Annotated in this window: 61 protein-coding genes, 1 tRNA gene and 1 pseudogene (2 of these 63 cut by a window edge); 37 read left to right on the forward strand and 26 right to left on the reverse strand. The window is 70.9% G+C overall.

Translation table 11 applies throughout. The annotated features are described in order from the left end of the window. Positions 1 to 210, forward strand: the 3' portion of a protein-coding gene (locus tag WFI52_RS08675; RefSeq protein WP_336626794.1) for an amino acid transporter. The gene continues 135 nt to the left of window position 1, outside the view; 210 of the gene's 345 nt are visible here — the last part of the coding sequence; the start codon falls outside the window, past its left edge; it ends in the stop codon at positions 208 to 210. Positions 211 to 285: 75 nt separating this feature from the next. On the opposite strand, the gene purB is transcribed toward WFI52_RS08675, so the two are convergent. Continuing rightward, a complete protein-coding gene (gene purB, locus WFI52_RS08680; RefSeq protein WP_336626793.1) occupies positions 286 to 1,668 on the reverse strand; it encodes an adenylosuccinate lyase in 1,383 nt (460 codons plus the stop codon). A gap of 26 nt (positions 1,669 to 1,694) precedes the next feature. Further along, complete coding sequence (locus WFI52_RS08685; RefSeq protein WP_336626792.1) at positions 1,695 to 2,216, reverse strand: low molecular weight protein-tyrosine-phosphatase; 522 nt, start codon at positions 2,214 to 2,216, stop codon at positions 1,695 to 1,697. A gap of 134 nt (positions 2,217 to 2,350) precedes the next feature. Here WFI52_RS08685 and WFI52_RS08690 point away from each other — a divergent pair, with 134 nt between their 5' ends. Together WFI52_RS08690 and WFI52_RS08695 are read left to right on the forward strand one after the other, a co-directional pair. Then, positions 2,351 to 2,638: a hypothetical protein gene (locus WFI52_RS08690; RefSeq protein ID WP_336626791.1), complete on the forward strand. Its 288-nt coding sequence runs from the start codon at positions 2,351 to 2,353 to the stop codon at positions 2,636 to 2,638. Continuing rightward, positions 2,635 to 4,017, forward strand: a complete 1,383-nt coding sequence (locus WFI52_RS08695; protein WP_336626790.1) for a hypothetical protein — start codon at positions 2,635 to 2,637, stop codon at positions 4,015 to 4,017. Before WFI52_RS08690 ends, WFI52_RS08695 begins: the two co-directional genes overlap by 4 nt. Here the strand turns inward: WFI52_RS08695 and WFI52_RS08700 are convergent. Beyond that, positions 4,014 to 4,421 (reverse strand): phage holin family protein, encoded by a 408-nt coding sequence (locus WFI52_RS08700; RefSeq protein ID WP_336626789.1) that lies wholly within the window; start codon positions 4,419 to 4,421, stop codon positions 4,014 to 4,016. The genes WFI52_RS08695 and WFI52_RS08700 overlap by 4 nt on opposite strands. Before the next feature lie 76 nt (positions 4,422 to 4,497). Here WFI52_RS08700 and WFI52_RS08705 point away from each other — a divergent pair, with 76 nt between their 5' ends. The 18 genes from WFI52_RS08705 (at position 4,498) to WFI52_RS08790 (ending at position 20,493) form a co-directional block, all read left to right on the forward strand. Further along, positions 4,498 to 5,571 (forward strand): histidinol-phosphate transaminase, encoded by a 1,074-nt coding sequence (locus tag WFI52_RS08705; RefSeq protein ID WP_336626788.1) that lies wholly within the window; start codon positions 4,498 to 4,500, stop codon positions 5,569 to 5,571. A 118-nt stretch (positions 5,572 to 5,689) separates the two neighbouring features. Further along, on the forward strand, positions 5,690 to 6,817 hold the full coding sequence (locus tag WFI52_RS08710; RefSeq protein ID WP_336626787.1) for a thiamine pyrophosphate-dependent enzyme: 1,128 nt from the start codon (positions 5,690 to 5,692) through the stop codon (positions 6,815 to 6,817). Next, positions 6,817 to 7,794 carry an alpha-ketoacid dehydrogenase subunit beta gene (locus WFI52_RS08715; RefSeq protein WP_336626786.1) on the forward strand — a complete coding sequence of 326 codons (978 nt, stop codon included), beginning with the start codon at positions 6,817 to 6,819 and terminating at the stop codon, positions 7,792 to 7,794. Before WFI52_RS08710 ends, WFI52_RS08715 begins: the two co-directional genes overlap by 1 nt. A gap of 11 nt (positions 7,795 to 7,805) precedes the next feature. Next, on the forward strand, positions 7,806 to 9,173 hold the full coding sequence (locus WFI52_RS08720) for a dihydrolipoamide acetyltransferase family protein (protein WP_336626785.1): 1,368 nt from the start codon (positions 7,806 to 7,808) through the stop codon (positions 9,171 to 9,173). A 46-nt stretch (positions 9,174 to 9,219) separates the two neighbouring features. Then, on the forward strand, positions 9,220 to 9,843 hold the full coding sequence (locus tag WFI52_RS08725) for a MarC family protein (protein WP_336626784.1): 624 nt from the start codon (positions 9,220 to 9,222) through the stop codon (positions 9,841 to 9,843). 45 nt (positions 9,844 to 9,888) lie between these two features. Next, a complete protein-coding gene (locus WFI52_RS08730) occupies positions 9,889 to 10,899 on the forward strand; it encodes a metal ABC transporter solute-binding protein, Zn/Mn family (RefSeq protein ID WP_336626783.1) in 1,011 nt (336 codons plus the stop codon). Then, a complete protein-coding gene (locus WFI52_RS08735) occupies positions 10,896 to 11,711 on the forward strand; it encodes a metal ABC transporter ATP-binding protein (RefSeq protein WP_336626782.1) in 816 nt (271 codons plus the stop codon). The genes WFI52_RS08730 and WFI52_RS08735 overlap by 4 nt, the downstream gene beginning before the upstream one ends. Then, positions 11,708 to 12,562, forward strand: a complete 855-nt coding sequence (locus WFI52_RS08740; RefSeq protein ID WP_336626781.1) for a metal ABC transporter permease — start codon at positions 11,708 to 11,710, stop codon at positions 12,560 to 12,562. Before WFI52_RS08735 ends, WFI52_RS08740 begins: the two co-directional genes overlap by 4 nt. A 48-nt stretch (positions 12,563 to 12,610) precedes the next feature. Continuing rightward, complete coding sequence (locus WFI52_RS08745) at positions 12,611 to 13,051, forward strand: Fur family transcriptional regulator (RefSeq protein WP_336626780.1); 441 nt, start codon at positions 12,611 to 12,613, stop codon at positions 13,049 to 13,051. After that, positions 13,038 to 14,099, forward strand: a complete 1,062-nt coding sequence (locus WFI52_RS08750) for a permease (RefSeq protein WP_336626779.1) — start codon at positions 13,038 to 13,040, stop codon at positions 14,097 to 14,099. The genes WFI52_RS08745 and WFI52_RS08750 overlap by 14 nt, the downstream gene beginning before the upstream one ends. A 34-nt stretch (positions 14,100 to 14,133) precedes the next feature. Further along, a complete protein-coding gene (locus WFI52_RS08755; RefSeq protein WP_336626778.1) occupies positions 14,134 to 14,871 on the forward strand; it encodes a TIGR03943 family putative permease subunit in 738 nt (245 codons plus the stop codon). Continuing rightward, positions 14,861 to 16,288 carry a hypothetical protein gene (locus WFI52_RS08760; RefSeq protein WP_336626777.1) on the forward strand — a complete coding sequence of 476 codons (1,428 nt, stop codon included), beginning with the start codon at positions 14,861 to 14,863 and terminating at the stop codon, positions 16,286 to 16,288. Before WFI52_RS08755 ends, WFI52_RS08760 begins: the two co-directional genes overlap by 11 nt. A 17-nt stretch (positions 16,289 to 16,305) precedes the next feature. After that, positions 16,306 to 17,019, forward strand: coding sequence for a DNA-3-methyladenine glycosylase (locus WFI52_RS08765; protein WP_336626894.1), 714 nt, complete (start codon positions 16,306 to 16,308; stop codon positions 17,017 to 17,019). A 139-nt stretch (positions 17,020 to 17,158) separates the two neighbouring features. Beyond that, positions 17,159 to 17,395, forward strand: a complete 237-nt coding sequence (gene rpmB / locus WFI52_RS08770; protein WP_005051771.1) for a 50S ribosomal protein L28 — start codon at positions 17,159 to 17,161, stop codon at positions 17,393 to 17,395. Beyond that, entirely contained in the window at positions 17,395 to 17,565 is a 171-nt protein-coding gene (gene rpmG / locus WFI52_RS08775) for a 50S ribosomal protein L33 (protein ID WP_005051772.1), read from the forward strand. The genes rpmB and rpmG overlap by 1 nt, the downstream gene beginning before the upstream one ends. 4 nt (positions 17,566 to 17,569) lie before the next feature. Beyond that, a complete protein-coding gene (rpsN, locus tag WFI52_RS08780) occupies positions 17,570 to 17,875 on the forward strand; it encodes a 30S ribosomal protein S14 (protein WP_005051773.1) in 306 nt (101 codons plus the stop codon). Between the two features lie 258 nt (positions 17,876 to 18,133). Beyond that, positions 18,134 to 18,412 (forward strand): HU family DNA-binding protein, encoded by a 279-nt coding sequence (locus WFI52_RS08785; protein WP_292862178.1) that lies wholly within the window; start codon positions 18,134 to 18,136, stop codon positions 18,410 to 18,412. Between the two features lie 86 nt (positions 18,413 to 18,498). Further along, on the forward strand, positions 18,499 to 20,493 hold the full coding sequence (locus tag WFI52_RS08790) for a cytochrome c oxidase assembly protein (RefSeq protein WP_336626776.1): 1,995 nt from the start codon (positions 18,499 to 18,501) through the stop codon (positions 20,491 to 20,493). A gap of 22 nt (positions 20,494 to 20,515) precedes the next feature. Here the strand turns inward: WFI52_RS08790 and WFI52_RS08795 are convergent, their stop codons facing one another. Continuing rightward, positions 20,516 to 21,604 carry a hypothetical protein gene (locus WFI52_RS08795; RefSeq protein WP_336626775.1) on the reverse strand — a complete coding sequence of 363 codons (1,089 nt, stop codon included), beginning with the start codon at positions 21,602 to 21,604 and terminating at the stop codon, positions 20,516 to 20,518. 26 nt (positions 21,605 to 21,630) lie between these two features. On the opposite strand from WFI52_RS08795, the gene WFI52_RS08800 reads away from it, so the two are divergent. Continuing rightward, complete coding sequence (locus WFI52_RS08800; RefSeq protein ID WP_336626774.1) at positions 21,631 to 23,034, forward strand: ATP-dependent DNA helicase; 1,404 nt, start codon at positions 21,631 to 21,633, stop codon at positions 23,032 to 23,034. A 7-nt stretch (positions 23,035 to 23,041) separates the two neighbouring features. Here the strand turns inward: WFI52_RS08800 and WFI52_RS08805 are convergent, their stop codons facing one another. Continuing rightward, on the reverse strand, positions 23,042 to 23,695 hold the full coding sequence (locus WFI52_RS08805) for a biliverdin-producing heme oxygenase (RefSeq protein ID WP_336626773.1): 654 nt from the start codon (positions 23,693 to 23,695) through the stop codon (positions 23,042 to 23,044). A 94-nt stretch (positions 23,696 to 23,789) separates the two neighbouring features. Continuing rightward, complete coding sequence (locus WFI52_RS08810; RefSeq protein WP_336626772.1) at positions 23,790 to 24,101, reverse strand: DUF2470 domain-containing protein; 312 nt, start codon at positions 24,099 to 24,101, stop codon at positions 23,790 to 23,792. A gap of 121 nt (positions 24,102 to 24,222) precedes the next feature. Here WFI52_RS08810 and WFI52_RS08815 point away from each other — a divergent pair, with 121 nt between their 5' ends. Together WFI52_RS08815 and WFI52_RS08820 are read left to right on the forward strand one after the other, a co-directional pair. Further along, positions 24,223 to 25,470: a serine hydrolase domain-containing protein gene (locus WFI52_RS08815; RefSeq protein ID WP_336626771.1), complete on the forward strand. Its 1,248-nt coding sequence runs from the start codon at positions 24,223 to 24,225 to the stop codon at positions 25,468 to 25,470. Next, positions 25,467 to 26,390 carry an EamA family transporter gene (locus WFI52_RS08820; RefSeq protein ID WP_442927727.1) on the forward strand — a complete coding sequence of 308 codons (924 nt, stop codon included), beginning with the start codon at positions 25,467 to 25,469 and terminating at the stop codon, positions 26,388 to 26,390. Before WFI52_RS08815 ends, WFI52_RS08820 begins: the two co-directional genes overlap by 4 nt. Positions 26,391 to 26,422: 32 nt before the next feature. Here WFI52_RS08820 and WFI52_RS08825 read toward each other — a convergent pair whose 3' ends face one another. From WFI52_RS08825 to WFI52_RS08865, 9 genes are all read right to left on the reverse strand, one after another. Beyond that, positions 26,423 to 27,442 carry a zinc-dependent alcohol dehydrogenase family protein gene (locus tag WFI52_RS08825; protein ID WP_336626770.1) on the reverse strand — a complete coding sequence of 340 codons (1,020 nt, stop codon included), beginning with the start codon at positions 27,440 to 27,442 and terminating at the stop codon, positions 26,423 to 26,425. 47 nt (positions 27,443 to 27,489) lie between these two features. Next, positions 27,490 to 28,095 carry a J-domain-containing protein gene (locus tag WFI52_RS08830; RefSeq protein ID WP_336626769.1) on the reverse strand — a complete coding sequence of 202 codons (606 nt, stop codon included), beginning with the start codon at positions 28,093 to 28,095 and terminating at the stop codon, positions 27,490 to 27,492. Between the two features lie 41 nt (positions 28,096 to 28,136). After that, a complete protein-coding gene (locus WFI52_RS08835) occupies positions 28,137 to 28,742 on the reverse strand; it encodes an HD domain-containing protein (RefSeq protein ID WP_336626768.1) in 606 nt (201 codons plus the stop codon). Positions 28,743 to 28,853: 111 nt separating this feature from the next. Next, entirely contained in the window at positions 28,854 to 30,152 is a 1,299-nt protein-coding gene (locus tag WFI52_RS08840; RefSeq protein WP_336626767.1) for an HNH endonuclease signature motif containing protein, read from the reverse strand. A gap of 59 nt (positions 30,153 to 30,211) precedes the next feature. Beyond that, positions 30,212 to 30,757: an NUDIX hydrolase gene (locus WFI52_RS08845; RefSeq protein WP_336626766.1), complete on the reverse strand. Its 546-nt coding sequence runs from the start codon at positions 30,755 to 30,757 to the stop codon at positions 30,212 to 30,214. Positions 30,758 to 30,821: 64 nt separating this feature from the next. Continuing rightward, a tRNA-Gly gene (locus WFI52_RS08850) sits at positions 30,822 to 30,895 on the reverse strand. A 69-nt stretch (positions 30,896 to 30,964) separates the two neighbouring features. Then, complete coding sequence (locus tag WFI52_RS08855; protein ID WP_336626765.1) at positions 30,965 to 31,696, reverse strand: hypothetical protein; 732 nt, start codon at positions 31,694 to 31,696, stop codon at positions 30,965 to 30,967. Continuing rightward, positions 31,693 to 32,178: a DUF6114 domain-containing protein gene (locus WFI52_RS08860; protein WP_336626764.1), complete on the reverse strand. Its 486-nt coding sequence runs from the start codon at positions 32,176 to 32,178 to the stop codon at positions 31,693 to 31,695. The genes WFI52_RS08855 and WFI52_RS08860 overlap by 4 nt, the downstream gene beginning before the upstream one ends. Beyond that, positions 32,169 to 32,765: a DUF6230 family protein gene (locus WFI52_RS08865; protein WP_336626763.1), complete on the reverse strand. Its 597-nt coding sequence runs from the start codon at positions 32,763 to 32,765 to the stop codon at positions 32,169 to 32,171. The genes WFI52_RS08860 and WFI52_RS08865 overlap by 10 nt, the downstream gene beginning before the upstream one ends. A gap of 179 nt (positions 32,766 to 32,944) precedes the next feature. On the opposite strand from WFI52_RS08865, the gene WFI52_RS08870 reads away from it, so the two are divergent. Next, a complete protein-coding gene (locus WFI52_RS08870; RefSeq protein WP_336626762.1) occupies positions 32,945 to 33,565 on the forward strand; it encodes a TetR/AcrR family transcriptional regulator in 621 nt (206 codons plus the stop codon). Between the two features lie 20 nt (positions 33,566 to 33,585). Then, positions 33,586 to 34,191, forward strand: coding sequence for a dCTP deaminase (gene dcd / locus WFI52_RS08875; RefSeq protein ID WP_336626761.1), 606 nt, complete (start codon positions 33,586 to 33,588; stop codon positions 34,189 to 34,191). Positions 34,192 to 34,322: 131 nt separating this feature from the next. Here the strand turns inward: dcd and WFI52_RS08880 are convergent, their stop codons facing one another. The 6 genes from WFI52_RS08880 to paaA are packed head-to-tail and all read right to left on the reverse strand — an operon-like array spanning position 34,323 to position 39,003. Continuing rightward, positions 34,323 to 35,117 (reverse strand): enoyl-CoA hydratase/isomerase family protein, encoded by a 795-nt coding sequence (locus WFI52_RS08880; protein WP_336626892.1) that lies wholly within the window; start codon positions 35,115 to 35,117, stop codon positions 34,323 to 34,325. A gap of 32 nt (positions 35,118 to 35,149) precedes the next feature. Further along, the gene (gene paaE, locus WFI52_RS08885; RefSeq protein WP_336626760.1) at positions 35,150 to 36,298 is read right to left on the reverse strand and encodes a 1,2-phenylacetyl-CoA epoxidase subunit PaaE; all 1,149 of its coding nucleotides are present in this window, start codon (positions 36,296 to 36,298) and stop codon (positions 35,150 to 35,152) included. Positions 36,299 to 36,309: 11 nt separating this feature from the next. Next, complete coding sequence (gene paaD / locus WFI52_RS08890; protein ID WP_442927732.1) at positions 36,310 to 36,831, reverse strand: 1,2-phenylacetyl-CoA epoxidase subunit PaaD; 522 nt, start codon at positions 36,829 to 36,831, stop codon at positions 36,310 to 36,312. Positions 36,832 to 36,836: 5 nt separating this feature from the next. Then, positions 36,837 to 37,691, reverse strand: a complete 855-nt coding sequence (gene paaC / locus WFI52_RS08895) for a 1,2-phenylacetyl-CoA epoxidase subunit PaaC (protein ID WP_336626759.1) — start codon at positions 37,689 to 37,691, stop codon at positions 36,837 to 36,839. Continuing rightward, on the reverse strand, positions 37,688 to 37,993 hold the full coding sequence (gene paaB / locus WFI52_RS08900) for a 1,2-phenylacetyl-CoA epoxidase subunit PaaB (RefSeq protein ID WP_336626758.1): 306 nt from the start codon (positions 37,991 to 37,993) through the stop codon (positions 37,688 to 37,690). Before paaB ends, paaC begins: the two co-directional genes overlap by 4 nt. After that, entirely contained in the window at positions 37,993 to 39,003 is a 1,011-nt protein-coding gene (paaA, locus tag WFI52_RS08905; RefSeq protein ID WP_336626757.1) for a 1,2-phenylacetyl-CoA epoxidase subunit PaaA, read from the reverse strand. Before paaA ends, paaB begins: the two co-directional genes overlap by 1 nt. Positions 39,004 to 39,065: 62 nt before the next feature. On the opposite strand from paaA, the gene WFI52_RS08910 reads away from it, so the two are divergent. The 6 genes and pseudogenes from WFI52_RS08910 (at position 39,066) to WFI52_RS08935 (ending at position 42,611) form a co-directional block, all read left to right on the forward strand. After that, positions 39,066 to 39,323 carry a hypothetical protein gene (locus tag WFI52_RS08910; RefSeq protein WP_336626756.1) on the forward strand — a complete coding sequence of 86 codons (258 nt, stop codon included), beginning with the start codon at positions 39,066 to 39,068 and terminating at the stop codon, positions 39,321 to 39,323. A gap of 23 nt (positions 39,324 to 39,346) precedes the next feature. Beyond that, positions 39,347 to 39,492: pseudogene (locus WFI52_RS08915) on the forward strand (YibE/F family protein); the annotation flags it as partial. Between the two features lie 43 nt (positions 39,493 to 39,535). Beyond that, on the forward strand, positions 39,536 to 40,171 hold the full coding sequence (locus WFI52_RS08920; protein WP_336626755.1) for a hypothetical protein: 636 nt from the start codon (positions 39,536 to 39,538) through the stop codon (positions 40,169 to 40,171). Positions 40,172 to 40,246: 75 nt separating this feature from the next. Then, a complete protein-coding gene (locus tag WFI52_RS08925; protein ID WP_336626754.1) occupies positions 40,247 to 40,828 on the forward strand; it encodes a copper resistance CopC family protein in 582 nt (193 codons plus the stop codon). Continuing rightward, on the forward strand, positions 40,825 to 41,382 hold the full coding sequence (locus tag WFI52_RS08930; RefSeq protein ID WP_336626753.1) for a copper chaperone PCu(A)C: 558 nt from the start codon (positions 40,825 to 40,827) through the stop codon (positions 41,380 to 41,382). Before WFI52_RS08925 ends, WFI52_RS08930 begins: the two co-directional genes overlap by 4 nt. Continuing rightward, positions 41,382 to 42,611: a Dyp-type peroxidase gene (locus tag WFI52_RS08935; protein ID WP_336626752.1), complete on the forward strand. Its 1,230-nt coding sequence runs from the start codon at positions 41,382 to 41,384 to the stop codon at positions 42,609 to 42,611. Before WFI52_RS08930 ends, WFI52_RS08935 begins: the two co-directional genes overlap by 1 nt. Here WFI52_RS08935 and paaZ read toward each other — a convergent pair. Genes paaZ through WFI52_RS08955 form a run of 4 tightly spaced genes read right to left on the reverse strand, consistent with a single transcriptional unit; the run spans position 42,584 to position 47,527 of the window. Then, complete coding sequence (paaZ, locus tag WFI52_RS08940; protein WP_336626751.1) at positions 42,584 to 44,704, reverse strand: phenylacetic acid degradation bifunctional protein PaaZ; 2,121 nt, start codon at positions 44,702 to 44,704, stop codon at positions 42,584 to 42,586. The genes WFI52_RS08935 and paaZ overlap by 28 nt on opposite strands. Next, complete coding sequence (locus WFI52_RS08945; RefSeq protein ID WP_336626750.1) at positions 44,701 to 45,558, reverse strand: 3-hydroxyacyl-CoA dehydrogenase family protein; 858 nt, start codon at positions 45,556 to 45,558, stop codon at positions 44,701 to 44,703. The genes paaZ and WFI52_RS08945 overlap by 4 nt, the downstream gene beginning before the upstream one ends. Then, positions 45,555 to 46,304, reverse strand: coding sequence for an enoyl-CoA hydratase/isomerase family protein (locus WFI52_RS08950; RefSeq protein WP_336626749.1), 750 nt, complete (start codon positions 46,302 to 46,304; stop codon positions 45,555 to 45,557). Before WFI52_RS08950 ends, WFI52_RS08945 begins: the two co-directional genes overlap by 4 nt. Then, complete coding sequence (locus tag WFI52_RS08955) at positions 46,301 to 47,527, reverse strand: thiolase family protein (RefSeq protein ID WP_336626748.1); 1,227 nt, start codon at positions 47,525 to 47,527, stop codon at positions 46,301 to 46,303. The genes WFI52_RS08950 and WFI52_RS08955 overlap by 4 nt, the downstream gene beginning before the upstream one ends. Before the next feature lie 159 nt (positions 47,528 to 47,686). Between WFI52_RS08955 and WFI52_RS08960 the strand changes: the two genes are divergently transcribed. The 4 genes from WFI52_RS08960 (at position 47,687) to WFI52_RS08975 (ending at position 51,053) form a co-directional block, all read left to right on the forward strand. Beyond that, positions 47,687 to 48,382, forward strand: a complete 696-nt coding sequence (locus WFI52_RS08960; protein WP_336626747.1) for a TetR/AcrR family transcriptional regulator — start codon at positions 47,687 to 47,689, stop codon at positions 48,380 to 48,382. Beyond that, positions 48,382 to 48,813 carry a PaaI family thioesterase gene (locus tag WFI52_RS08965; RefSeq protein WP_336626746.1) on the forward strand — a complete coding sequence of 144 codons (432 nt, stop codon included), beginning with the start codon at positions 48,382 to 48,384 and terminating at the stop codon, positions 48,811 to 48,813. The genes WFI52_RS08960 and WFI52_RS08965 overlap by 1 nt, the downstream gene beginning before the upstream one ends. A gap of 88 nt (positions 48,814 to 48,901) precedes the next feature. Further along, entirely contained in the window at positions 48,902 to 49,285 is a 384-nt protein-coding gene (locus WFI52_RS08970; RefSeq protein ID WP_336626745.1) for a MarR family winged helix-turn-helix transcriptional regulator, read from the forward strand. Between the two features lie 106 nt (positions 49,286 to 49,391). Then, positions 49,392 to 51,053 carry a BCCT family transporter gene (locus tag WFI52_RS08975; RefSeq protein WP_336626744.1) on the forward strand — a complete coding sequence of 554 codons (1,662 nt, stop codon included), beginning with the start codon at positions 49,392 to 49,394 and terminating at the stop codon, positions 51,051 to 51,053. A 218-nt stretch (positions 51,054 to 51,271) separates the two neighbouring features. Here WFI52_RS08975 and WFI52_RS08980 read toward each other — a convergent pair whose 3' ends face one another. Next, positions 51,272 to 52,696 (reverse strand): MFS transporter, encoded by a 1,425-nt coding sequence (locus WFI52_RS08980; protein WP_442927728.1) that lies wholly within the window; start codon positions 52,694 to 52,696, stop codon positions 51,272 to 51,274. Positions 52,697 to 52,783: 87 nt separating this feature from the next. On the opposite strand from WFI52_RS08980, the gene WFI52_RS08985 reads away from it, so the two are divergent. After that, positions 52,784 to 53,967, forward strand: the 5' portion of a protein-coding gene (locus WFI52_RS08985) for a DEAD/DEAH box helicase (RefSeq protein ID WP_336626743.1). It continues 655 nt past the right edge of the window; only the first 1,184 of its 1,839 coding nucleotides appear in the window; its start codon is at positions 52,784 to 52,786; the stop codon falls past the right edge of the window.

Raw genomic sequence — 53,967 nt, forward strand, 5'->3', positions numbered from 1 at the left:
CAGCGCATGCACGTCGTGGTCGTCTCGCTCGTCGTCGCCGGCATCGCCTTCATCGCGACGCTCGTCATCATCGCTCTGCTGATGCTCGCGGTCGACCCGGCCCAGGTGACCAAGCCGGTCCAGAACGGCGTGCTGCTGCCGGAGTCCGACGAGACCGCGAGCGACGGCCGGCCGGATGCCGCGGCATCCGACGGCCCCGCTCCGCGCTAAACACGCGCCGAAACGTCGCGCGGGCTGTCGCGTAGCGCGCTGCATGCCGTTTCGACGGGTACGGCCCCGCTCCGGCTAGAGCTCGTCGACGAGGGCGTCGGCGAGGCCTGTGTAGGTCGCGGGCGTCAGCGCGACCAGGCGCGCTTTGGCATCCTCGCCGATGTCGAGACCCTCGACGAAGGCCGCCAACTCGGGCCCGCCGACGCGGCGGCCGCGCGTGAGCTCCTTGAGGAGGGCGTAGGGGTCGGTGATCTCGGAGCGCCCGGCGACGATCTCGGCGCGGACGACAGTCTGGATCGCCTCGGCGAGCACCTCCCAGTTCGCGTCGAGGTCGGCCAGCAGCACGTCGCGAGAGAGGAGGATCTCGGTGAGGCCCCGCTGCAGGTTGTCGAGCGCGAGCAGCGAGTGTCCGAAGGCGACGCCGATGTTGCGCTGCGTCGTCGAGTCGGTGAGGTCGCGCTGCATTCGGCTCGTGACGAGAGTGGATGCCAGGGTCTGGAACAGCCCCCCCGCGATCTCGAGATTCGCCTCGGCGTTCTCGAACCGGATCGGGTTGATCTTGTGCGGCATCGTCGACGACCCCGTCGCGCCCGCGACCGGGATCTGCGCGAAGAAGCCCATCGAGATGTACGTCCAGATGTCGGTCGCGAGGTTGTGCAGGATGCCGCCCGCGTGGCGCGCGCGGTCGTACAGCTCGACCTGCCAGTCGTGCGACTCGATCTGGGTCGTGAGCACGTTGAAGTGGATGCCGAGGCCTTCGATGAAGGTCCGCGAGAGCTCGGGCCAGTCGGTGTCGGGGGCGGCGGCCAGGTGCGCCGACCAGGTGCCGGTCGCGCCGGAGAACTTCGCGAGGTACTCACCGCCCGCGATCTGGTCGGCCACGCGCGACAGGCGCCAGGCGAAGACCGCGAGCTCCTTGCCCATCGTCGACGGGGTCGCGGGTTGGCCGTGCGTCCGGGAGAGCATCGCGGCATCCCGATGCTCGCGGGCGAGCTCCGACAGAGCGGAGATGACGGCGCGGAGCTTCGGCAGCCAGACGTTCTCGACTGCGCGCTTGACGGTGAGCGCGTAGGAGGCCGAGTTGATGTCCTCGCTCGTGCAGGCGAAGTGGGTGAGCTCGGCGATCGCATCAAGCCCCAGGGATGCCAGCCGGTCGCGCACGAGGTACTCGACGGCCTTCACGTCGTGGCGTGTGACGGCCTCCTTCTCGGCGAGCCAGTCGATCTCGGCCTGTCCGAAGTCGCGGTAGAGGCTCCGCAGGCTCCCCTGCTGAGCCGCCGTCAGCGGCGTCGCTCCGAACAACCCGCGATTCGCGAGCGTGATGATCCACTCGACTTCGACCTCGACCCGGGCGCGGTTGAGTCCCGCCTCGGAGAGGTAGTCGGCGAGGCCGGCGACGGCGGCGCGATAGCGCCCGTCGAGGGGGCTCAGAGGCTGGGGAGGCAGGGAGGTGGTCACGAGGCTCCGTTCGATGAAACGGGCGCTCAGGTTTCGCGTCGAGGAGACGATGGCCGGATGGCGGGTTCGAGCTGCCGGAAGAGCGCCCGGGTCGCACTCTCGATCATAGCGAGCACCTCGTCGAACATCGCGGGGCCGGCGTAGTACGGATCGGGCACATCCCACCCGTCCCCGACGGACGGCGCGAAGGAGAGGAGGAGCGCGAGCTTGTCGACGTCGTCGTTGGTGCGTGCCCAGCTCGTGAGGATGCGTTCGTGCGAACGGTCGAGCGCGACGACGAGGTCGTTGCGATCGAAGTCGGCGAGGGTGAATTGCCGAGCGCGATGGCGTTCGCCGTCGTACCCGCGACGATGCAGCGCCTCGATCGTGCGGACGTCGGCGCGCTCACCCACATGCCAGTCGCCGGTGCCCGAACTGGACGAGGCGACGTGATCGCCGAGGCCGGCCCGTTCGGCGAAGTCACGGAAGACGATCTCCGCCATCGGTGAGCGGCAGATGTTGCCGGTGCACACGAAGACGACGCGGAAGGGCGCGGTGACGTGCGGCATCCCTTCATTCTGGCGAGCCGCGCGCCGCCGCGGAAGTGCTCATCGCCTCCTCCACAGCGGCGGATCTCGCGGATCCGTCCACAGATTCGCCGTCCTGGCCGCCGCGCATCGCGCGTCGCGGCCAGTGTCGGGGCATGGTCTCGCTCATCGACTCGCCCCTTCTCGACGCGCTCGACGCCGCCCGTCTGCGCGTGATGCGCGCGCAGGACGGGGTCGTGCGTCTGCGAGCGCGGGTCGTGGCGCTCGCGGATGCCACCGACTGGCGTTCGCGCGCGACCGAGCACTATCGGGCGGGCATGGCCGAGCTCGACGGCGTGTGCGCGCGCCTCGCCGATCTGCTGGTCGTCGCCGAGGCGGCGCTCGACGACGCCGCGCGCCGCGAAGGTATCCGCGTCGCCCTGCTGTCCGCGAGTGGCTCATGAGCGCAGCGGGTGAGCTCGACATCGGCAGCGGCGGTATCGTCGCCGTCGACACCGAGAGCCTGCGCGCCGCGGCGGGGGCGCTGCGTGCCCTCGGCGCGGACTGCGATGAGATCGAGGCGCTCCTGGCCGCTGCCCGCCGAGGCCTCGGCCCGCACGCGGCAGAGCTCGCCGCCGCCGGCGGGACGGTGCAGGATGTCGCCGCTCAGGTCGCGCGGATCGCGGGCGACCTCGACCGCATGGCTGACGTCTACGAGCTCGTCGAACTCTCGTCCCAGATCGAGTTGGCCGGTGTGACCGACGACCAGGACCGCGCAGCCGCGCTGCGCGGTCGGATCGCGGCCCTCGTCGCCGCCGACCCGGGGCTCCTCGCCGCCGTCGCCGCTGAGACGGCGCGCTGGCGCACCGCAGAGCCGAGCGCGCTGTGGCACCAGAACGACCTCCCGCTCCTCCCGATCGCTCCCGGCGGTGACATCGCCGGGCTCGGCCTCCTCGCGGTGCTCCTCTCCGGCGCCGCGACAGCGCTGGGTCTGGGCACGGTGCCGCGGGGCACGCAGCTCGGCGGACCGGAGAACCCCGTGACGGTCACCCGGCTGAGCGCCTCCTCCGGCATTGCCGCAGCGCCGGCATCCCTCAGCGACACGGTGGATCGCATTCCGCGCGGTGAGGGGCGGGTGCGAGTGGAGCGGTACACCATGCCCGACGGCTCGCAGCGGTTCGCCGCCTACGTCGCAGGCACGGTCGACGGCGCCGACCGGAGGGAGCCGATGGACTGGTGGTCGAACTTCGCCCTCTACGGTCGCCAGCACGCGGCATCCGAGGCGGCCGTCGCGGCCGCGCTCGCAGACGCCGGAGCCGAGCCCGGTGACAGCGTCGAACTCTTCGGGCACTCGCAGGGCGGCATGGCCGCCTCTTACGTCGCCCTGTCGGAGGAGTACGACGTGCCGCTCCTCGTCACCTATGGGGGTCCCGTGCAGGCCGATGTCGGCGAGGCGACGCTCAGCGTCGCGGTGCGGCACCTCGACGACCCGGTCTCGGCGCTCGCCGGAGGCGGGTATGCGGCGGGGGTCGGGGCGGCGGGCAGCTTCGTCGCGACGCGCGAGACGCCCGGCACGCTCGCGAGCGGACAGGGCCCGATCGACCCGCACCGGCTCGACGCCTACCGCGAGACGGCGGTCATGCTGGATGCCTCGTCCGACCCGCGCATGCGCGGCGTGCACGATCGGCTCGGCGAACTCGCCCGCGCCGGATCGGTCGAGGTCTTCACCTACAGCGCGGCTCGTGAGAATGAGGTGCTGCCCAGCGCTTCGTATGCGCGCGGCGGAGGAGAGCCGACGCCGACGCTGCCGTACGGGGCGGCACGCGGCGGCGGACTCCCCTAGCGCGAGCGCCGGCGGTCGTTCGACTGGGGGCGCAGGATGATGCCGAACACCCAGTTGATGAGCGAGATGACGATCGCCGCGAGAATGCCGTGCCACAGGTCCTCGACCTGCAGTCCCCAGCCCCACCACTGCGTGAACCACGCCGTGATCATGAGGAGAAGCCCGTTCACGAGGAAGGAGATGAGACCGAGGGTGAGGATGTAGAGCGGGAAGGCGACGATCTTGATGACCGTGCCGATGATGCTGTTGACGATCGCGAAGACGGCGGCGACGGCGAGGAGCGACAGCACGAGCTGCAGCGTCTCACCCGGCGCGAACGGCGTGACGACCGTCATGAGGGCGGGGATCAGCGTCACGACCCAGATCGCGAACGCGTTGACGATGACTCGGATGATGAAGCGCATGGTGCGGTCAGTCTCGCACGGCCGCCGCGCGGTGGCGACTGCGAATCCCGCGCACGCGCCCTCGTAGACTGCTCGCGTGAGCGACCTTCCCGACCTGCCCGTGCGCATCCGTCCCGAGATCGCGGCGCTGCCCGCCTACAAGCAGGGCAAACAGGCCGGCGCCGACGCGTTCAAGCTCTCCAGCAACGAGAACCCGTTCGACCCGCTGCCCGGTGTCGTGCAGGCGGTGCAGGCCGCCCACGGCTTCAACCGGTATCCGGATGCCACCGCGGCACGGCTGCGCGCCCGCCTCGCCGAGCGCTTCGACGTCGCCGACGGCCACATCCATGTGGCGGCGGGTTCGGTGTCGATCCTGTTCCAGCTCGCGCAGGCCACGAGCGGTCCCGGCGACGAGATCCTGTTCTCGTGGCGCTCGTTCGAGGCCTACCCGAGTCTCGCCGTCGTCGCGGGGTCGACCGCGGTGACGGTGCCGAATGACCCCGCAGGCGGCCACGATCTCGACGCGATGGCGGATGCCGTCACCGACCGCACCCGCATGATCATCGTCTGCACCCCGAACAACCCGACCGGCCCGATCGTCACGCAGGCCGCGTTCGACGCGTTCCTCGCGCGCGTCCCCCGGGACGTGCTCATCGTCCTCGACGAGGCCTACGCCGAGTTCGTCACCGACTCCGACGCGGTCGACGGTGCGCGCGTGCTGGCAGCGCGGCATCCGCACGTCGTCGTGCTGCGCACCTTCTCCAAGGCGTACGGGCTCGCGGGCCTGCGGGTCGGCTACGCCGTGGGCGACCCGCGCGTGCTCGCGGCGGCGCGGTCGACGGGCATTCCGCTGTCGGTCACGGCCGCGGCCGAGGAGGCGGCGCTGGCGAGCCTGGATGCCGAGGACGAGCTGCGCGCGCGTGTCGCCGAACTCGCCGAGCGTCGTGACGCCCTCGCCGCGCGGCTGCGCGACGTCGGCTGGGACGTGCCGGTCGCGCAGGGCAACTTCGTGTGGCTCCCCGCCGGCGACCGGGCGCTCGAGGTCGCCGCGGCCTTCGACGCCGCGGGCCTCATCGTGCGGCCGTTCGCGGGCGACGGCGTGCGCATCTCGATCGGCGAAGCCGAGTCGCTCGAGCCCATCGTCGCCGTCGCCGCCGCAGTCGCGCCGTAAGCGCTCCGGCGCCCGGCGCACTGGGGGGGTGGGGACTGTGGCGAACGGACGGCGGATCGCGGCATCCGTTGTGGAGCGCATGCAGACCTGCGCATACAGGCGGGTCTAGCGTGGAAACATGACTTCGCCCGACGACAAGGCACTCGTGCGCGTCTTGGCAGCCGACGGAACCTTCGCGCCCACGCCCGAGGCGGAGCGCTATCTTCCGCTCGTCGAGGCCCTGACCGATCAGGATCTCGAGACCTTCTACCGCGACATGGTCGTGGTGCGCGCCTTCGACCGGCAGGCCACCAATCTGCAGCGGCAGGGGCAGCTCGCGCTCTGGCCGCCGTCGTTCGGTCAGGAGGCCGCGCAGGTCGGCTCGGTGCGTGCGACGCGGCCGCAGGACCACGTCTTTCCGAGCTATCGCGAGCACGTCGTCGCGACGGTCCGCGGTGTCGACCCGATCGACATCATTCGCGTCATGCGGGGGCTGTCGCACGGCGGCTGGGACCCGACCGACCCCAAGAACGGCAACACGCGCATCTACACCCTCGTCCTCGGCTCGCAGACCCTGCACGCGACGGGCTTCGGTATGGGTCTCGCCTTCGACGGGCGCTCGGGCACCGGCGATCCCGAGCGCGACGAGGCCGTCATCGTCTACTACGGCGACGGCGCATCGAGCCAGGGCGATGTGCACGAGGCGATGGTCTTCGCGAACACGTACCGCACCCCCGAGGTCTTCTTCCTCCAGAACAACCAGTGGGCGATCTCGGTGCCCGTCGCTACGCAGGCACGTGGGCCGCTGTACGAGCGCGCCGCCGGATACGGCATGCCGTCGCACCTCGTGGACGGCAATGACGTGCTCGCGAGCTACGCGGTCTCCAAGCTCGCACTCGACGAGGCGCGGTCGGGCTCCGGGCCTCAGGCGATCGAGGCCACGACCTACCGCATGGGCGCGCACACGACGAGCGACGACCCGACGAAGTACCGCACGTCCGACGAGGAGGAGTCGTGGGCGCGTCGCGATCCGATCGCGCGCATGCGCGCGTATCTCGAGGCCAAGGGGGCCGCGGCATCCTTCTTCGACGAGGTGGATGCCGAGGCGCAGGCCTACGCGGACGACGTGCGCACCCGCACGAACGCGCTCGGCGGGCTCGAGGCCGACACGATGTTCGCCCACGTCTACAGCGACGCGCACCCGCTCATCGAGGAGCAGCAGCGGTGGCTCGCCGCCTACGAGGCCTCGTTCGAAGGGGGTGCGTGATGGTGGAGTCGATGCCGCTCGCGAAGGCGCTGAACGCCGGCCTGCGCGCCGCCATGACCGCCGACGACCACGTGCTGCTGATGGGCGAGGACATCGGCAAGCTCGGCGGTGTCTTCCGCGTCACCGAGGGCCTGCAGGCCGAGTTCGGCGACCGTCGGGTTCTCGACACCCCGCTCGCCGAGTCGGGGATCGTGGGCACGGCGATCGGCCTCGCGATGGCGGGGTTCCGTCCCGTGGTCGAGATCCAGTTCGACGGGTTCGTCTTCCCCGCGTTCGACCAGATCACGACGCAGCTCGCGAAGCTCACGAACCGGCACGAGGGCGCGCTGGCGATGCCGATCGTCATCCGCATCCCGTACGGCGGCCACATCGGCGCGGTCGAGCACCACCAGGAGAGCCCCGAGGCCTACTTCGCGCATACCGCGGGCCTGCGCGTGGTCAGCCCGTCGACCCCGAACGACGCGTACTGGATGATCCAGGACGCCATCGCGTCGCCCGACCCCGTGATCTTCCTCGAGCCCAAGGCGAAGTACTGGATGAAGGGCGATGTCGAGACGGGCGAGCGCGCCCTCCCGCTGCACGCCTCCCGTATCGTCCGGCGGGGCACGGACGTCACCCTCGTCGGTCACGGCGCGATGGTGACGACGCTCCTGCAGGCGGCCGCGCTCGCCGAGTCCGAGGGCACGAGCTGCGAGGTCGTCGACGTGCGGTCGCTGTCGCCGATCGACTACGGTCCGATCCTCGATTCGGTGCGTCGCACCGGCCGCATGGTCTACGCGCAGGAAGCGCCCGGCAACGTGTCGGTGGGGTCGGAGATCGCGGCGACCGTCATGGAGCGCGCCTTCTTCGCCCTCGAGGCACCGGTGCTGCGCGTGTCGGGCTTCGATGTGCCGTTCCCGCCCGCGAAGCTCGAGGGCACGTACCTGCCCGACGCCGACCGCATCCTCGAGGCCGTCGACCGCGCCCTCGCCTACTGACTGGAGTCGCCATGAGCACGCAGACCTTCCACCTGCCGGACGTCGGCGAAGGACTCACCGAAGCCGAGATCGTGCAGTGGCGCGTGGCGCCGGGGGACACGGTCGCGGTGAACGACGTGCTCGTGGAGATCGAGACGGCCAAGTCGCTCGTCGAGCTGCCGTCGCCGTTCGCCGGAACGGTGGGCGAGCTCCTCGCCGCCGAGGGCGACACCGTCACGGTCGGCGCGCCCGTCATCACGATCGCAGGGGAGACGGGCGGCCAGGATGCCGCGGCGGGCCTCTCCGCGCACGGCGAGCCCGCCGCGGAGCCCGAGTCCGACCCCGCCGGGGCCGTGCTCGTGGGGTACGGCACGGGCGCGGGTGCCACCTCGCGACGCAGGCGCCCGGAGCGCGTGGAAGCGCGCACCGAGGCCGTTCGCGCGTCGGTCGGAGTCGTCGCGAAGCCTCCCGTGCGAAAGCTCGCCCGCGATCTCGGTGTCACGCTGTCGGAGGTCTCGCCGACAGGCCCCGCCGGCGAGGTGACCCGCGACGACGTCGTGCGCCACGCCGAGCAGGCGAGCGTCTTCCGCAATATCGCGACGCCCGAGGCGCCCACCGAGCGGGAGCACACGATCGCGGTCGCTCCCGCCGTCCCGCACGCCCCCGCACCTGCCCGAGCTCCCGCGCTCGACGAGGGCCGTGAAGAGGCGATCCCGGTGAAGGGTGTGCGCAAGGCCACGGCATCCGGCATGGTGCGCTCGGCGTATACGGCTCCGCACGTATCGGTGTGGACCGATGTGGATGCCACGCGCACGATGGAGCTCGTCAAGCGGCTCAAGGCCTCGCCCGACTTCGCCGACATCAAGGTGTCGCCGCTGCTCATCATGGCCCGAGCAGTGATCTGGGCCGTGCGCCGCACCCCCCTCATCGGCGCCGCGTGGGTCGACAACGAAGACGGTTCGGCCGAGATCCGCGTGCGCAACTACGTCAACCTCGGTATCGCGGCGGCAACCCCGCGGGGACTGCTCGTCCCGAACATCAAGGACGCGCAGGACCTCTCCCTGCGCGACTTGGCGCGGGCGCTCGAGAAGCTGACGCTCACAGCGCGCGAAGGCAGGACGACGCCCGCCGACCAGCAGGGCGGCACCGTCACGATCACGAACATCGGCGTGTTCGGGATGGATGCCGGCACGCCGATCATCAACCCCGGCGAGTCCGGCATCGTCGCGATGGGCACGATCCGGCAGAAGCCGTGGGTCGTCGACGGCGAGGTGCGCCCGCGGTTCGTGACGACGGTGTCGGGCTCCTTCGACCACCGCGTCATCGACGGCGACGGCATGAGCCGGTTCATCGCCGACGTGGCCTCCATCCTCGAAGAGCCGGCGCTGCTGCTCGACTGAACGGCGGCCGATCGCGACGCTCCGGCGACTGCGCGACAATGGCGACATGCTGAGCGTGTTCGTCGCGGCGCTCGCCGCGCTCATCCCGATCACCAACCCGATCGGGGCCGTCGCCGCCTATGCGGGACTCTCGTCGCACCTCGACGCGGACGAGCGGCGGCGTCAGGCGTGGCGCACCGGGACCTACGTTGCGGTCATCCTCGCCGTGTTCGCGGTGCTCGGAACACTCATCCTGCAGCTGTTCGGCATCTCGCTCGCCGCTCTCCAGATCGCGGGCGCGCTCGTGGTCATGCACTCCGGATTCGGGATGGTCGTGCCGCGCGACGCCCCGCCGACGGTCGGCCCGGAGGCGGTGCACGCCGCGACCAAGACCGACATCAGCTTCTCGCCGATGGCATTGCCGCTCATCGCCGGCCCCGGTGCGATCGGCGTCGTGATCGGTATCGCCGCGCGCAACACCAGCGTGCTCGACCGCGTCGCGATCGTCGCGGCGGTCCTCGTGATCGCCGCCGTCATCGCGGCGCTGCTGCGCTATGGCACGCCGCTCGCCCAGAAGCTCGGACCCACCGGGGTCGGCGCCATCACGCGGGTCATGGGCTTTCTCATCCTGGCGATCGGGGCCGAACTGCTCGTCCACGGTCTGACGGCGGCGTTCCCGGCGCTCGCATAGCGCTGCCGATTTGAGAACGATTATCAATAGCCGTACCCTGGGGGCATGAAGCGATCCGTTCCCCTCGTCACCGCCGTCGTCGCGGCGTCCGCACTGGCCCTCGCCGGGTGCGCCGGCACCGCCGCCCCGGAAGGGACCTCCGCCGACGGCAAGCTGCAGGTCGTCACCTCCACCAACGTCTACGGCGACATCGTCAGCGCGATCGCAGGCGACACCGTGGACGTCACCGCGATCATCTCCTCGACCAGCCAGGACCCGCACGAATACGAGGCCACGGCGAAGGACCAGCTGGCCGTGTCCAAGGCGGGGCTCCTCATCGAGAACGGCGGTGGGTACGACTCCTTCATGGACGCCCTCGTCGAGGCCACGGGGACGAAGGCCCCCGTCATCTCCGCCGTCGAGTTCTCGCACGACTGGCCGGGCAACGACGGTCATGACCACAGCGACGACCACTCCGACGCGCCGACGGACGACCCGACGACCGAGGCATCCGACGTCGCCGACGACCACAGCGGCCACGATCACATCGAGGGGTTCAACGAGCACGTCTGGTACGACCCCCACACGATCGAGCACGTCGCCGAGAAGATCGCCGAGGAGCTGACCGTGCTCGTCCCGTCGGAGTCGGCGACGTTCTCGCAGGGGCTCGCCGACTTCACGGCCGGCATCTCGACGCTCGAAGGCGCACTCGACACGCTCTCGGCCGCGCACGCGGGCGAGAAGATCTTCATCACCGAGCCCGTGCCGCTCTACCTCACGACGGCCGCCGGACTCGAGAACGTCACGCCTGACGCCTTCAGCGAGGCGGTCGAGGAAGGGCAGGACGTGCCGCCGGCGACGCTCCTCGAGGCGACGAGGATCCTCGAGGCGGGCGACGTCCGCATCCTCATCGCGAACTCGCAGACCGGCGGAGCGGAGACCACGCAGGTGATCGAGCTCGCCAAGAAGCAGGGCATCCCGGTCCTGGAGTTCTCGGAGATCAAGCCGCAGGACCAGACGTACCTGCAGTGGATGGAGGCGAACGTCGCACTGCTCGCCGATACGCTGAACAGGTGACGGCGCCCTCCGACCCCGTGCTGCAGATCCGCGGCGCCGCGCTTCGGCGCGGCGACCGCGAGCTGTGGTCGGGTCTCGACCTCGAGGTGGCGCCCGGCGAGCTGGTCGCCGTTCTCGGCCCCAGTGGCTCGGGCAAGACCACGTTGATGCGAGCGATCCTCGGGCTCGAATCCCTCAGCGCGGGTTCGATCACGGCGCTCGGCGAGCGCGTTCGCCGCCGCGGCAACCGCCGCATCGGCTACCTGCCGCAGGCGCGCCCGCTGTCGAGCGAGACGGGCATGCGCGGGCGCGACCTCGTCGCCCTCGGTGTCGACGGTCACCGGTTCGGGCTGCCGTTCCCGCGCCGTTCCGACCGTGCGCGGATCGACCGCCTCATCGAGGCCGTGGGCGCGCAGACCTTCGCCGACGACCCCGTCGGCGTGCTCTCGGGCGGAGAGCAGCAGCGTCTGCGCGTCGGCCAGGCTCTCGCCGACGACCCGCGCCTCCTGCTCTGCGACGAACCGCTCACGAGCCTCGACCTGGCCAATCAGCGCGCCGTCGTGCGCCTGCTCGACGAGCACCGCCGCTCCGGCGCGGGCGTGCTCCTCGTGACGCACGACATCAACCCCGTGCTCGACATGGTCGATCGCATCCTCTACCTCGCCGGCGGACGATTCACCCTCGGTTCCCCCGCCGACGTCCTCACGTCGGAGACGCTCAGCGAACTCTACGGCGCGCCCGTCTACGTCCTCCGTGCCGGTGACCGTCTGGTCGTCGTGGGGGCCCCGGATGCCGAGGCATCCCACCATCATCACCACGAGGACCACGCATGACCTGGGACGACATCGCACAGGCGATGTTCGGCGGCATCGCCGACTACGGAGAGATCCTCGCGCTCGTGCAGAACTCCCTCTGGGCGGGTGCCGTGCTCGGTCTCGTCGGCGGTCTCGTCGGCGTGTTCGTGATGCAGCGCGACATGGCGTTCGCGGTGCACGGGATCAGCGAGCTCTCGTTCGCGGGTGCGGCCGCGGCGCTGCTGTTCGGCTACGACGTCGTCGCCGGGTCGATCGTCGGGTCTCTCATCGCGGCGGCGCTCATCGGCTGGCTCGGGGCGCGCGCCCGCGATCGGAACTCGATCATCGGTGTGCTCATGCCGTTCGGGCTGGGCCTGGGCATCCTCTTCCTCTCGCTCTACAACGGACGCACCGCGGGCCGGTTCAGTCTGCTGACGGGGCAGATCGTCTCGGTGCAGAACCAGCAGCTGACTCTGCTGATCGTGATCTCGGCGCTCGTCCTGGTCGCCCTCGTGCTCATCTGGCGTCCACTGCGGTTCGACTCGCTCGATCCGCAGTCCGCGGCCGCGCGCGGGGTCCCCACGATCGCGGTCTCGCTCGGATTCATGATGCTGCTCGGCTTGACGGTCGCGGTCGCCGTGCACATCATCGGAGCCCTCCTCGTCCTCGCCCTCCTCGTCACGCCCGCGGCCGCGGCGATGCGCGTCGCCTCGGGGCCCCTGTCGGTGCCGCTGCTGGCGGCGCTGTTCGGCATCGTCTCGGCGGTGGGAGGCATCCTCCTCGCGGTCATGGGCACCCTGCCGGTGAGCCCCTACATCACGACGATCTCCTTCGCGATCTACCTCGTCTGCCGCGTCGCCGGCTCGCGTCGGGGCCGGGTCACCCGATAAACGCCCTCTCCCAGCCGACTCCGAAACCGCGTCGGTAGACTCCCGGTCATGGCCCAGCGCAACACCTGGCAGCGCGATCGCGTGCGCGAGGCGCTCGGCGACGCCACGGGATTCGTCAGCGCACAGGATCTCTACGCCGCCCTTCGCGACGAGAACACCGGCATCGGCCTCGCGACCGTCTACCGCGCGCTCGCGACGCTCGCCGCGAGCGGGGAGGCGGACCAACTGCAGAGCCCCGATGGCGAGGCGATCTACCGCGCCTGTTCGACGACGGGCCACCACCATCACCTGATCTGCCGGTCGTGCGGCAAGGCCGTCGAGATCGAGGCGCGCGAGGTCGAGTCGTGGGCTCAGCGCACGGCCGCGGCGCACGGCTTCACCGCCGCCGAGCACGTCGTCGACATCTTCGGCCTGTGCGCCGCGTGCAGCGCCGCCGCGGCGACAGCGGATGCCGCAGCATCCGCTCCCGACTCCGATGCGCGTTCCTGAGCGGACCGCTCCGCGGCAGACGTACGCCCCCCGCACGCAGCGGCTCGATCGCGACCCCCGCTTCGCACGAGCGGGACTGATCCTGCTCGGCGCCGCGGTGGTCGCGGTGCTCGTCGTCGTCGCCATCGTCTCTCCCGGTCCCGCCCTCCCCACGCGCCTGCAGGATGGGCTGACCCTCTCGATCAGCGTCCTGGTCGAGTCGATGCCGTTCGTCGTGCTCGGTGTGCTGCTGTCGATCGTCGTGCAGGTGTGGGTGCCCCCGGGGGCGATCGAGCGCTGGATGCCGCGGCGCGCGTGGGCCCGTCGCATGGTGCTGTCGCTCCTGGGCATGCTCGTGCCCGTCTGCGAGTGCGGCAATGTGCCGTTCGCCCGCGGCCTCATGATGCGCGGGTTCACGGTGCCGGAGACGCTGACCTTCCTCATCGCGGCCCCGATCGTGAACCCCATCGTGATCATCACGACGCACCAGGCGTTCGGCTTCGACGACGGCATCCTGATCGCGCGCCTACTGGGGGGCTTCGCGGTCGCGAACCTCATCGGGTGGCTGTACAGCCGGCATCCCGACCCCGACGGCCTCCTCACGGAGCGCTTCGCCGCGTCGTGCGTCGTCGCTCTCGAGTCCGACGCGCACGGCGGGCGCATGAGCGACCGGGGGCGTCGCAGCCTCGCGCAGTTCGTCGTCGAGCTGCGGGCCGTGCTGCCCGCCCTCATCATCGGCTCGGCGCTCGCCGGGGCCGTGCAGGTGCTCGTACCCCGTTCAGCGCTGCTCGCGATCGGATCGAACCCGGCGCTGTCGATCGTCGCCATGATCCTCCTCGCGATGATCGTCTCGATCTGCTCGAACGTCGATTCCTTCTTCGCACTGTCGTTCGCCTCGACGTTCACGCCCGGATCGATCGTCGCGTTCCTCCTTGTCGGGCCGCTCGTCGACGTCAAGATGCTCGCGCTCCTGCGCACGACCTTCCGCAGCCGCGTGCTCGTCGGGCTCGTCGTGATCGTCGTGCTGTTCGCGGTCGCCGTCGGATCGGTGGTGAACCTCTTTGCGTGACGCGTTCTCGGGCTGGGGATCGCGCCTTCTCGGCGTGGGACTGGCAGCAGGTCTGTCGGCCGTGACGATCGGCCTGTGGATGACGGGACAGCTCGGGCTGTACATCAACCCCGACGGGGCCTGGTTCGCGGTGACGATGGCGATCATCGCGCTCGTGGGCTGCGCCGTGAGCTTCGCCCTGCCGCGCGGAGCGGAAGCCGACCACGGTCACGATCACGGGGACCCGGAGCACGGCCACGACGACCACGGCCACGACGACCACGGCCGCGCTGCGGTGGGCGGCTGGACGGCCGCGGCGGCTGTCAGCGGCGGCATCCTCGCAACCGGCATCGTCGCGGCCATCGTGCTGACGCCGCCCGCGACGCTCTCCGCCCAGCTCGCTATGGAACGCGACACGGGAACGCCCCCGCTCTTCCAGGGCGCTGACAACATCGCCCTCGCGGCGACCGGCGACACCGCCTCGTTCGGAGTGGGCGAGTGGGCGAGTGTGTTCGCAACGGCGACCAACCCCGAGTCCTTCGACGGCAGCCAGGTGACGCTCACGGGATTCGTGACGCCGGGAGACGACGGCTTCGCGCTCACGCGCCTCGTCATCACGCACTGCGTCATCGACGCGCAGCCCGCGAGCGTCCGCGTCGCGTCGAGCGATGCGTACGACACCGGTCAGTGGGTGACCGTCACCGGCACGATCCGCGACGACGACGGTCGCCTCGCCATCCACGCCTCCTCGGTCGAGCAGATCGCCGAGCCGAAAGATCCGTATGAGTACTGAGTCGCGCCGTGCGCGCCGGCAGCGTCGGCGTTCCCGCGCGTTCCTCGGCGCGTTCGCGATCGTCGCCCTACTGCTCGCTGTGGTCGGGTTCGCCGGAGCCGCCGTCACGACGGTGCAGGGCCCGCGCGCGACGCGCGTGAGCGTCGACCCGGATGCTGCGACCCGCAACGCCGGTGCGCGCCTCATCTTCACGACGACGCAGTCCCTCGCGGAGGTGACCCCCGACCAGGTGACGGTCAGCCCGGCGGCGGCCTTCACGGTCGACACGTCGGGCCGGAGCGTCGGCGTGCGCTTCGCGCTGCCGCTCTGGGACGACACGGAGTACACCGTGACGATCCGGGACGTCGCGGGAGTGGGGGGTGGGGCATCCACGACCCTCACCGAGACGTTCGCGACCCCGAAGCTCGAAACGTACATCCTGCAGCGCGGCGGCGGCGGCGACACCGTCTTCCGGACGGACCTCGAGGGCGATGCCGCGGTGCCGGTGTACACGGCACCCCAGATCGAGGACTTCCGCGCGACGAGCTCGCACCTCGTGATCTCGACGATCGACGACGACGACCACTCGCACCTCGTCGTCACCGACCTCGACGGTCAGGGCGAGCGCGAGCTGCGGCTCCCGGGGACGGGTACCGTCACCAACCTGCAGAACGCCGATCGCGGCGGCCTCATCGGCTACACCTTCACCGACGCCGATGTCGGCGCCGCGGGGGCGCGGGAGAACGTCCTCTACACGGCATCGCTCGCCGACGCCCAAGCGCAGACCGATCCGATCGCGATCACCCGCACGGGCGGCGAGTCGCGCGTCGGCGACTGGCGGTTCGTTCCCGGTACCGACAGCCTCCTCACGCTGACCTACGACGGCGCGCTCACGCTCGTGTCGCCCCCGACGGGCGCCGGCGGGTCGGGTGGAGATCCCGTCGCTCTCGGGAACGCGCTTGCGATCGACGGCATCGCCCGCGGGACCACGACGGTCGTGATCGAGCGGGTCACGGGCCCGGCCGCGATCGATCTCGCGACCGCGCAGGAGGTCGCCCTGCCCGCGACCGACAAGTCCCTCGGCCAGGTGAACCGCGTCATCCCCCTGCAGGACGGCACCACGCTCCGCGTCCTCGCCCTCCTCGACGGGTTCACCGTGCGCTCGACGACCGTCAACGTCGTGGATGCCGCGGGCGCCGCCCGGCCCGTCTTCGCGATCGACCCGCAGGACACGCTGATCGACACGTGCGTCTCGCCGAGCGGGCGCTACGCCGCCTTCCTCGTCGCCCCCGACGCCGTCTCCAACACCTACGACGCCCACCGCCTGCCGCTGCCGAAGCAGGTGCAGACGCACGTCGTCTCGCTCGCCGACGGCACCGAGCAGGTCGCCCTGAGCGGCTTCGACATCTCGTGGTGCCAGACGCCACCGCGGATGTGAGCGGCGTGAGGCATCCGCTGCCCGACGGCGCACCTGAGAAAGCGTCCACCCGCCCGCCGCGCCCCGGACTCGTCCCCGCGACCCGCACGGCGCTCGCGGGCCTGCCGGTCGATGTCGCGCCGCGCCTGCTCGGAGGCGTGCTCGAGGTGACGACGGCCGGATCGACCGTCGCGGTGCGCCTGACCGAGGTCGAGGCCTATCACGGCGCCGGTACGGGGGAGCGGCCCGACCCCGGCTCGCACGCCCGGATGGGGCGCACGGCGCGCAACGCCACGATGTGGGGTGAGCCCGGTCATCTGTACGTGTACCTGAGCCACGGCATCCACTCGTGCGTCAACGTGGTCTGCGGCCCCGAGGGAACGGCGGGCGGTGTGCTCCTGCGGGCGGGCGAGGTGACGACCGGTGTGGACGCCGCATTCGCCCGCCGCCCGGCGGCGCAGGCCTCTGGGTCGGCGCGAGACCTGGCCCGGGGGCCCGGCCGGCTCGGCGACGCCGTGGGGCTGCGTCACCCCGTGCACGACGGCATCGACGCGGTGAAGGGCGTCGAGCGGGCGGGTGCCGTCGCACGGCTCTGGCTGCCGGCATCCGTCCGGGATGATGTCGCGAGCGGGCCGCGCGTCGGGGTCGCGGGCGTGGCGGGCACGGACGCCTTTCCGTGGCGCTTCTGGATCGCCGGCGACGCGACGGTGTCGGCGTTCCGATGGGGGCGGGGAGCCGGACCCGCGGGCTGACACGCCCGCGCATGCTAGACTGACTCTTTGTCTGCGCGCACTCCAGCACGCAGTTCGTGTCCCTGTGTTCTCAGAGGGATGCAGACAAGGGATCTTGGGTGGGGCCGTCCGGCCTCACGGTACAGAAGGAGTAATCACCATGGCAGCAGTGTGCCAGGTGACCGGAGCGGTTCCCGGCTTCGGTCACAACATCTCGCACTCGCACCGCCGGACGAAGCGCCGCTTCGACCCGAACGTGCAGAAGAAGACCTACTACGTTCCTTCGCTTGGTCGCAAGATCACGCTGAACGTCTCGGCTAAGGGCATCAAGGTCATCGACGCCCGCGGCATCGAGTCGGTCGTGAAGGACCTGATCGCGAAGGGTGTGAAGCTCTAATGGCGAAGAAGGCTCAGGACGTCCGTCCGATCATCAAGCTGCGGTCGACCGCGGGCACGGGGTACACCTACGTGACGCGCAAGAACCGTCGCAACAACCCCGACCGCATCGTGCTGAAGAAGTACGACCCGGTGATCCGCAAGCACGTCGAATTCCGAGAGGAGCGCTGATCTCATGGCCAAGAAGAGCAAGATCGCGCGCAACAACCAGCGCGAGGAGGTCGTCGCCCGTTACGCCGAGAAGCGTGCCGAGCTGAAGAAGACCCTCGTCGACCCGAACGCGACCGACGAGGCCCGCGAGGCCGCCCGCGTCGGCCTGCAGAAGCTGCCGCGCAACGCGTCGCCCGTCCGCCTGCGCGGCCGCGACGCGATCGACGGTCGCCCCCGCGGCTACCTGTCGAAGTTCGGCATCTCGCGTGTCCGCTTCCGCGACATGGCGCACAAGGGCGAGCTGCCCGGCGTGACCAAGTCGAGCTGGTAAGCACCACAGCACCGGAAAGGCCCGCCCCCGCGAGGGGGGCGGGCCTTTCCGTTGTGCGGGGGCGTGGTGGTCACACACGCCTCATTCGTCACGACTGTCACGCGACACGCCGGTGAAGATGACCAGAGAATGCCGGAAATCCGCGGGATTCCGCCTGTCATGGGTATATTCGGGACCGGTCCATCCGACCAACCCGGGCGATCGCCCGGTTCCGAAGTAAGCAAAAGGCGGCACACGCTGCCGTCTGGAGGAAACCCCATGGCTATCACCAAGACCGAGCTCGTCGCCAGCATCGCCAGCGCCACGGGCGAGAGCCAGGCCACCGTCGGCCGCGTCGTCGACGGTCTGTTCTCGGCTGTCTCCGAGGCCGTCGCCAAGGGCGAGAAGGTCACGATCCCCGGCTTCCTGTCGTTCGAGACGGTGGAGACCGCCGCGCGCACGGGCCGCAACCCCCAGACCGGTGCCGAGATCCAGATCGCGGCCGGCAAGCGCGTCAAGGTCACGGCCGGCTCGAAGCTCAAGGCCGCCGCGAAGTAAGCGACCTGCCCAACGCCTCCGGAGGGGGATGCCGCGAGGCATCCCCCTCCGTCGTCTGCGGGTCGGGCGCCGCGTAGGCTGGACGGGTGCCCAGGAGAGTGTTCCGGGTCGCAGGTCCTGCGATCCTCGTCGTCGCTGCGCTCGTGGCGCTCGTCGTGGGTCTCGTCTTCGGTGGCGGCGCGACGCCGCTGCTGATCGCCGACCCCGGCCTGCTCGTGCGCTGGGGTCTGCCGATCGCGACGCTCGGGGTCAACATCTCCGCCGCCGGGATGATCGGCGCGCTCGTGCTGGCGCTCTTCGCCCTCGCAGCTCATACGAAGCCCTTCGACACCGCGCTGGACGCGGCATCCGTCTCGGCGGCGATCTTCACGGTGACGAGCGCTGCCGTCGCGTTCCTCACCTTCCTCAACATCTTCAACGCGACGCCCAGCGCGAGCGCCGAGTTCGGCCAGCAGCTCGGTCGGTTCCTCGTCGACACGGACCCCGGACGGGCCTGGTCGCTGACGACGCTCGCCGGCGCGACGCTGACCGTCCTCACCTTCGCCGTGCGCGGCTGGACACCCACCCTGGCGATCACGGCGCTCGCCGTCGCGGCGCTCATCCCGATGGCGACGCAGGGGCACTCGGGCGAAGAGGCCAATCACAACACGGCGGTCGTCGGCCTCGCGCTGCACATCATCGGTGCGGCGGTGTGGCTCGGCGGAGTGATGCTGCTCGTCGCGCTGCGCCCGCAGCTCGAGCGGCGCGCGCTCGCCGACGTGCTGCGCCGCTACTCGTCGATCGCGCTCGCGGCGTTCGTCGTCGTCGCCCTCTCCGGCACGGTGCGTGCCGTCGTCGGCGTCGTCTCGTGGGAGCATCTGTTCTCACCGTACGGCGCGATCCTCGCGGTCAAGGTGGTCGCCCTCCTTGCGATCGGTGTGCTCGGCGCCTGGTACCGGCGCGGGCTCATCGACCGCATCGGGTCGGATGCCGCGGATGCCGCCCGCCGCGCGACGGGCAGATTCTGGGGACTCATCACCCTCGAGCTCGCGTTCATGGGCATCGCCTCGGGTGCGGCCGTCGCTCTCTCGCGCACGCCGCCGCCGGTCGACACGAGCCTGCCGGACACGCCGACCCCCGCCGAGGTGCTCACCGGTGCGCCCCTCCCGGCCGAGCTGACGCCGCTCCGGTGGATCACCAGTTGGGACCTCGACCTGCTCTGGGCGTTCGCCGTCGGGTTCGGTGTCTTCTTCTACCTCGCAGGCGTCTGGCGCCTGCACCGCCGCGGCGATCGCTGGCCGATCTACCGCACCGTGCTCTGGCTCGCGGGGCTCGCGCTCCTCCTGTGGGTGACGAACGGCTCGGTGAACGCCTACCAGGACTACCTGTTCAGCATGCACATGGTCGGCCACATGCTGCTGTCGATGGCGATCCCGATGATGCTCGTGTTCGGCGCGCCCGTGACCCTGGCATCCCGTGCGATCGCGAAGCGCGATGACGGCACGCGCGGCGGGCGGGAGTGGATCCTGTGGGCGGTGCACACGCCGTTCTCGCGCGTCATCACGCACCCGCTGTTCGCCGCGGCGATGTTCATCGGGTCGCTCTGGGCGTTCTACTACACCGACCTTTTCCGCTGGAGCCTCTACGACCACCTCGGTCACGAGTGGATGATCGCGCACTTCCTCATCTCGGGGTACCTCTTCGTGCAGTCTCTCGTCGGCATCGACCCGGTGCCCTACCGCCTGCCCTACCCGTTCCGTCTGCTGACCCTCATCGGCGTCATGGCGATGCACGCGTTCTTCGGCATCTCGATCATGATGTCGACGGGGCTGTTCGTCGCGGAGTGGTTCGGGTCGATGGGGCGCACGTGGGGCGAGCTGCCGCTCGCGGATCAGTACACCGGCGGTGGCGTCGCCTGGTCGATCGGCGAGATCCCGACGCTCATCCTCGCGATCACGGTCGCGATCCAGTGGAGCCGCTCCGACGAGCGGCTGCAGCGCCGTGCGGACCGGCAGGCGGACCGCACGAACGACGCCGAGCTCGAGCAGTACAACGCGCAGCTGCAGGCCCTCGCCGACCGCGACGCCCGCGCGCGGCGCTGACGCGCGCGGGCGTCGGTGTGCCTCAGCTGCCGTCGGTGACGGTGATGGATGCCGTACCGTCGGGCAGGATCGTGACGGTCCCGCCCATGAAGAACGGCACCGCCTCGTCGAGGGTGCGCACACTGCCGTCGAAGATCGAGCGGATGTCGACCGTGATGTGCGCCGCCGCCTGCACCCGCTCGATCGCCCAGTTCGCGCCGTCGGGCACGAGCGAGATGACGGGCTGCTGCGCGATCGACCAAACCGGTGCGCTCGCGATGCGGTTCTGCACGACAAGGCCGAAGGGACACCCCGTCGGCTGCAGTACCTGCTGCGTCGCGCACTCGGTGAGGAAGGAGTCGACCTGCTCCTGCACGGCGGCGACGAACTTGTCGGTCGGCTGCGTCTGCAGGTCGACGGGGATCTTCGCGAGGGGAGTGTCTGAGAGCACGGCGACGCCGGGGCTCGACGAGATCGCCGTGTCGACGGAGATGGAATAGAGGCCCGGCGAGAAGACGAGCAGCGACACCGGGTCGAGGGGATCGGCGTCCGCCTGATCGGGCGAGACCTGTCGCGTGTCGAGCTCGAAGCCGTTGACGGCGAACTGGGTCGCGCCGCGCAGCCTCAGGTCGATCGCCGCCAGCGGACTCTTCGCGAAGCGCCACGTCGGCAGGATGCCGACGGTCCCGGCGCGTTCCACGTGGAACGTCGTCGCCCCGGTGTGCGGGCCGGCATGGTAGGACACCGTGATGGTCGAGAGTCCGGCGGAGTCGGCGGTGACCGATGTGACCTCGGCATCCGTCAGCGGCGCCAGTGCCGCGCGGCGCAGCAATGCTTCGCCGGCGTCGGCGGGAAGACCGGCGCTCATGAGAGCGGCCGAGTCGACGGCGACGCCGGGAACGGCAAGAGCGCTCGCGGCGTCGCCCCTGCTGAGGAGATCGAGGTAGCGGCGGACGAACGCCGCCGGGCTGTAGAGGTCGTCGTAGAGCACGGCCGCGGCGGCGCCGAACGCGCCGGCGAGGAGGACTCCGATGAGCCCGAGCGCGGTGAGGTCGCGACCGAGCGAGCGTCGGTGACGGCGACGGGGGCGGATCGCCGCATCCGCTGCGTCACCTCTCGCTCTTTGACCCACGCGTCCAGTCTAGGAAATGGGCGCCGATGGCTAGCATTGTGTCGGTGAACATCCCTCCGCTCTCGCCCGAGCAGGAGGAGCTGTTCCGCCTCATCGAAGACACCCGCGAGCACGTCTTCGTCACGGGTCGGGCCGGCACGGGCAAGTCGACGCTGCTGCAGCATCTGGCCTGGAACACCGAGAAGCAGATCGCCGTCTGCGCGCCGACCGGGGTTGCCGCCCTGAACGTCGAAGGGCAGACGATCCACTCGCTCTTCCGGCTGCCGATCGGCCTCATCGCCGACAGTGAACTCGAGCAGTCTGAGCCCGCACGCAAGATCATGAACGCGATCGACACGCTCGTGATCGATGAGATCTCGATGGTGAACGCGGACCTCATGGATGCCATCGACCGCTCCCTCCGACAGGCCCGCCGCAAGCGGTCGGAGCCGTTCGGCGGCGTGCAGGTGGTCATGTTCGGCGACCCGTACCAGCTCGCCCCCGTGCCGCCGCGGGGGGACGAACGCAAGTACGTCGACGACCACTACCGCTCGTTCTGGTTCTTCGACGCACAGGTGTGGGCGGGGCCCCGGCCGGACGGCCGCGCCATCCGCTCCGACGGGCTGCTCGACCTCGGACGTGTCGGCGCGCCCCTGAACATCCGAGAGCTCGGCCACATCCACCGGCAGGCGGACGACGAATTCAAGGCGATGCTCAACGCCGTCCGGTACGGCGTCGTGACGGCAGAGATCGCCGGCGCGCTCAACGCGGCAGGCGCGCGGCCGGTGCCCGAGCCCGCCGACGGAGAACCTCCGATCATCACGCTCGCGACCCGCAACGACATCGTGAACCGCATCAATCAGCGGCACCTCGACGCGCTCGCCGGGCCGGTGCAGACCGCGCGAGCCGAGGTCTCCGGCGACTTCGGCCGGGGTGAGGCCGGGTACCCCGCGGATGCGGAACTGCAGTTGAAGGTCGGCGCCCAGGTGATGTTCCTGCGCAACGACGTCGCGGGGTACGCCGCCGGCGGCGACGGACCGCGCTGGGTCAACGGCTCGATCGGCACCGTCACCCGCATCGCGGGAGGGACCGTGCGCGTCGAGCTCGACGGCGAAGAGCACGACGTCGAGCCCGCCGTGTGGGAGAGATTCCGGTATGCGTACGATCCCGCATCCCGCAAGCTCACCCGCGAGATCGCGGCGGAGTTCACGCAGTTCCCGCTGCGGCTCGCGTGGGCGGTCACGATCCACAAGTCGCAGGGCAAGACGTACGATCGCGCCGTCATCGATCTGGGATCGGGCGCGTTCGCACCCGGGCAGACGTACGTCGCGCTGTCGCGGCTGACGTCGCTCGACGGTCTCTACCTGACGCGGCCGCTGCGGCCCAGCGACATCCTCGTCGATGCCGACGTGCGCCGCTTCATGGCAGGCGTGCGCGCATCCGGCTTCTGAGGGGCGGTCAGGCCGCGGCCGCCTTCGCGTCGGCCAGGTCGACGAACAGGTCGGTGTTCAGCTGGTAGGCGTACAAGACCTCGTCGATCACGCGCTCGGATTCGGCGGGATCCCACGGCGCGGCATCCAGCTGCTCGCGGTACACGTCCTTGAACGCGGCGGGGTCGGCGATCTCGTCGAAGACGTAGAAGCCGATGCCGTTCGTGCCGAGCTCGAACTGGCGCGACATGAGCTTGCCGATGAACTGGCCGCCGGAGAGGTCGCCGAGATAGCGCGTGTAGTGGTGAGCGACGAAGCCGCCTGCCCACCCGGTGGCCTGGATCTCGCGGATGCGTTCGACGTAGCGCTCGGTCGTCGGAACGGGCGTGATGCGGGCGCGCCAGTCCGGGCCGATCAGGTAGGCGAGGTCGGCTTCGAGCGCGGGCAGCCGCGTGAGCTTCGACGTGATGAACGGCGCGGCGACGGCATCGGCGTCGAAGGCGGATGCCGCGGCCTCGAGTGCGTCGTAGATGAACCAGTGCTGCGCCACGAGAGCGACGTAGTCCTCGCGTGTGCCCTTGCCGCGCATGAGGTCGGCCATGAAACCGGCGTGCTCGCTGCCGGAGTGCGCAGCGCGCGACCGCTCGCGCAGAGCGGTCGAAAACGGGGTGATGTCGGTCATGACCGTCAGCATAGCTGAAACTAAGGCTCACCTAAACTGAAGGTTTACTCAGGCGGTGCTGTGTGTTGCGCGGCAGCGGCACACCGGTGCGAGGTCAGTCGTGCGGCCGCGCGGTGACGCCCAGGCGGGCGCATGCCTCGTCGTAGAGCGCGACGATCTCGCGGCGGACCTCGCGCCGCTCCGTGATCTCGCCGCCGAGCCACGGCACGCGGATGACGTCCTCAGCGCCGTCGGCGGTGATCACATGCCACTGACCGGCGGCGCCGTCGAACGTCGTCATCGACGCCGACACGACGTCCGGAAGCGGGGAGAAGGCGCGCGCGATCAGAAGGTTGTCGTCGGTGTGGTCGTTGTTCATATGACCGAGAACGCCCGCGAGAGCGTCGGCGTCGAAGTTGTGCGGCATGCTCCCACCCTAGGCATCCGTGCGCCACGCTCACCGCTTCGGTTCTGCATCGATCGCGTCACGCTGGCGGGGGCTCGCGGCAATGTGTCCTACGCTGAGAAGGAACTTTCGGGGGTGAGGGATGCCGCGTACTGGACGCGCGACACGGATCGGTGCGGTCGTCACCGCCGCAGCATTGGCGCTCTCGCTCGCCGCATGCGCGCCCGACTCCGGGCCCACCGTCGACCTGCCCGCGCAGGTGGATGCCGCGTTCGCGGATGACACGCAGGCACAGCTGCAGGCGGCCGTCGACCGCGCCGTCGCGGCGTCCGGCGCCAGCGGCGCGCTCGTCGGCGTCTGGGCGCCGTGGGCGGGGACCTGGCTCTCCGCGGAGGGCACGGTGGCGCCGGGGGCGGCGGGTGTGGACGCCGGCGCCAGCTTCACAGCCGGGAGCATCACGCGTGCCATGACGTGCGACGTCCTCTACGGACTGGTCGCCGACGGCGTCGTGAAGCTCGAGGACAGCGTGTCGACGTATGTATCCGGGGTGCCCGCGCTCGAGGGGATCACTCTCGCGCAGCTGTGCAACTCGACGAGCGGGCTCGCGCCCTACACTCCGGCCGTCTTCAACCGGATCATCGCGACGCCGGAGCGTGCGTGGAACGCGCGCGAACTCGTGGGCTACGGCATCACGCGGCCGGGCACCGCGGCGGGATCGTTCGCCGACTCCGACACGGGCTACGCGCTTCTGGGCATCGCGCTCGAGCGCGCATCGCGCGAGAGCATGCAGGCGCTCTACGCACGCTACGTGTTCGACCCGATCGGCATGCCCGACACGTCGCTGCCCGCATCGGCGGCGGCGACGGTGCACGGGCTCTGGTCGCCGAACAATGCGGAGGGCGCGGTCGAGTGCGCGGCGCCGGTCGATCTCGGTGACCTCTCCCCGACCGTCGCGAACACCGCGGGCGGCGTCGTGTCGGACCTCGAGGACCTCGGTCGCTACACGCAGGCTCTCGCCCTCGGTGCGCGGGCGTACGACAAGGGCGACCGGTTCGAAGCTCCGCTGCCGGCGGCGGGGGATGCCGCGTCGTGGTTCACGGCGACGGGCGGCACGTATCAGGCGGGCACGCTCGTGGGCCAGTACGGGTCGGTCCCGGGCTTCTTGACGGCGGCGTTCGCCGACCGCAACACGGGGATGACGATCGTCGTCGCGCTCAACAACTCCCGCGCGTCGGACGTGCTCGTGCGGGCACTCGCGTGGGAGCTCGCGGCGATCACGTCGAAGGCGCCTGCCGCGGCGGGTCACACCGCGCCCGATGCGGGCCTTCCCTGGACGGCCGAGGACATGGGTGCGCAGGTGACGGCCGCGGCCGTCTGCCCCATCCCGTGACCGCGTCCGCCGCTGGCGCGACGGGAGTCGCGGGTGGCGCCGGGCGATCCGGCGGGGCGGTCGTGCTGGTCATCGCAGGTCTCGCCTGCCAGGAGGTCGGCGCGTCGGTAGCCGTGCTGCTGTTCCCGCAGGTGGGGGCGCTCGGCATGGTCATGCTGCGGCTCGTGTTCTCCGCGCTGATCCTCCTGGTCGTCGCGCGGCCCGGCGTGCGAGGTCACGACCGTGCCGCCTGGGCTGCGGTCGTGCGGCTCGGGTTGGCGCTCGCGGTGATGAACGGACTGTTCTACCTCGCCCTCGAGCGGCTGCCGCTCGGCGTCACCGTCACGATCGAGGTCCTCGGGCCCCTCACCCTCTCGATCCTCGCGAGTCGGCGAGCGTCGGCGTGGCTGTGGGCCGCGCTCGCGCTCGCCGGTGTCGTCGCGCTCGGGGGCGGGGGCTGGGATCGCCTGGACGTCGTCGGGGTGCTCTGCGCGCTCGGCGCTGCGGCGATGTGGGCGCTCTACATCCTCTCTTCGGCGCGCGTGGGCGCGGAGTTCGCGAAGCTCGACGGGCTGGCGCTCGCGATGGCGATCGGCGCGCTCGTGTCGCTGCCGCTCGGGCTCGCGACCGCGGGGTCAGTACTGCTGCGGTTCGATCTCCACGTGCTCGGGCTCGTTGTCCTGGGCGCCGCCGTCGCGCTGCTCTCGTCGACGCTGCCGTACGCGTTCGAGCTCATCGCGCTGCGGCGGCTCGCGGCATCCGCCTTCGCGATCCTCATGAGTCTCGCCCCGGCGACGGCGACCCTCGCCGGATTCGTGCTTCTCGGTCAGCACGTGAGTGTGCTGGAGATCGCGGGGATCGCGCTCGTCGTCGCGGCATCCATCGGGGCCGTCCGCGCCGCGGGTCGCCACGCGCGCGAGGCGACCGCCCCGCTCGGGTAGGGGCGGATCACCCCGGATGGAGCTCTCGTCGGTCAGACCGTGAGCAGGACTTTTGTCGCGCGACGCTCGTCCATCGCGCGGTAGCCCTCCGCGGCATCCTCGAGCGGGAGCGTCAGGTCGAACACGGCCCCCGGGTCGATCTCGCGGTCCCAGATCAGTCGGATGAGCTCCGGCAGGAAGCGGCGCACGGGCGCGGGGCCGCCATGCAGGTGCACGCCGGAGCCGAACAGGCGGTAGCCGTCGATCGCGACATCGTGCGAGACGCCGACGAAGCCGACATGACCGCCGGGGCGTGTCGAGCGGATGGCCTGGTCCATGGAATCCTGCGTGCCGACCGCCTCGATCACGCTGTGCGCACCGAGGCCATCGGTGAGTTCCTTCACGCGACGGACGCCGTCCTTTCCGCGTTCCTCGACGATGTCGGTCGCGCCGAATCGGCGGGCGAGTGCCTGCCGGTCGGCATGGCGGCTCATCGCGATGATGCGCTCCGCCCCGAGCTGCCGGGCGGCGAGGATGCCGCAGAGCCCCACCGCGCCGTCACCGACCACGGCGACGGTCTTGCCCGGCCCGACTTCTGCGGCAACGGCGGCGAACCAGCCCGTGCCGAGGACGTCGGACGCGGCGAGAAGCGACGGGATGAGGTCGGCGTCGGGCTGACCGGGAGTTGCGACGAGCGTGCCGTCGGCGTTCGGGATGCGGGCGAATTCGGCCTGCGTGCCCTCCCGCCCGATGGGCGTGCGGTTGACGCAGTGCGACTGGTAGCCGGCCCGACAGATCTCGCACGTGTTGTCGGAGGTGAAGAAGGAGCCGACGACGAAGTCGCCGACCTTCACGTTCGCGACCGCGTTGCCGATCTCGGTGACGACGCCGACGTACTCATGGCCCATCGGGGAGTGATCGGGCGCATCCGCACCGCGATAGGGCCACAGGTCGGAGCCGCAGATGCAGGTCGCGGCAAGCCGGATGATGGCATCGGTCGGGTCGACGATCTGCGGGTCGGGGCGGTCCTCGACGCGCACGTCGCCGGGGGCGTGCATGATGACTCCACGCATGACGGGAATCCTTTCGCGGTCGGTTCGATTCGTGTAGGGCTTGTCTTCTACGGCTTGCGGAGGCGGAACCATCGGCGTCGGTGCTCGGCAGCCGCGTCGGCGGCGGCGTCCTTCGCGGCGGCGGCGGCCGACGCGATCTGGGCGGCGCGTGCTGCGCGGCGCTGCGCCCAAGCGGCGACCTCTGCCTCGACGTCGTGTTCCGGGGTGACGACGGGCGGACCGCCCTGCAGTTGCATGCGTGCGCTTCGCACGCGTGCGTTGAAGTCGGTGACGTGCTCACGCACGTCGGCTTCGCGCGTCAGGTCGTCGAGGCGCTCGGCCATTTCGGCGTGCTCGACGCGCAGTCGGAGTGCGGGCGGGCCGAGCCCCTCCAGGTTCTCCGACCGGATCTTGCGCCTGATCCACCAGTCGGGGTCGTGGTGCGTGCCGAGGTCTTCGATGGGTTTGCCGGCGCCGGGCAGGTCGTCGAACTCTCCTCGGCGGATCGCCTGCTGGATCGTCGTCTCGATGTAAGCGGCACGGTCATGAGCGGTGCGCAGCGGGGGAGGGGTGGATGCCGCGGTGTCGCGCTCCGGTGTCGCTTCTCCGTTCTGCGCAGCCCGGTACTGCGCCGCACGGGTGCGGGGGTCGGAGTGGTGCGCGTCGGTGCTCACCCTCCCAGGCTACGACGCCGTGGGAGGGGGTGGGTCGGCACTCAGCGGAGCTGTTCGAGCGGGTTCGCGGCGAGCTTTGCGACGATGCCGCCGTCCACCAGGCGGCGCGCGGCGGTGTCGGGCTTCCGAGCGGCCTGATCGACGACACAGGCTCCGAACTCGGCGGCGAGAGCACCGCGCGGATAGCGGGCGAGGACGTCGCGTCGGAAGTCTTCGGGCAGAGCGTCGGGCCGCGCCCCGGAGATATCGAGGCCCGTCGCGATCTCGAGCAGGTAGCCTTCAGCATCCATCGCCGGGTCGACGGCGGGCCAGTTGTGCCGCACGATCACGTCGAGCACGCGCTGGCGCCGCGCCTGCTCCCAGCCCGCGCCCGAGGTCAGGGCGACCGCGACGTGGCCTCCCGCGTGCTCGTAGGAGATCGTGTGGTTGTCGAATGCGGTGACGGTGCCGATGTCGTGCAGCACGGCGGCCACATAGAGCAGCTCGTGATCGATGTCGTGGATGCCGTCGACGCGCGCGAACGCTTCGGCCCAGAACCACGAGCGGAGGGCGTGCGCGGTGAGAGCAGGCGATTGGTACTCGCGGGCGAGGGCGAGCGCTCCGCGCGCAGCGAGCGTGTCGGGCGCGACGATGTCGGTGAGGCGCATGGGATCAGTCTGCGCGGCTGGACCGACGGTGGGGCGCCGCGGGACCGACGACGTGCGTCGGATCCCTGCCACGCCTCGATACGGGCCGGGCGGCGCGGGGCGGTGCGGGGCTCAGAACGGCGGCGGGTCTGTCGGGGGTCGATCGGAGAAGCCGACCATGAAGGACACGGGAGGTGCGGGTGCGTCTTCGCGGTAGACGCGCCCCGTGGGTGAGGTCCAGACGAGCACTCCGCGGGGCAGTTGTACGACCGTCCAGCGCGTGAATTGCTTCATCGAGTGATGACGTTGACACAAATGGGCGAGGTTGGAGAGCGCGGTGGGGCCGCCGAGCGCGGCGTCGACGGTGTGATCGATCTCGGAGCGGATCGCAGGTCTGCGGCATCCGGGGAATCGGCAGTGCTGGTCGCGGGCGCGCAGGAAGCGGCGCTGCGGCCACGGCACGCGGTACCGGTCGACGGCCACGACCATGCCGTCGACGGGGTCGGTGAGCACGCGCGTCCATGACGTGGCGTTCCGGGCGAGGCAACGAGCCGTATCGGCGTCGATCGGAGAACAACCGACGAGGTCGGCCGGGCCATCGTCGACGCCGAGAAGCGTGAAGGCGGGCACGATCACCTGCACCTGGGCACGGATCGCACCGAGGGCGCCCGCAACGTCGCCGGGCGCGTCGAGAGCGGGCGTGCCCGCGAGGAGCAGGTCGGAGAAGACGTCGGTGCGCACCTGATCGATGCGGCGGGTGTCATCGTCGCCCTTCTCGCGCGCATCGATGATGATCTGCGCATGCTGGGTGAGTCGGTCGAGGATGCCGTCGGCGATGACCGTCGGCACGGTCGCGACGACGTCGCTCATCCCGTCGCGGCCGCAGACCATGCGCACGCAGCGTTCGTCGGCGGCGTCGCGATGGCGGTCGGTGAAGGAGCGTTCGGCGAGCCGCTCAGCGAGGATCTCGATCGCCGCCCTGACCCGGTTGGGGGTGTCGCGCTCGCAACGCGAGACGGCTTCAGCCTCGAACCGTTCGCGCGTCGCGAGCGGAACGACGCCACCGGCATCCACGATCACACGGACGTGCCCGCGCGTGATGCGGCCGTCTTCCCAGGCCGCGAGCGCGGCGGGATAGTCCTCGACGATCGTGCGGGCGTCATCGATGCGGCGCTGCACCGTGCGGTCGGCGACGCGCAGGATGCCGCCGAGCTCCGCCGCGATCGACCGCAGCACCATGTCGTGCAGCCGCACCGATGCCGGAGAGCCCGACGCCTGCTTCCGGGCCAGCTGACCGGCGCGGGCCAGCAGGCGCACCTGTGCGATCTCGGCGACGCGGAGCGCGGCATCCACACTCTCGATGCCGGAGGCGATCTCCGCGAGTGCGGCAGCATCGCCATCGCTCTCGGGAACGCTCGATGATTCGTACATAAATACGATTGTGGAGAGGGGGTCGGACACCGCCGCGGACAGCGGGCGACCCTCACTCCTTACTGGCGATGCGCGCGCCTCGCTGCTTCACGCGCGGCGTGCTGGGCCCGCGCGCGCCAGCCCGGAGGGGTCATCTCAGGGAGATCGTCGAGCGAAAACCAGCGCACGTCTTCGCTCTCGTCGCTCACGGTGAGCGGAGCGTTCAGCGGGGCCACGGCGGCGAACACGACGTCCCAGTGGGCGGCGCACGAGAAGCCGCCGTGCAGGTCGTGTCGATCCAGATCGATGATCTCCGCCGACAGCAGCGCCAGGTCGGCGATGCCGGACTCCTCGCGGGCCTCCCGTTGCGCGGCCAGCGCGACGGTCGCATCCGCATGCTCGATGTGCCCCCCGAACTGCAGCCAGAGCTGGCCCTTGCGATGGAAGCACAGCAAGACCTGATCGAACTCCGGGGAGAAGACGAAACAGGATGCCGTCACATGCTCAGGGCCGCCCTCGCGGCGGAGCGCCGTATCCCCCGCGGTGCGGACCAACCGGAGATAACGGTCGCGCAGAGCGCTCGCCGGGAGTCGCTCCAGGGAGAGGAGCAGATCGTGGACGGGCACCTCACGATCGTGTCCTGCCGGCCGTCTCGATGCAAACGAGCTCGCGCAGGGCGGTCGAAAGAGGTGGAGGGGCTGACGGGAATCGAACCCGCGCTGTCTGCTTGGGAAGCAGAAGTTCTACCATTGAACTACAGCCCCGAGCGCCTCGATGCCGAGGTGCCCGCACAGCCTATCAAACCCGGGATCGACGACCGCGCGCGGGGCGGGTCACTCCGTGAGCTGCTGCACCGTGTTCGTGTAGGTGATCGAGTCGGCCGTCGAGCCGACGAGGCCCAGCGTCACGCCGAGGAGCGACTCGAGACCCTCTGCGGGCGGCGGGGTGTCGGCGCCGAGAGTCAGCGGCTGACCCCCGGGCAGGGTCGCGGTGAGCGAATTGACGTACACGGCGACGTGCCCGTCGAGCGTCATCTCGTCGGCGGTCGTGGTCAGGATCGGGCCGGTCTCATGCCGCACGGTGAGGCTGAACCCCGAGATCGTGATGCGATCAGCCTCGAGTTTGAGCGCGGTGACCCGTGACCCGTCCGCACGAGGGACCGTGACGACCGAGATCGCCTTCAGCCCTCGAAACGACAGCGACTTCGACCCCAGCTGGGCGGAGGGCTGCGTGAACACCGGCGCGCCGTCGTCGGCGACGGGCGCCACCGCGGGCGGCGTCGTCGCGCCCGGCTGCGGCGAGCCGGGCGCGGCCGGGGTGGTCGGGTCGAGGAGGTCGCCGGGCGTCGATGACGGCGAGCCGGACGGAGACGGGGACGGCGCGGGTGCCGCGTCCGCGTCGTGGCAGGGCAGGATGATCGGGATGCAGAACTCCGCAGGGCGCGCGCCGCCGGCGAGGGATGCTGGGGCTGCCGCAGCGCCCGACAGGAGCGATGCGCCCACGAGGCATCCCGCCGCGACGAGTGCCGCGAGGCCCGAAGGCGCCCGCGACCCGCGACGCGTCATCGCGCCGCTCCGTCGCCCGCGCCCTCCGCGTCGCCCGCGTCTTCCCGCGCCTCGGACCGTGGCATCCACGACACGGTGAGGATGCCGCCGACGGCGGCGAGCAGGAAGCCCACGAGGAACCCGCCCAGGTTCACCCCGACGATCGAGTAGACCGCCACCGCGAGCGCCACGACGCCGTACAGCATCCGGTGTGCGGGCGTCGCGATGACGAGCGCGCCGAGCGCCACGAGAAGCAGTGGGATGACGAGCGCCTGCAGCCCCTCGATGCCGAGGTGGATGTGCAGCCGCCCGAAGTCGAGCTGGCTCGAACCGAACAGCTCGAGGCCGCCGAGGATCAGCAGGATGCCGCCGACGAGCGGTCGCCCGCGTCGCCACGCCCGCCACCGGGACGCCGTCACGGCCGGAGCCGCGGCGTCCACCTCGGGCCGCGCATCGAGTTCATGCCCGACGTCGGCGCGGTCGGCGCGACGTGTCAGAAGCATCCGGTCGATCCGTCCGTCAGCGTCAGCGACATCCCCGTCAGGGTGAATACCGACGCCTGCGTCGACCACGAGGTCTGCTGCAGGTTCGTGATCGTCACCGAGTCGGCATCCTGGGCGAAGTCGCCCGCCGCGCCCTTCGCCGCGGTGTTGACGGTCGAGGCGTCGACGCCGATGCGGATGTTCGAGAACGAGGACTCGCCGCGGAGTTCCGTCATGCCGATCTGCAGATCCGTGGCGGATGCCGGGGTGCCGCCGCCACCCGCGGTGATGAGCACGCCGACCTTTCCGAGGGGCGTGTCGGACACGACCGACTGGCAGAGGTCGGACAGCTGCGCGGAGGCGATGTTCGCGATCGCGACGTTGTGCTGGCCCCCCGCGGTGTCTTCGGTCACGCCGGCGTACTGCGAGAACCCCGTGCCTTCGAGCTTCGACGCGCTGATCTGGAACTGGCTGCCCGAGACGGCGAACGATACGGGGACGGCGCCCTGCGCCACGCCGGTCATGAGGAATGTGGAGGCGAGCGCGACCGGGACGGCGGCGAGCAGGACGCGGCCTGAGCGGGAGCGGGTCGGGTTCGGGATCTTCATCGGTTCTCCGGATGCCGGGGCGCCGGCCCCACTGCCGACGCGTTCGATGTCCGAGCCTCCGCCCCTATTGAGTAATAGTCAATAAGGGGTGGTGGAGTATGAGAGGAATCTCACCCGGACCGTCCGCCCGCACCGGACGGCCCGACGCTCGACAGGCGCGCGCTCGGTAGGGTCGGGTCATGGCACCCCCGCAGCGCAGGCTCTCGCGCGACGATCGTCGCGCACAGCTGCTCGCCTCGGGGGTCGCCTTTCTGGTCGACCAGCCTCTCGACGCCCTGAGCATCGAAGTCCTCGCCGATCGGGAGGGGGTCTCGCGCGCGCTCGTCTTCCACTACTTCGGCAGCAGGCAGGGCCTCCACACCGCGGTGGTGACGACGGCGCGCGACGCGCTCATCGAGGCATCCACGCCGCGCGCCGACCTGCCTCCCCTCGAACGGCTGGACGACACGATCGGACGGATCGTCGGATTCGTCCGCGCCCACGGCGGCACCTTCACCTCGCTCGTGCGCGGCATCGCGAGCGGTGACCCCGTCGTCCGCACCCTCGTCGACGAGGCGCGCGACGAGAACGCGCGACGGATCGTCGAGGTCCTCGTCGAGCTCGGGCACGCCGACACCGAGCTCCTGCGCGTCGCAGCCCGGGCATGGGTCGCCTTCGCGGAAGACATCCTCATCGCCCTCGCACTCGGCACCGAACGGTCGGATGCCGAGATCGTCGCCTTCCTCGCCGATACCGCGCGCGCGATCACAGGCTCCGTCGAAGCCGCCCAGGCCACCCACGACGGCGCCCGGCGCGGGTAGTCGGCGGATAGGCTGGCCGCGTGCTGCTGAGCGACCGCGACATCCGAGCCGAGATCTCCACCGGGCGGGTCGGCCTCGACCCCTGGGACCCGACGATGGTGCAGCCGTCGAGCGTCGACGTGCGCCTCGACCGCTACTTCCGGCTGTTCGACAACCACAAGTACCCGTTCATCGACCCCGCCGAGGACCAGCCCGACCTGACCCACCTCATCGAGGTCGCTCCCGACGAGCCGTTCATCCTGCACCCGGGCGAGTTCGTGCTCGGTTCGACCTTCGAGCAGGTGACCCTGCCCGACGACATCGCGGCTCGTCTCGAGGGCAAGTCGTCGCTCGGCCGTCTGGGCCTGCTCACCCACTCCACCGCCGGATTCATCGACCCCGGCTTCTCGGGGCACGTGACGCTCGAACTCTCGAACGTCGCGACCCTTCCGATCAAGCTCTGGCCCGGCATGAAGATCGGGCAGCTCTGCTTCTTCCGCCTGTCGTCGGCGGCCGAGAACCCCTACGGAACCGGTCCCTACCTCAACCGCTACCACGGTCAGCGCGGGCCCACGGCCTCGCGTTCCTCGCAGAACTTCCACCGCACCGACGTCGGCTCCACCGACGCGGGGGCGCTCGGCGGCTGAGCCGCCCCGCGGGGACGTCGCGCCCGAACTGCAAGGGATCGTGGGCGACACGCCGGGGAAGGGGCGGGATGCCGCGGCGTGTCGCATGCACGGCCTTGCAGTTGAGTACCGCTGTGCCGGGGGCGACGAGCTCAGCGCCCGCGGAAGACGGGCCGACGCTTCTGCTGGAACGCCGCGAAGCCCTCGCGGTAGTCGGCCGTGTCGCGCAGCGCGGTCTGCGCGCGGGTCTCCGCCGCGAGGGCGTCCCAGAGCCCGATCCGCTCGTCGCGCAGGCGCGCGACGAGCTGCTTGCTCGCCACGAAAGCCGCGGTGGCCCCGGATGCCGCGGCCACCGCGGCATCCCGCGTCACCGCCTCGAGCTCGTCCGGGGGGACGGCGCGCGAGAACAGCCCCGAGCGGACAGCTTCGTCCCCGCTCATGAGGCGGCCGGTGTAGACGAGATCAAGGGTGCGATGCGCGCCGAGACGGTCGACGAAGAGGGCGTGGCCCCCGGAATCGAGGGTCGCGCCGAGGGCGGCGAAGGGTGATCCGATCTTGGCGTCATCGGCGACGTAGACGACGTCGGTCGCGATGAGCAGGCCCAGCCCGACGCCCAGGCATGCGCCGTGGGCGGCGGCGAAGGTCGGCGCGGGGAACGCGGCGATGCGGCGCATCAGCGGGGCGACGAGACCGTCGAGAAACCCCGGCACGTCGTCGGCGGCGGGATTCACGTCGGAGATGTCGCGACCCGCGCAGAACGCGCGGCCCGCTCCGCGCAGCAGCACGGCCCGGGCGCCGTCCTGCTGCGCCCGGGCGTATGCCGCGTCGAGCTCGTGCAGGGCCTGCGCGTCGAGCGCATTGAGCTTGTCGGGGCGGTCCAGTGTGATCGTCGCGAGCCCGGCGGTGGCGTCTGCGTCAGCCGTCCCGGCCGCGGCCTCGCCGCTCACGATCTCGAAGGCGTAAGAGATCACAGCACTCCTCAGACGTCGTAGTCGACGACGACGGCGTCGCTCGTCGGGTGGGACTGGCACGTCAGCACGTAGCCGCGCTCGAGCTCGTCGGGTTCGAGGGCATAGTTCTCGGTCATCTGCACCGAGCCCGAGACGAGCCGGGCGCGGCACGTGCCGCACACGCCGCCCGCGCACGCGAAAGGGACGTCAGGCCGCACGCGCAGCGCGGCGTTCAGGATCGACTCGTGCGCGCTGACGGGGCTCTCCACCCGGGCCGACGTGCCGTCGAGAGTGAAGTCGATCGTGCGCACGGGCTCGTCGGCGCGCACCGCGACGGGCCGTCCGCCCCCGGAGCCCGCCGTGCCCGCCTGGCCCCCCTCGCCCGCCCCGCCCGGGCCCGTCGTGAAGAGCTCGAACCGCACGTCGGATGCCGGCACTCCGACCGATGCGAGCACGTCTCGGCAGAGCTGCACGAGCTCGAACGGACCGCACAGGAACCACTCGTCGACCGTCTCGGGACGGATGAGCGCGTCGAGGATGAGCCGCAGCCGCGCCTCGTCGATGCGCCCCGACAGCACGGGAGCGGCCCGCTGCTCGCGGGAGAGCACGTGATGCAGGACGAACCTCGTCGGGTAGCGGTCCTTGAGGTCGGCCAGTTCGTCGGCGAACATGACGTCGGTCGACGAGCGGTTCGTGTAGACGAGCGTGAAGCGCGAGACGTCGGATGCCGCGAGGACCGATGCCGCCAGCGCCATGATCGGAGTGATGCCCGATCCCGCCGCGACGCCGACGACGTGCCCCGTGCGGGTCTCCGACCGCGCGGAGATGAACGTCCCCTGCGGACTCATCACATCGAGCTCGTCGCCCGGGCGAAGCTCCGTCTGCGCCCACGTCGAGAAGCGACCGCCCGGGTCGCGCTTGATCCCGACCGAGATCGCTCCGCGCTCGGGCGGCCGGCAGATCGAGTACGAGCGGCGCACCTCGGCTCCGTCGAGATGCGTGCGCAGGGCCACGTACTGGCCGGGGGCGTAGTCGAACGCGTCCACGAGCGCGTCCGGGACGGCGAAGGTGACCTCGACGGCATCCGCTGTCAGCGGACGCACCGCCGCGACCTGCAGCGTGTGGAACCGGGCGCGGCGACGACCCGGCACGGTCTCGCGAACCTCTGTCGTGCTCATGGCCGCGCCCCTCAGTGCACTTTGAAGTGGTCGAACGGCTCGAGGCAGTCGCGGCACTCGTACAGCGCCTTGCACGACGTCGAGCCGAAGTGGGAGAGTTCGCGGGTCTGCAGCGATCCGCAGCGCGGGCACTTCACGCCGAGGCTGATCCGGATCGGACCTGCCGGGGCTCGTCCCGTCGGCGGCGCGATGCCGTACTCGACGAGCTTGCGCTTGCCGGCATCGGTCATCCAATCTGTCGTCCACGCCGGCGCGAGCACGACGTCGACGCGCACCTCCGCGAATCCGGCCTGGGTCAGCGCGAGCACGAGATCGTCGCGGATGGTGTCCATCGCGGGGCACCCCGAGTACGTCGGCGTGATCGTCACGACGATCGCGTCGTCGTGCACCCGAACGCCCCGGAGCACGCCGAGGTCGTCGATCGTGAGCACGGGGACCTCGGGATCGCAGACGGATGCCGCGACGGCCCGCGCCTGCGCGAGCGACGGCGTGGGAGCGGCGGTGCGGCTCGCCACGCTACCGGTCTTCGCGATGCCGGTCACCACGATGCTCCGGGGTGCTGGCGGGCGAGCACCTGCATCTCGGCGAGGATGAACCCGAGCGTCGGGAAGTGCCGACCCTCGCGTCCGCCGCCGGACGCCGCTGCGCCGCCGGGGGCCTCGACATCCTCCTCGGCGAGGACCGCCGCGATGACGGCATCGAACCGCGGGCGCAGGGTCGAGGGCCGCACCGCGACGCGAACCGCGGCATCCCCCAGTCTGTCGATCAGGTCGTCGTCGCGGAACAGCTCGTCCACGTACGGCCAGACGTCGCCGAGGCCGGCGACGAACCGTCGTCGCGACTCGTCGGTGCCGCCCGCGAGGCGCAGCGTCCACTGCACGGCGTGGTCGCGGTGATACTCGACCTCTTTGACGGCCTTCGCCGCGATCGCCGCAAGAGCCGCATCGCTCGAGCCCGCAAGCTCGGTGTACAGCTCGAAGAAGTAGGTCGCGGCGATCAGCTGGCGTGCGATCGTGCGGGCGAAGTCGCCGTTGTCCTGCTCGAACAGCCACGCGCTGCGAAACTCCGCCTCACCGCGGAAATACGCGAGATCGTCCTCGCTGCGCCCGTCGTACGAGCCCGCGTAACGCAGCAGCGACCGGGCATGGCCGAGGAGGTCGAGGGCGATGTTGCCGAGCGCGACATCCTCTTCGAGCTCGGGCGCGTGCGCGATCCATCGGCTCAGCTGCTGGGCGAGGATGAGCGCGTCGTCACCGAGCCGCAGCGCATACTCCGCGACGTCGGCGCTCGCCGCGCGCAGCTCACCGCCCTGCAACTCGAGGTCGAGGTCGATCGCGTCGACCGTTACGTCGCCGTGCCGGTCGTCGATGTGCGTCTCGTCCACCGGGGTCATAGGTGCGGCACCCCTTCCGACGCCGTGTAGTACACGGCGTGGCGGTAGTTCTTGCCGGCGGGCGACTCGAAGTACGCGCCCTTGGATGCCGGGTCGCTGGTCGTCACGGCATCCGACGGCACGACCCAGATCGAGACGCCCTCGCCGCGCCGCGTGTAGAGGTCGCGGGCGTTGCGGACGGCGAGATCGGCGTCGGGAGCGTGCAGGGAGCCGACGTGGACGTGGCTGAGACCGCGGTTCGCGCGGACGAACACCTCCCACAGCGGCCAGGTCTCGGCGGGGGAACCCCCGGGCGTCGCCATCAGGCGGCCTTCTCGGACGAGCGGGCGGAGTCAGCGGCGCGTGCGGCCTGCGCGGCCTTCTTCGTGGCGTAGGCCGCGGCAGCCTCGCGCACCCAGGCACCGTCCTCGTGCGCGTCGCGTCGGTTCTGGACGCGGACGGCGTTCATCGGGCCGCGGCCGGCGAGCACCTCGTGGAATTCGGTCCAGTCGATCTCGCTCATGTCGTACCGGCCCTCGACCTCGTTCCAGGCGAGGTTCGGGTCGGGGAGCGTGACGCCGAGGGCCTCAGCCTGCGGCACGAGCATGCCGACGAAGCGCTGCCGCAGCTCGTCGTTCGAGAATCGCTTGATCTTCCATGCTATCGACTGCGCCGAGTTGGGTGAGGCGTCGTCTGGCGGCCCGAACATCATGAGCGCCGGCCAGTACCAGCGATCGACCGACTCCTGCGCCATCGCGCGCTGCGCCTCGGTCCCGTTCATGAGTGCGAGGAGGATCTCGAACCCCTGGCGCTGGTGGAAGGACTCCTCTTTGCAGATGCGCACCATCGCCCGACCGTACGGCCCGTAAGAGGCGCGGCACAGGGGAACCTGATTGCAGATCGCGGCGCCGTCGACGAGCCACCCGATGGCACCCATGTCGGCCCAGGTGGGAGTCGGATAGTTGAAGATCGACGAGTACTTCGCCTTGCCGTCGATGAGCTGCTGCGTCATCTCTTCGCGGGTGATGCCGAGGGTCTGCGCGGCGGAGTAGAGGTAGAGCCCGTGACCGGCCTCGTCCTGCACCTTCGCCATGAGGATGGCCTTGCGCTTGAGGCTCGGCGCGCGCGTGATCCAGTTGCCCTCGGGCTGCATGCCGATGATCTCGGAGTGCGCGTGCTGCGAGATCTGGCGGATCAGCGTGCGGCGGTACGCCTCCGGCATCCAGTCGCGCGGTTCGATGCGCTGGTCAGCGGCGATCAGCGCATCGAACTCGATCTGGAGCTCAGCCTCTTCGGCCGCCGCGCCGTCCGCGGTGGCGGGTGCTGCCGTCATCGTCGACTCCTCTGAACGGATGCATCGACTTTACAGAACGATCGGTCAGTAAGTCAAGATCGATGAAGGCCGTGCCTGCGGTCGTCGCGCGTCGGCCGGCGCTCGTCCTGAGCACCCTCCTCGCCCTCATCGCCGCGGCGATCGCGTTCGGCGCGGTCGCGATGTGGCCGCACGGAACCGCCGCCGGGCTCGAGTCGGGCTCGGCGGGTCTGGCGGTGGACGGGACGACCTTCCCGACGGCGACGGTGCAGCGTGCTGATCACCGCTGTCATCGCGCAGCTCATGATCGCGACCTCGCGGCTCAGCGGAATCGGCGATGACGGCACCGGCACCCTGGCGGGGGCTGAACGACGTCACCGTGACGCAGAGTTCCTCGGTGTGGGAGCTGCGCGCCGCCGCCCCAACGCCTCCCGGCGGCGCCTGTTCGTGCAGCCCATGCGCATCGGGCGCGATCACATCGCATCGACGATCTACACGATCGTCTTCGCCTCGCCGTCGCAGACCCGTGCGGGCGACCTGCCACACTAGACCTATGCGATCCTTCCGCGCCGACCGCGCCACGCGCGTCGCGCGCGGCGCGATCGCCGCTTCGATCGCCACTTTCACGGCGCTCCTGTCGCACGTCGTGGCCGGCGGAGACGTCCCCGGGTGGGCGGGGATCGTCGCGCCATGGATTCTCGCCCTGGCCGTGTGCACCCTGCTCGCCGGTCGCGCACTGTCCCTCGTGCGGCTCGCGTCCAGCGTGGTCGTGAGTCAGCTGCTGTTCCACACCCTCTTCGTCATGGGGTCGCCCTCGGCGTCGTCGAGCTCGTCGGGGGCAGCCGCGGGCCATGCGCACCTCCACGGCGCGATGACGACGATGATTCCGGATGCCGCCGATCCCACCCTCGCCGCCCTGTGCGCCGACCCGGTGATGTGGATCGGGCACGCTATCGCCGCCGTGGCGACGATCGTCGCGCTGTACCGAGGAGAGCGCGCCGCGCGGGCGATGCTGGCGCTCGCGGCGGAGCTCCGCGCCTGGGCGCAACGAGTGGTGGCACGTGTCATCGTCACGACGCGCGTGCAGCGCCACCGCGGCATCCACATCTGGATCGCGCCTCCGGCTATCCTCCCCGCCCACCTCACGATCCAGCGGCGCCGCGGCCCGCCTCCGTCGATCGCGCTCTGATCCTGTACTCCGGCCCTTTCACCGGAGGTCTCGCGTGCGCGCCGATCCGGCGCGTGATCGATCGGTGGTCTTCCGTTGTCCCGTTCCCGTACTCTCATCGCCACTCTGTTCCTCGCCGCCGCACTGGTCGTCGGGGCTGCGTCTCCTGCTGCCGCGCACGACGAGCTGGTCGCCAGCTCGCCGTCGCCCGGGGAGCGTCTCGATGCAGCACCGAGCGAGGTCTCGCTGACCTTCTCAGCCGACGTCCTCACGATCGGAGCGGCCGTCGTCATCGCGGACGCGTCCGGCCGTGACTGGGCGGCGGGCGCGCCCGTCGTCACCGACGGCGTCGTGACCGTGGCGATCGAGCCGGGCATGACGGACGCCGGGTACGAGATCCGCTGGCGCGTCGTGTCGGAAGACGGACACCCCATCAGCGGACTCGTGCCCTTCACGGTGGGCACGGGCTCACCGTTGGAGCGGAGCCCCGCGGCGACCGCGGCGCCGACCGACAACCCGGCCGCGGGCGCGGGCGACGCCGTGCAGGAGCAGAGCGCACACGAAGATCAGGCGGTCCTGAGGATCGCGCTGGTCGGAATCGGCGGGGCGATCGTCGCCGCCGCCGTCTTCACCCTTATCCAGCTTCTTCGCCGAAAGAAAGGCACTCCCGCATCATGAACACCCGCACCACAACCACCACTCGCGTCGGCCTCCTTCTCGCTGCGGCCGCGCTCGCCCTCACCGGCTGCGCGTCTGCGGCGTCCCCCGTCGCATCGCCGACCGCGGAGCGTGACGGGCAGTCCGTCACGATCGCGGATGCCTGGGTCAAGTCCGCCGAGTCCGGCATGTCCGCGGCCTTCGGCACGCTCGAGAACACCTCCGATCACGACATCACGCTCGTGTCGGCCGAGTCGCCGGCATCGACGATGCTCCAGCTGCACGAGACTGTCGCGAACGACTCGGGCGCCATGGTGATGAAGGAGAAGCAGGGCGGATTAGTCATCCCGGCGGGCGGCAGCTTCGCCCTCGAACCGGGTGGCAACCACATCATGCTGATGGACCTCACGGCGCCCCTCATAGCCGGCGACGAGGCGACGTTCACCCTGACGTTCTCGGATGACTCGACCTACGAGTTCACGGCGCCCGTCAAGGACTACTCGGGCGCCAACGAGAACTACGAGGGCGGCGACATGCACATGGACATGACGCCCACCCCGACGCCGAGCAACTGATGGCTGCGCCCGATCAGGGCGCGCGTCGATCCGGCTCGACCCGGCGGCAGTTCCTCCTCGGAGGGGCTGTCGCCGGCGTCGGCGCCGCGGCCGCCATCGGCGTGGACCTCGCCCTCAACTCGACATCCGACGCCGCCGCCCCGGCCGCGCCGTCGGTGCCGCTCAACGGTGACGAGATCGTTCCGTTCCACGGCATCCACCAGGCCGGAATCGACACGGATGCCCAGGCGCACGGCACGTTCGTCGCGCTCGACCTGCGCGACGACGTCGATCGCGAGGGGCTGCGCCGACTCATGCGCATCTTGAGCGACGACGCCGAGCGGCTCACGCAGGGTCGGCCCGCGCTTGCCGACTCGGAGCCCGAACTCGCCCTCGCGCCCGCCCGGCTCACGGTCACCTTCGCGTTCGGTCCGGGCTTCGTCGCGCGGGCCTCGGGCCCGGCGCCGGACTGGCTGCGCCCGCTCCCGGCCTTCGCGATCGATCGCCTGCAGGACGAGTTCAGTCACGGGGACCTGCTGCTGCAGATCGCGGCCGACGATCCGCTCACGGTCGCACACGCCACGCGCATGCTGGTGAAGGACACCCGGAGCTTCGCGACGGTGCGGTGGGTGCAGCAGGGCTTCCGTCGCGCGTACGGCTCCGTCGCACCCGGCACGACGATGCGGAACCTGTTCGGCCAGGTGGACGGCACGGCGAACCCGAAGCCCGGAACCGCTGAGTTCGACACCGTCGTGTGGTCGGGGGCGGGATGGCTCGCCGGTGGGACCGGGATGGTCGTGCGGCGCATCCACATGAACCTCGACACCTGGGACAAGCTCGACCGGTCCGGTCGGGAGCAGTCCGTCGGGCGGACTCTGCACAACGGGGCGCCCCTCACCGGAGTGAACGAGCACGATGAGCCCGACTTCGCCGCCACCACCGCGATCGGATTCCCGGTCATCCCCGAGTTCTCCCACGTGCGGCGATCCCGTCCGGACGACACGAGCCAGCGCATCTTCCGCCGGGCCTACAACTACGACGAGCGCCCGGCCGGTGCGGACGTGTCGGACTCGGGGCTCGTGTTCGTCTCGTTCCAGGCCGACATCGATGCGCAGTTCACGCCCATCCAGCGGCGCCTGGACGAGCTGGATCTGCTCAACGAGTGGACGACGCCGATCGGTTCGGCGGTGTTCGCTGTGCCCCCGGGGTGCGCGGAAGGCGGTTACATCGGCGAGACGCTACTGGCGTGAGCGTCGGGTGACCCGCCGACGTTCTCCGCCCACTCCTTCGCGACGAGGGTCAGCACGTCGTACTCGGCGACGAGCTCGTCGCGGTCGTTGCGGATCACGGCATCCCACCGCACTTCGCCGTACGCGTCGCTCTCGCGCGGAGTGATCTGCTTCGCCGTCAGCGCGACGCGGATGCGGTCGCCGGGCGACACCGGGGTCACGAACCGCAGGTTCTCGAGGCCGTAGTTGGCGAGAACGGGTCCCGGATCGGGGTCGACGAACAGACCCGCGGCCCACGAGACGAGCAGGTAGCCGTGCGCGACGCGCCCCGGGAAGAAGGGGTTCGCCGCGGCGGCCGCCTCATCCATGTGCGCGTAGAAGGTGTCGCCGGTGAAGTGCGCGAACGTCTCGATGTCGGCGAGGGTGACCTCGCGCTCGGCCGAGTCGACGCGGTCGCCGATGCGGAGGTCGGCGAGCGACTTACGGAACGGGTGGATGCCGGAGGCATCGGCATCCGCGCCCTGGTGCCAGACGCCGGTGAGGGCCGTCAGCATGCGCGGCGACCCCTGGATCGCGGTCCGCTGCATGTAGTGGAGGACCGCCCGGATGCCGCCGAGCTCCTCTCCGCCGCCGGCGCGCCCCGGCCCACCGTGGAGCAGATGCGGCACGGGCGAGCCGTGGCCTGTCGAGGTGCGGGCGTCGTCGCGGTCGAGGAAGAGGACGCGCCCGTTGTACGCGCCGATCCGACCGAGGAGCTCGGTCGCGACGGCGGGATCGTGCGTCGCGACGCTCGTGACGAGCGAGCCGCCGCCGCGCCCGACGAGCTCGGCAGCCTCGCCGACGGTGCGGTAGCCGAGGACGCTCGTGACGGGGCCGAACGCCTCGATCTCGTGCACGGCGGCCCCCGCCAGGGCGTGGTCGGGGTCGAAGGCGAGGACGATCGGGGCGACGAAGGCCCCTTCCGGCGAGGTACCCGTACTGCCGTCGGCCCGCACGACCTCCGGCTCGGCGGTGGAGCCGATGACGACGCGACCGCCCGCGCCCTCGAGCGCGGCGACCTGTCGGAGCACCTCGTCGCGCTGGGCGCGCGAGACGAGCGGACCCATGGTGACGCCCTCGGCGTGCGGATCGCCGAGGATCACGCGCTCGGCGAGCTTGTCGGCGAGGGCGCTGACGAACGCCGGCTCGATCCCCGCCGGGACGATCGTCCGGCGGATCGCGGTGCACTTCTGACCCGCCTTCGTCACCAGTTCGGCGAGCACCTGCCGCACGAACGCGTCGAACTCGGGCGTCCCCGGAACGGCGTCGGGCCCGAGCACCGACGCGTTGATCGAATCGGTCTCGCTTGTGAACCGCACCCCCGGCCGCGCCTGCACGCGCAGGCGCTCAGCGGTCGAGGCACTGCCGGTGAACCCGACGGCGTCGCCCAGCTCGAGGAGGTCGAACAGGCCCGGCACCGCGCCGCTCACCAGTTGGAGGGCGCCGCTGGGCAGCAGGCCCGAGTCGGTGAGGATCCGCACCCACGCCTCGGCGAGGTACGCGGTCGGGGTTGCGGGCTTGACGATCGTCGGGACGCCCGCGAGGAAGGCGGGTGCGAACTTCTCGAGCGCCCCCCACACGGGGAAGTTGAAGGCGTTGATCTGCACCGCGACGCCGGGCAGGCGTGTGAACACGTGCCGGCCGAGGAACGACCCGTCCTTCGAGAGCACCTCGACCGGGCCGTCGAGCACGACCTGCGCGTTCGGCAGCTCGCGCCGCCCTTTGGAGGAGTACGTGAACAGCACCCCGATGCCGCCGTCGACGTCGACCGCGGCATCCCGCGCCGTCGCCCCCGCACGGGCAGAGAGGGCGTACAGCTCCTCTTTGCGGGCCGTGAGGGCCTGCGCGAACTGCTTCAGCAGCAGCGCGCGCTGGTGGAAGGTCACGGCGCCGAGACTCGCCTGACCGACCTCGCGCGCGTACGCGACGGCGGCGGCGAGATCGATCCCCTCCGTGCTGACGCGGCAGATCTCCGCGCCGGTCGAGGCATCGCACACGACCGCGGCGTCGCCCGCGTCGGCGGGGCGGGGCGCCCACCAGACATCCTGCAGGTAGCTCGCGAGCACGTCGGTCATGAGTCACTCCATTCGTAGAAGCCGCGGCCCGCCTTGCGGCCGAGGTGCCCCTCGGCGACGAGGCGGCGCAGCAGGTCGGGTGGGGAGAAGCGCGGACCGAAGGCGGCCTCGAGCTCTTCTGCGATGCCGAGGCGCACGTCGAGCCCGACGATGTCGGTCGTGCGCAGGGGTCCGGTCGGATGCCGGTACCCGAGCTCCATCGCGGTGTCGATGTCGGCGGCAGTCGCGACGCCCTCCTCGAGCATGCGGATCGCCTCGAGCCCCAGCATCACTCCGAGTCGACTCGACGCGAACCCCGGCGAATCGCGGACGACGACGGGTGCCTTGCCGAGCGCGTCGACCCAGGCGCGTGCGCTCTCGACGACGGCGGGTGCGGTCGCGGCCCCCGTGACGATCTCGACGAGCGCCGACGCGGGCACCGGGTTGAAGAAGTGGAGTCCGAGGAAGCGCTCGGGGTGCGTGATCGTCGCGGCGAGCGCATCGATCGAGATGGACGACGTATTCGATACGATCGCGGATGCCGGGGCCACGACGCGCGCGATGCGCCCGAGGGCGTCCCCTTTGAGGGCGCGGTCTTCGGGCACCGCCTCGATCACGAGATCGGCGTCCGCGAAGGCGGCGATGTCATCGCCGACCGTCAGCGCGGCTTCGAGGTCGTTCAGGGGGCGGTCGGTCGAGCCGCGCTCGACCGACCGGGCGAGGCTGTCGCCGATGCGCTGCGCCGCGGCATCCGCCGCAGGCGCGTCGCGCTCGATGACCGTCACGCGACTGCCGGCGAGGAGGAACGCGTGTGCGATCCCGGCGCCCATGCGGCCGCCGCCGAGGACGCCCACGCGGGCGGGGGTCGAGGTCATGACGAGGTCTTCCGCTGGCGGCGTTCGAGGAAAGCGGTCATCCGCCGGTGCTTCTCGGCGCTGTCGAAGAGCTCGGCCTGCAGCTCGAGCTCGATCGCGGGGTGGGCGTCGGGCGGCGCGAGCAGGGCGCGCTTGGTCAGCTCCGTCGCCCGCCGGCCGTTCGCGGCGATGCGATCCGCGACCTCGTGCGCCGCCGCGAGCAGCGCCCCGGGCGCGTGCACCGCCGAGACGAGGCCCCACGACAGCGCCGTGTCGGCGTCGATCATGCGGCCGGTGAGCAGCAGGTCGCTCGCGCGGGCGTGGCCGACGATCTCGGGCAGGCGCCACGTCGCGCCGGCCGCGGCGATGATGCCGAGTCCCGTCTCGGGGTTGCCGAACCGGGCGTGCGGGGTCGCGAGACGGATGTCGGCGGCGTACGCGAGCTCCGCGCCGCCGCCGAGCGCGTAGCCGTCGATCGCGGCGATCACGGGCATCGGGAGCTGCCGGATGCGCATGAACACGGTCGAGTTGATGCCGCGACGGGCGTCGGCCGCGGTCCGCTCGCGCAGCTGCGCGATGTCGGCGCCCGACGCGAACACGCCGCCCGCGCCGATGAGGATCAGCGTCTTCCGCTCGACCTCGAGCCGCGCGCACAGCGCGTGCAGCTCGTCGACCATGCCCTGATCGATCGCGTTGCGCGTCGCGGGGCGGTCGAGCGTCGCGACGACGCGGTCGTCGGTCTCGTCGATGCGGACGGCGGCGGTCACGCGGCGCCGCCCGCGGCGGGAGGGGTGGATGCCGCGGCATCCACCCGTTCGACGATCAGCGCGGTGCCCTGACCGACGCCGACGCACATCGTGGCGAGCCCGTAGCGGGCGTCTTCGCGTTCGAGGCGGCCGAGCAGGGTGACCATCAGGCGCGACCCGCTCGAGCCGAGCGGGTGGCCGAGGGCGATCGCGCCCCCGTCGGCGTTGACGATGTCAGGGTCGAGTCCCAGGCGCCGTATCGAGGCGAGCGCCTGTGTCGCGAACGCCTCGTTGAGCTCGACCGCTGCGAGGTCCGCGACCGTGAGGCCGGCTTTCGCGAGCGCCTTCTCGGTCGCGGGCACGGGGCCGAGGCCCATGATCTCGGGGGCGAGCGCGGCGGCGGCGTGCGCGACGATGCGTGCCCGCGGGCGCAGTCCGTGGCGCTCGACCGCGAGGCCGCTGGCGACCACGACCGCGGATGCCCCGTCGCTCAGCGGGCTCGAGTTCCCGGCGGTCACGACCTCGCCGCCCGCGACGACGGGCCGAAGGCGCGCGAGAGCTTCGGCGGTCGTCTCGCGACGGGGCCCCTCGTCGGTGTCGACGACGCCGCGCGGGGTCTCGACCGCGACGATCTCGGGGGCGAGGCGGCCGACGTCGATCGCCGCGATCGCCCGCTCGTGACTGCGCAGGGCGAACGCATCGGCATCCTGCCTCGTGACGCCGTCGACGCGGGCGACCTCTTCGGCAGTCTCGGGCATGGAGAAGGTCGCCTTGTCGCGCGCGGCGAGGCGCGGGTTCGTGAAGCGCCAGCCGATCGAGGTGTCGAACGCCTCACCGGGCTTCGCCCACGCGCGTGCGGGCTTGGCCTGCACCCACGGCGCGCGGGTCATCGACTCGACGCCACCGGCGACGACGATGTCGGCGTCGCCCGCGCGCACGGCGTTCGTGGCGATCGCGATCGCCGACATGCCCGAGGCGCACAGGCGGTTGACCGTGATACCCGGGATGTGGTCGGGCAGACCCGCGAGGAGCACCGCCATGCGCGCCACGTTGCGATTGTCCTCGCCGGCCTGGTTCGCGGCGCCGAGCACGACCTCGTCGATCGCGTCGACAGGCACGCCCGCCAGGGCGACGGCCTGGCGCACGACGAGAGCGGCCAGATCGTCGGGGCGCACGTCCGCGAGCGCGCCGCCGTAACGGCCGACGGGGGTGCGGACGCCGCCGATCAGGTAGGCCTCGGACATCGTCATCCCCTCGTCCGCCATCGTCGGCGAGCTGCGCTTGTTTACAGAACAATCGTTCAGTAATAATGGCAGAGGTGCTGTGGGGCGGCAAGCGGGCGCGACGGCGAGGCGTCTCCCGCGCACCCCGAGGCGCGGAGTGCATAGTGCCAGACTGGAGACATGACCGTGGATGCCGCAGCCGCACGCACCGCCGCGGCGACGCCCGCATCCGCAGCGCTGCCGGCGTCTCCCGCGTCACCGGCCCGCCGTGGCCGCCCGGGCTACGACCGCGCACAGGTCATGACGATCGCGGTGCAGTTGTTCAATGATCAGGGGTACGACGCGACATCGGTCGCCGACCTCGCCGCCAAGCTCGGGCTGACGAAGTCGGCCCTGTACCACCACGTCGAATCGAAGGAGTCGATCCTCGCGGTCGCCCTCGACGACGCTCTGACGGGACTCGAGCGCGCCCTCGACGACGCGGTCGCGGTCGAGGCGACCGCGCTCGCGAGTCTCCGGCACATCGTGCGCGGAGCGGTCGGCGTGCTCACCGCGAAGCTGCCGCAGGTGACGCTCCTGCTGCGCGTGCGCGGCAACAGTGAGATCGAGCGTGCGGCGCTCGAGAGGCGGCGCGCGTTCGACCACCGCGTCACGGCGCTCGTGCGCGAGGCTCAGAGCGCGGGCGATCTCGTCGGCGACATCGACGCCGCCGTCGCAACCCGCCTCATCTTCGGCATGGTCAACTCGCTCACCGAGTGGTACCGCCCGGGCGGGGCCGTCGACCCCGAGCAGCTGGCCGACGACGTGCTGCGTCTGTCGCTCGGCGGGCTCGAGTGCGACCCCGACGGCGGCCGAGCGGTCGGCGGGAGCCTCTGATGGCGGCGGATGCCGCGGCATCCATCCGCACCGGGCCGCACGAGCCGTGGCGCATCGCGCTCGGAGAACTCGACGCCAAGCTCGGGGTCGAGATCGTCGCGCAGTCGGTGGCCGGCGTGATCGCGACGATGCCCGTCGCGGGCAATACGCAGTCGCTCGGCCGTCTGCACGGAGGTGCAAGCGCGGCACTCGCCGAAGCCGTGGGGTCGTGGGCCGCGCTCATCTTCGCGTCGACCCACGGCAAGGCGTGCGTCGGGGTCGACCTCAGCATCACGCACCATCGTGGAGCGCGCGCGGGTGTCATCCGCGCGACGGCGACGCCGCTGCATCTGGGGCGCCGGGTGACGACGCACGAGATCCGCATCGAGCACGAGGACGGCACCCACCTCGCGACCGCCCGCATCACCAACCTCCTGATCGAGCCCGAGTAGCCGAATGCTCTCCACCAGACGCACGGCAGCACCGCCCCCGGGGTGGGAGAGGTGCTGCCGAATCGTTCTCGCGGATCAGGCCTCGCGCGTGGCCGCGCCGCGCGCGAACCCGGCGTCGAAGCCGCGCATCGGCGGCCCCGCGCGTCTGCGGCTGCTCGAAGCGCTCGCCGCGGCATCCCACTCGCTATCGGTGAGCGAGCTCGGCGAGGCGATCGGTGTTGATCAGCCGCGCGCCTCGCGGCTCGTGCAGCAGGCCGTCGACCTCGGGCTCGTACGCCGTGAGGCTGATCCCGACGATGCGCGCCGCACGCGAATCGCACTGACCGACGACGGCGCTCGCGTCGCGCGGGGGTTCCGCGGTCAGCGCCGCGAGCACCTCTCGCAGGCGCTTCGGGGCTTCACCGCCGACGAGCGCGCCGAGCTCGCGCGCCTCCTCGCCAAGCTCGCCGACGCTTGGCCCGACCACCGCTGATCGCACCCGACGGGTGCGCCCCGGCGCCGCGAGCACATGCGGGCGCCGCTCCGCAACCCCCGGCTCGCTTTGGCGGACCGGATCCGTGCCTCGGTTCCGTGGAGGGATGACCGCGTCGACTCTGGCCGCCGATCCGCTGGCCTCACGCCCCCTCGCCCGCTGGGTCTTCTGGCCCGCCGCCGTCGTCATCGTGGGCGTCGCGGCCTTCGCGATCGCCGTGCCGGATGTCGCCGAGCAGACGTTCGCGACGATCCAGTCGACGATCGTGCGCACCTTCAACTGGTACCACGTGCTGATCGCGGCGTTCTTCGTCGCCTTCGTGCTTGTGCTGGGGTTCAGTCGCTTCGGAGACATCAAGCTCGGCAAAGACGACGACGAGCCGGAGTTCTCGACCGGAGCGTGGTTCTCGCTGCGGTTCGCCGCGGGCATGGGCATCGGCCTCGTCTTCTACGGCGTGAGCGAGCCCCTCAGCCACTTCGTCTCGCCCCGGCCGGGCGTCACCGGCACCGAGGCGCAGCTCGCGCAGAGCGCGCTCATCCAGACCTACCTCCACTGGGGCGTGCAGGCCTGGGCGATCTACGTCGTCATCGGCGTCGCGCTCGCCTACGCGATCCACCGCCGCCGCCGTCCGGTGTCGATCCGCTGGGCGCTCGAACCGCTCCTCGGCAAGCGGGTGCGCGGCACCTGGGGCAACGTCATCGACACGCTCGCCCTCGTCGGCACGGTGTTCGGCGTGGCCACCTCCCTCGGCCTCGGCGTCCTGCAGATCGGCGCGGGACTCGGTGCTGCAGGGTTCGGGACGCCCGGCACGGCTGTGCAGATCGTGATCATCGCCGTCATCACGGTGTTCGTCCTCGCCTCGGTGCTCTCCGGGGTGGGGCGCGGCATGAAGTGGCTGTCGAGCTTCAACCTGATCCTCGCCGCGGTGCTCCTCGTCTTCATCCTGTTCGCCGGTCACACCGAGTACCTGCTGCGCGAATGGGTGCAGTCGATCGGCGCGTACCTGCAGAACTTCGTCGGGCTGAGCTTCACGGTGAGCGCGTTCCAGGGTGAGGCGGGAGAGCAGTGGCAGGCGGCCTGGACGTCGTTCTACTGGGGCTGGTGGATCTCGTGGGCGCCGTTCGTCGGCATCTTCATCGCGCGCGTGAGCAAGGGGCGGACGGTGCGCGAGTTCGTCCTGGGCGTGCTCGTCGTGCCGACGCTCGTCGGCATCCTGTGGTTCGCGGTGCTGGGCGGGTCTGCGCTCTACCAGGAGATCCAGAGCCCCGGCTCGATGCTCGCCGCCGACGGTTCGGTCGATCTGCAGGGCGCCCTGTTCCAGCTGTTCCAGCACCTCCCCGGAACGCGGGTGCTCACGCTCGGTGCGATCCTGCTGATCGGCATCTTCTTCGTGACATCCGCCGACTCGGGCGCGCTCGTGATGGGGATGATCGCCACCGGCGGCGACGCCGAGCCGAAGCGCTGGATCCGCGTGTTCTTCACGCTCGCCACGGCCGTCCTCGCCGTGGCCCTGCTCCTCGCCGGAGGGCTCTCGGCGCTGCAGACGGCTGCCATCACGATCGCGCTGCCGTTCAGCGTCGTGATGCTCCTCATCTGCTGGGCGACCGTCATCGCCTTCCGACGGGAGCGCCGCGTCTACGAACGCGCCGAACGCGCGCAGCTGGTCGACTACGTCGGAGAGCACTACGGCCTCGACGTCGAGACGGGCAACGAGCAGGGCGTGCGGATGCCGCGGTGGTGGCGCGCGCGGCGGCATCCCCCGGCCTGACGCGTCGACGGTCGGGTCGCCTCGGCATCCCGCCCGCCCCGGCGCCCCGCCCGCTCCGGGGTCTCGCCCGCTCCGGCAACCCGCCCGAACTGCAAGGGATCGTGCGCGCCACGCCGAGCGCAGCGGGGATGCCGCGGCGTGTCGTCCGCACGACCTTGCAGTCGCGTCGGGCCGCGTGCCGGGACCGGCGCGTTGCGTCGGGTGCGCGCGGCGCCCGGTCAGGCCCGCCGCACGTGCTTCGGCAGGCGCACGAACAGCAGCAGCACGAGCCCCGCGAGCAGCACGATCGCGATGCCCAGAATGCCCCAGTAGGTCGCCCCGAAGGCGACGATGAAGAGGGTCCACATGGCGGGGGAGATGAAGCTCGCGACACGACCCGTGGTCGCGTAGAGGCCGAAGATCTCGCCCTGCATGCCCGCGGGGGTGACGCGCGCGAGGAGCGAGCGCGACGCCGCCTGCGCGGGGCCCACGAACGCGCAGAGGATGAGACCGCCGACCCAGAACGGCGCCTTGCCGCCGTCGTGCAGCAGGAACACCGCGAGAGCGATCACGACCAGGCCCGTGAGCGAGGTCACGATGACGGCGCGCGCCCCGAACCGGTCGTCGAGTCGCCCGGCGATCACGGTCGAGACCCCGGCGACGAGGTTCGCGACGATGCCGAAGATCATGACCTCGTTCGGCGAGAAGCCGAACGCGACGGCGGCGAGGACCCCGCCGAAGGCGAAGACGCCCGCGAGTCCGTCTCGGTAGACGGCGCTCGCGACGAGGAACCAGAACGTCGACCGGTGCTCGCGGTAGAGCCGCGCGACGTCGCGCACGAGCTCACGGTACGCGCCGAAGAAGCTCACACGCCTGCCGTCGCCCGCCCGCGCGGGAGGCTCGGGCACGTTGAGGAACAGCGGGATGGAGAACACGATCGTCCACACGGCGCAGCCGACGGCGATGAGCCGGTAGGCGAGGCCGTTCGAGGTGTCCATGCCGAACCAGTCCGCGAAGGTCAGTGCGACGACGAGGCCGAGCGCGAGGATGCCACCGATGTAGCCGAGCCCCCAGCCGAGCCCGCTCACACGGCCCACGGTGCGCGGCGTCGACACGCTCACGAGCAGCGCGTTGTAGTTGACTCCCGCGATCTCCGAGACGACCGCGCCGATCGAGACCATGACCGCGCCGTACCAGAAGTAGATCGGGTCGGCGAAGACGAAGAAGAGGCTGAACTGGATGAGAGCGAGGAGCACCGTCGTCACGAGCAGCCAGCGCTTCTTGCGCCCCGCGCGGTCGGCGAGCTGGCCGAGCACCGGAGCCACGAGCAGGATCAGGACGCCGGCGAGGGTGGAGATCAGCCCGTATCCGCTCGAGAGGTCGGCGAGGGCTCGCTCCTTCACCGGGTCCTTATCTGCGAGGGCGGCGATGTCCGCCGGGAGGAAGTGGTCCGAGACGAGGTAGAGCGACACGAAGACGAAGGTCAGAATGACGGAGTTGAACGGCTGGGTCGCCCAGTCCCACATCGCCCACGAACGGACTTGGCGGCGCGGCACCTGCCGCTCGTCGCCCGAGTCCTGGAACATCTCGCCGATCGCGCCGAGCGCTCGGGTGTCGGCGGGCATCGGGGGTTTCGGGGCGGAAGCGGGGTCCATGTCGGTCATGCTGAGGCCCTTCGATGAACGGGTGGTGACGGCGCCGTCACGGTGCGTGCTCAGACTATGACGGCCGAGGCGGATACCGTGGTCACCATGGCATCCGATATCGCGACCCCTTCCGCCGACGCACAAGCCGCTGACGCGCACACCGCAGATGTGGTGGTCGCGGCATCCGACCCCGCCTCCACTCCGACGTTCGCCGAACTCGGCCTCGACGCGCCCGTCCTCAAAGCGCTGAAGGACGTCGGCTACGAGACGCCGTCGGCGATCCAGGCGGCGACGATCCCCCCGCTGCTGGAGGGGCGCGACGTCCTCGGCACGGCGCAGACCGGCACGGGCAAGACGGCGGCATTCGCGCTGCCGATCCTGTCGCGCCTCGAGCTGTCGCAGAAGACGCCGCAGGCGCTCGTGCTCGCGCCGACCCGTGAGCTCGCGCTCCAGGTCTGCGAGGCGTTCGAGTCGTACGCGGCGCACCTGAAGGGCGTCCACGTCCTCCCCGTGTACGGCGGCCAGGGATACGGGCAGCAGCTCTCTGCGCTCCGCCGCGGGGTGCACATCGTCGTCGGCACGCCCGGGCGCATCATGGACCACCTCGACAAGGGCACACTCGACCTCTCCGAACTGAAGTACCTGGTTCTCGACGAAGCCGACGAGATGCTGCGGATGGGTTTCGCGGAAGACGTCGAGACGATCCTCGCCGAGACCCCCGACGACAAGCAGGTCGCTCTCTTCTCGGCGACGATGCCGGCGCAGATCCGCCGCCTCGCGGGCACCTACCTGAAGAACCCGGAGGAGATCAACGTCAAGGCGAAGACCTCGACGGCGACCAACATCACGCAGCGCTACCTCGTCGTGTCGTACCCGCAGAAGGTCGACGCCCTCACCCGCATCCTCGAGGTCGAACCGTTCGAGGGGATGATCGTCTTCACCCGCACCAAGAACGAGACCGAGACCCTCGCCGAGAAGCTCCGTGCCCGCGGGTACACGGCCGCCGCGATCAACGGCGACATCGCGCAGGCCCAGCGCGAGCGGACCGTCAACCAGCTGAAGGACGGCAAGCTCGACATCCTCGTCGCGACCGACGTCGCTGCGCGCGGGCTGGATGTCGAGCGCATCAGCCACGTCGTCAACTTCGACCTGCCGATCGACACCGAGTCGTACGTGCACCGGATCGGTCGCACGGGTCGCGCGGGCCGTACCGGCGACGCGATCAGCTTCGTCACTCCGCGCGAGCGTCGCATGCTGGCATCCATAGAGAAGGCCACGCGCCAGCCGCT

This window comes from Microbacterium sp. MMO-20, assembly GCF_037147735.1.
Classification (GTDB): domain Bacteria; phylum Actinomycetota; class Actinomycetes; order Actinomycetales; family Microbacteriaceae; genus Microbacterium.

Bases quoted from the DNA above. Each gene is read 5' to 3' on its own strand.
- WFI52_RS08840 (WP_336626767.1), bottom strand. From the start codon at position 30,152: ATGTACGAATCATCGAGCGTTCCCGAGAGCGATGGCGATGCTGCCGCA.
- WFI52_RS08960 (WP_336626747.1), top strand. From the start codon at position 47,687: ATGACCGTGGATGCCGCAGCCGCACGCACCGCCGCGGCGACGCCCGCA.
- WFI52_RS08965 (WP_336626746.1), top strand. From the start codon at position 48,382: ATGGCGGCGGATGCCGCGGCATCCATCCGCACCGGGCCGCACGAGCCG.
- WFI52_RS08720 (WP_336626785.1), top strand. From the start codon at position 7,806: ATGAGCACGCAGACCTTCCACCTGCCGGACGTCGGCGAAGGACTCACC.
- paaZ (WP_336626751.1), bottom strand. From the start codon at position 44,704: ATGACCGACGTGCTCGCGAGCTACCTGCAGGATGTCTGGTGGGCGCCC.
- WFI52_RS08810 (WP_336626772.1), bottom strand. From the start codon at position 24,101: ATGCCGCACAACTTCGACGCCGACGCTCTCGCGGGCGTTCTCGGTCAT.
- WFI52_RS08700 (WP_336626789.1), bottom strand. From the start codon at position 4,421: ATGCGCTTCATCATCCGAGTCATCGTCAACGCGTTCGCGATCTGGGTC.
- WFI52_RS08975 (WP_336626744.1), top strand. From the start codon at position 49,392: ATGACCGCGTCGACTCTGGCCGCCGATCCGCTGGCCTCACGCCCCCTC.
- paaC (WP_336626759.1), bottom strand. From the start codon at position 37,691: ATGACCCCGGTGGACGAGACGCACATCGACGACCGGCACGGCGACGTA.
- WFI52_RS08800 (WP_336626774.1), top strand. From the start codon at position 21,631: ATGGCTAGCATTGTGTCGGTGAACATCCCTCCGCTCTCGCCCGAGCAG.
- WFI52_RS08920 (WP_336626755.1), top strand. From the start codon at position 39,536: ATGCGATCCTTCCGCGCCGACCGCGCCACGCGCGTCGCGCGCGGCGCG.
- rpmG (WP_005051772.1), top strand. From the start codon at position 17,395: ATGGCGAAGAAGGCTCAGGACGTCCGTCCGATCATCAAGCTGCGGTCG.
- WFI52_RS08690 (WP_336626791.1), top strand. From the start codon at position 2,351: ATGGTCTCGCTCATCGACTCGCCCCTTCTCGACGCGCTCGACGCCGCC.
- WFI52_RS08750 (WP_336626779.1), top strand. From the start codon at position 13,038: ATGCGCGTTCCTGAGCGGACCGCTCCGCGGCAGACGTACGCCCCCCGC.
- WFI52_RS08825 (WP_336626770.1), bottom strand. From the start codon at position 27,442: ATGCGTGGAGTCATCATGCACGCCCCCGGCGACGTGCGCGTCGAGGAC.
- WFI52_RS08740 (WP_336626781.1), top strand. From the start codon at position 11,708: ATGACCTGGGACGACATCGCACAGGCGATGTTCGGCGGCATCGCCGAC.
- WFI52_RS08730 (WP_336626783.1), top strand. From the start codon at position 9,889: ATGAAGCGATCCGTTCCCCTCGTCACCGCCGTCGTCGCGGCGTCCGCA.
- WFI52_RS08785 (WP_292862178.1), top strand. From the start codon at position 18,134: ATGGCTATCACCAAGACCGAGCTCGTCGCCAGCATCGCCAGCGCCACG.
- rpmB (WP_005051771.1), top strand. From the start codon at position 17,159: ATGGCAGCAGTGTGCCAGGTGACCGGAGCGGTTCCCGGCTTCGGTCAC.
- WFI52_RS08815 (WP_336626771.1), top strand. From the start codon at position 24,223: ATGCCGCGTACTGGACGCGCGACACGGATCGGTGCGGTCGTCACCGCC.
- WFI52_RS08685 (WP_336626792.1), bottom strand. From the start codon at position 2,216: ATGCCGCACGTCACCGCGCCCTTCCGCGTCGTCTTCGTGTGCACCGGC.
- WFI52_RS08870 (WP_336626762.1), top strand. From the start codon at position 32,945: ATGGCACCCCCGCAGCGCAGGCTCTCGCGCGACGATCGTCGCGCACAG.
- WFI52_RS08865 (WP_336626763.1), bottom strand. From the start codon at position 32,765: ATGAAGATCCCGAACCCGACCCGCTCCCGCTCAGGCCGCGTCCTGCTC.
- WFI52_RS08695 (WP_336626790.1), top strand. From the start codon at position 2,635: ATGAGCGCAGCGGGTGAGCTCGACATCGGCAGCGGCGGTATCGTCGCC.
- paaE (WP_336626760.1), bottom strand. From the start codon at position 36,298: ATGAGCACGACAGAGGTTCGCGAGACCGTGCCGGGTCGTCGCCGCGCC.
- WFI52_RS08805 (WP_336626773.1), bottom strand. From the start codon at position 23,695: ATGACCGACATCACCCCGTTTTCGACCGCTCTGCGCGAGCGGTCGCGC.
- WFI52_RS08760 (WP_336626777.1), top strand. From the start codon at position 14,861: ATGAGTACTGAGTCGCGCCGTGCGCGCCGGCAGCGTCGGCGTTCCCGC.
- WFI52_RS08955 (WP_336626748.1), bottom strand. From the start codon at position 47,527: ATGTCCGAGGCCTACCTGATCGGCGGCGTCCGCACCCCCGTCGGCCGT.
- WFI52_RS08855 (WP_336626765.1), bottom strand. From the start codon at position 31,696: ATGACGCGTCGCGGGTCGCGGGCGCCTTCGGGCCTCGCGGCACTCGTC.
- WFI52_RS08945 (WP_336626750.1), bottom strand. From the start codon at position 45,558: ATGACCTCGACCCCCGCCCGCGTGGGCGTCCTCGGCGGCGGCCGCATG.
- WFI52_RS08930 (WP_336626753.1), top strand. From the start codon at position 40,825: ATGAACACCCGCACCACAACCACCACTCGCGTCGGCCTCCTTCTCGCT.
- WFI52_RS08835 (WP_336626768.1), bottom strand. From the start codon at position 28,742: ATGCGCCTCACCGACATCGTCGCGCCCGACACGCTCGCTGCGCGCGGA.
- rpsN (WP_005051773.1), top strand. From the start codon at position 17,570: ATGGCCAAGAAGAGCAAGATCGCGCGCAACAACCAGCGCGAGGAGGTC.
- WFI52_RS08935 (WP_336626752.1), top strand. From the start codon at position 41,382: ATGGCTGCGCCCGATCAGGGCGCGCGTCGATCCGGCTCGACCCGGCGG.
- WFI52_RS08710 (WP_336626787.1), top strand. From the start codon at position 5,690: ATGACTTCGCCCGACGACAAGGCACTCGTGCGCGTCTTGGCAGCCGAC.
- paaB (WP_336626758.1), bottom strand. From the start codon at position 37,993: ATGGCGACGCCCGGGGGTTCCCCCGCCGAGACCTGGCCGCTGTGGGAG.
- WFI52_RS08725 (WP_336626784.1), top strand. From the start codon at position 9,220: ATGCTGAGCGTGTTCGTCGCGGCGCTCGCCGCGCTCATCCCGATCACC.
- WFI52_RS08860 (WP_336626764.1), bottom strand. From the start codon at position 32,178: ATGCTTCTGACACGTCGCGCCGACCGCGCCGACGTCGGGCATGAACTC.
- WFI52_RS08715 (WP_336626786.1), top strand. From the start codon at position 6,817: ATGGTGGAGTCGATGCCGCTCGCGAAGGCGCTGAACGCCGGCCTGCGC.
- WFI52_RS08910 (WP_336626756.1), top strand. From the start codon at position 39,066: ATGAAGGCCGTGCCTGCGGTCGTCGCGCGTCGGCCGGCGCTCGTCCTG.
- WFI52_RS08980 (WP_442927728.1), bottom strand. From the start codon at position 52,696: ATGACCGACATGGACCCCGCTTCCGCCCCGAAACCCCCGATGCCCGCC.
- paaA (WP_336626757.1), bottom strand. From the start codon at position 39,003: ATGACGGCAGCACCCGCCACCGCGGACGGCGCGGCGGCCGAAGAGGCT.
- WFI52_RS08745 (WP_336626780.1), top strand. From the start codon at position 12,611: ATGGCCCAGCGCAACACCTGGCAGCGCGATCGCGTGCGCGAGGCGCTC.